51 protein-coding genes and 1 pseudogene (2 of these 52 cut by a window edge) are annotated in these 57309 nt (G+C 70.7%); 30 read left to right on the plus strand and 22 right to left on the minus strand.

The features are described 5' to 3' along the window. Both EAS64_RS19020 and EAS64_RS19025 read right to left on the minus strand, forming a co-directional pair. On the minus strand, positions 1-34 hold the 5' end (the start) of the coding sequence (locus tag EAS64_RS19020) for an ABC transporter permease (RefSeq protein ID WP_145854436.1). The gene continues 1334 nt to the left of window position 1, outside the view; only the first 34 of its 1368 coding nucleotides appear in the window; it begins with the start codon at positions 32-34; the stop codon falls past the left edge of the window. Further along, on the minus strand, positions 31-981 hold the full coding sequence (locus tag EAS64_RS19025) for an ABC transporter ATP-binding protein (RefSeq protein ID WP_145854438.1): 951 nt from the start codon (positions 979-981) through the stop codon (positions 31-33). The genes EAS64_RS19020 and EAS64_RS19025 overlap by 4 nt, the downstream gene beginning before the upstream one ends. Positions 982-1147: 166 nt before the next feature. On the opposite strand from EAS64_RS19025, the gene EAS64_RS19030 reads away from it, so the two are divergent. Continuing rightward, positions 1148-1579 (plus strand): MerR family transcriptional regulator, encoded by a 432-nt coding sequence (locus EAS64_RS19030; RefSeq protein WP_145854440.1) that lies wholly within the window; start codon positions 1148-1150, stop codon positions 1577-1579. Here the strand turns inward: EAS64_RS19030 and EAS64_RS19035 are convergent. Beyond that, positions 1539-2528 carry an aldo/keto reductase gene (locus EAS64_RS19035; RefSeq protein WP_145854442.1) on the minus strand — a complete coding sequence of 330 codons (990 nt, stop codon included), beginning with the start codon at positions 2526-2528 and terminating at the stop codon, positions 1539-1541. The genes EAS64_RS19030 and EAS64_RS19035 overlap by 41 nt on opposite strands. Positions 2529-2632: 104 nt before the next feature. Between EAS64_RS19035 and EAS64_RS19040 the strand changes: the two genes are divergently transcribed. Then, positions 2633-3544 carry an aminoglycoside phosphotransferase family protein gene (locus EAS64_RS19040; protein ID WP_187366005.1) on the plus strand — a complete coding sequence of 304 codons (912 nt, stop codon included), beginning with the start codon at positions 2633-2635 and terminating at the stop codon, positions 3542-3544. Between the two features lie 21 nt (positions 3545-3565). Here EAS64_RS19040 and EAS64_RS19045 read toward each other — a convergent pair whose 3' ends face one another. Continuing rightward, entirely contained in the window at positions 3566-3913 is a 348-nt protein-coding gene (locus EAS64_RS19045; RefSeq protein WP_145854445.1) for an SRPBCC domain-containing protein, read from the minus strand. Between the two features lie 198 nt (positions 3914-4111). On the opposite strand from EAS64_RS19045, the gene EAS64_RS19050 reads away from it, so the two are divergent. Together EAS64_RS19050 and EAS64_RS19055 are read left to right on the plus strand one after the other, a co-directional pair. Then, the gene (locus EAS64_RS19050) at positions 4112-5527 is read left to right on the plus strand and encodes a glycosyltransferase family 39 protein (RefSeq protein WP_145854447.1); all 1416 of its coding nucleotides are present in this window, start codon (positions 4112-4114) and stop codon (positions 5525-5527) included. Positions 5528-5610: 83 nt separating this feature from the next. Beyond that, a complete protein-coding gene (locus EAS64_RS19055; RefSeq protein WP_145854449.1) occupies positions 5611-5880 on the plus strand; it encodes a hypothetical protein in 270 nt (89 codons plus the stop codon). Between the two features lie 19 nt (positions 5881-5899). On the opposite strand, the gene EAS64_RS19060 is transcribed toward EAS64_RS19055, so the two are convergent. The 5 genes from EAS64_RS19060 to EAS64_RS44830 are packed head-to-tail and all read right to left on the minus strand — an operon-like array spanning position 5900 to position 10478. Next, the gene (locus EAS64_RS19060) at positions 5900-8290 is read right to left on the minus strand and encodes an FtsX-like permease family protein (protein ID WP_145854451.1); all 2391 of its coding nucleotides are present in this window, start codon (positions 8288-8290) and stop codon (positions 5900-5902) included. After that, positions 8287-9036: an ABC transporter ATP-binding protein gene (locus tag EAS64_RS19065; protein ID WP_439333609.1), complete on the minus strand. Its 750-nt coding sequence runs from the start codon at positions 9034-9036 to the stop codon at positions 8287-8289. Before EAS64_RS19065 ends, EAS64_RS19060 begins: the two co-directional genes overlap by 4 nt. Further along, the gene (locus EAS64_RS19070) at positions 9033-9557 is read right to left on the minus strand and encodes a PadR family transcriptional regulator (RefSeq protein WP_145854453.1); all 525 of its coding nucleotides are present in this window, start codon (positions 9555-9557) and stop codon (positions 9033-9035) included. Before EAS64_RS19070 ends, EAS64_RS19065 begins: the two co-directional genes overlap by 4 nt. Positions 9558-9610: 53 nt before the next feature. Then, on the minus strand, positions 9611-10309 hold the full coding sequence (locus EAS64_RS19075) for a site-specific integrase (protein ID WP_222849407.1): 699 nt from the start codon (positions 10307-10309) through the stop codon (positions 9611-9613). After that, positions 10284-10478 (minus strand): hypothetical protein, encoded by a 195-nt coding sequence (locus tag EAS64_RS44830; protein ID WP_222849408.1) that lies wholly within the window; start codon positions 10476-10478, stop codon positions 10284-10286. The genes EAS64_RS19075 and EAS64_RS44830 overlap by 26 nt, the downstream gene beginning before the upstream one ends. Positions 10479-10569: 91 nt before the next feature. Here EAS64_RS44830 and EAS64_RS47510 point away from each other — a divergent pair. Together EAS64_RS47510 and EAS64_RS45940 are read left to right on the plus strand one after the other, a co-directional pair. After that, positions 10570-11346: pseudogene (locus tag EAS64_RS47510) on the plus strand (MFS transporter); the annotation flags it as partial. Positions 11347-11390: 44 nt separating this feature from the next. Further along, entirely contained in the window at positions 11391-11858 is a 468-nt protein-coding gene (locus EAS64_RS45940) for a hypothetical protein (protein WP_246115745.1), read from the plus strand. On the opposite strand, the gene EAS64_RS19085 is transcribed toward EAS64_RS45940, so the two are convergent. Together EAS64_RS19085 and EAS64_RS19090 are read right to left on the minus strand one after the other, a co-directional pair. Beyond that, the gene (locus EAS64_RS19085; protein WP_145854457.1) at positions 11855-12085 is read right to left on the minus strand and encodes a mycothiol transferase; all 231 of its coding nucleotides are present in this window, start codon (positions 12083-12085) and stop codon (positions 11855-11857) included. The genes EAS64_RS45940 and EAS64_RS19085 overlap by 4 nt on opposite strands. 12 nt (positions 12086-12097) lie before the next feature. Next, positions 12098-12682 carry a MarR family winged helix-turn-helix transcriptional regulator gene (locus tag EAS64_RS19090; RefSeq protein WP_145854459.1) on the minus strand — a complete coding sequence of 195 codons (585 nt, stop codon included), beginning with the start codon at positions 12680-12682 and terminating at the stop codon, positions 12098-12100. Positions 12683-12767: 85 nt separating this feature from the next. Between EAS64_RS19090 and EAS64_RS19095 the strand changes: the two genes are divergently transcribed. The 6 genes from EAS64_RS19095 to EAS64_RS19120 all read left to right on the plus strand — a co-directional run bounded on the left by EAS64_RS19095 (position 12768) and on the right by EAS64_RS19120 (position 24327). Beyond that, a complete protein-coding gene (locus EAS64_RS19095) occupies positions 12768-14054 on the plus strand; it encodes an MFS transporter (RefSeq protein WP_145854461.1) in 1287 nt (428 codons plus the stop codon). 315 nt (positions 14055-14369) lie between these two features. Further along, positions 14370-15422: an isopenicillin N synthase family dioxygenase gene (locus EAS64_RS19100; RefSeq protein WP_246115746.1), complete on the plus strand. Its 1053-nt coding sequence runs from the start codon at positions 14370-14372 to the stop codon at positions 15420-15422. Positions 15423-15629: 207 nt separating this feature from the next. Continuing rightward, entirely contained in the window at positions 15630-17444 is a 1815-nt protein-coding gene (gene murJ / locus EAS64_RS19105) for a murein biosynthesis integral membrane protein MurJ (protein WP_187366008.1), read from the plus strand. A 5-nt stretch (positions 17445-17449) separates the two neighbouring features. After that, a complete protein-coding gene (locus EAS64_RS19110; RefSeq protein WP_145854465.1) occupies positions 17450-17947 on the plus strand; it encodes a GNAT family N-acetyltransferase in 498 nt (165 codons plus the stop codon). 230 nt (positions 17948-18177) lie between these two features. After that, a complete protein-coding gene (locus EAS64_RS19115) occupies positions 18178-20625 on the plus strand; it encodes an AAA family ATPase (RefSeq protein WP_246115747.1) in 2448 nt (815 codons plus the stop codon). Between the two features lie 33 nt (positions 20626-20658). Then, complete coding sequence (locus EAS64_RS19120) at positions 20659-24327, plus strand: hydantoinase B/oxoprolinase family protein (RefSeq protein WP_145854467.1); 3669 nt, start codon at positions 20659-20661, stop codon at positions 24325-24327. A 207-nt stretch (positions 24328-24534) separates the two neighbouring features. Here the strand turns inward: EAS64_RS19120 and EAS64_RS19125 are convergent, their stop codons facing one another. Further along, complete coding sequence (locus EAS64_RS19125) at positions 24535-26139, minus strand: hypothetical protein (protein ID WP_246115748.1); 1605 nt, start codon at positions 26137-26139, stop codon at positions 24535-24537. A gap of 420 nt (positions 26140-26559) precedes the next feature. On the opposite strand from EAS64_RS19125, the gene EAS64_RS19130 reads away from it, so the two are divergent. The 3 genes from EAS64_RS19130 (at position 26560) to EAS64_RS19140 (ending at position 31044) form a co-directional block, all read left to right on the plus strand. Continuing rightward, complete coding sequence (locus tag EAS64_RS19130; RefSeq protein WP_145854469.1) at positions 26560-28722, plus strand: SpoIIE family protein phosphatase; 2163 nt, start codon at positions 26560-26562, stop codon at positions 28720-28722. A gap of 211 nt (positions 28723-28933) precedes the next feature. After that, positions 28934-30406: an RNA polymerase sigma factor gene (locus EAS64_RS19135; protein ID WP_145854471.1), complete on the plus strand. Its 1473-nt coding sequence runs from the start codon at positions 28934-28936 to the stop codon at positions 30404-30406. An 89-nt stretch (positions 30407-30495) separates the two neighbouring features. Next, positions 30496-31044 carry a GNAT family N-acetyltransferase gene (locus EAS64_RS19140; RefSeq protein ID WP_145854472.1) on the plus strand — a complete coding sequence of 183 codons (549 nt, stop codon included), beginning with the start codon at positions 30496-30498 and terminating at the stop codon, positions 31042-31044. A gap of 38 nt (positions 31045-31082) precedes the next feature. On the opposite strand, the gene EAS64_RS19145 is transcribed toward EAS64_RS19140, so the two are convergent. Then, on the minus strand, positions 31083-31292 hold the full coding sequence (locus tag EAS64_RS19145) for a DUF7455 domain-containing protein (RefSeq protein ID WP_145854901.1): 210 nt from the start codon (positions 31290-31292) through the stop codon (positions 31083-31085). A gap of 634 nt (positions 31293-31926) precedes the next feature. On the opposite strand from EAS64_RS19145, the gene EAS64_RS19150 reads away from it, so the two are divergent. The 3 genes from EAS64_RS19150 (at position 31927) to EAS64_RS19160 (ending at position 38283) form a co-directional block, all read left to right on the plus strand. After that, complete coding sequence (locus tag EAS64_RS19150) at positions 31927-33996, plus strand: DNA gyrase/topoisomerase IV subunit B (protein WP_246115774.1); 2070 nt, start codon at positions 31927-31929, stop codon at positions 33994-33996. A 21-nt stretch (positions 33997-34017) separates the two neighbouring features. After that, positions 34018-36594 (plus strand): DNA gyrase/topoisomerase IV subunit A, encoded by a 2577-nt coding sequence (locus EAS64_RS19155; RefSeq protein ID WP_145854476.1) that lies wholly within the window; start codon positions 34018-34020, stop codon positions 36592-36594. 363 nt (positions 36595-36957) lie between these two features. Further along, positions 36958-38283, plus strand: a complete 1326-nt coding sequence (locus tag EAS64_RS19160; RefSeq protein WP_145854478.1) for a phenylacetate--CoA ligase family protein — start codon at positions 36958-36960, stop codon at positions 38281-38283. 60 nt (positions 38284-38343) lie between these two features. Here the strand turns inward: EAS64_RS19160 and EAS64_RS19165 are convergent, their stop codons facing one another. The 5 genes from EAS64_RS19165 to EAS64_RS19185 all read right to left on the minus strand — a co-directional run bounded on the left by EAS64_RS19165 (position 38344) and on the right by EAS64_RS19185 (position 42539). After that, complete coding sequence (locus EAS64_RS19165; RefSeq protein ID WP_145854479.1) at positions 38344-39120, minus strand: SDR family NAD(P)-dependent oxidoreductase; 777 nt, start codon at positions 39118-39120, stop codon at positions 38344-38346. Between the two features lie 202 nt (positions 39121-39322). Further along, positions 39323-40234, minus strand: a complete 912-nt coding sequence (locus EAS64_RS19170; protein WP_145854481.1) for a CU044_5270 family protein — start codon at positions 40232-40234, stop codon at positions 39323-39325. Continuing rightward, positions 40231-40818 carry an RNA polymerase sigma factor gene (locus EAS64_RS19175; protein WP_187366010.1) on the minus strand — a complete coding sequence of 196 codons (588 nt, stop codon included), beginning with the start codon at positions 40816-40818 and terminating at the stop codon, positions 40231-40233. Before EAS64_RS19175 ends, EAS64_RS19170 begins: the two co-directional genes overlap by 4 nt. A 169-nt stretch (positions 40819-40987) precedes the next feature. Beyond that, positions 40988-41878: a carbohydrate kinase family protein gene (locus EAS64_RS19180; protein WP_145854903.1), complete on the minus strand. Its 891-nt coding sequence runs from the start codon at positions 41876-41878 to the stop codon at positions 40988-40990. Between the two features lie 247 nt (positions 41879-42125). Then, positions 42126-42539: a secondary thiamine-phosphate synthase enzyme YjbQ gene (locus tag EAS64_RS19185; protein ID WP_145854486.1), complete on the minus strand. Its 414-nt coding sequence runs from the start codon at positions 42537-42539 to the stop codon at positions 42126-42128. A gap of 55 nt (positions 42540-42594) precedes the next feature. Between EAS64_RS19185 and EAS64_RS19190 the strand changes: the two genes are divergently transcribed. After that, entirely contained in the window at positions 42595-43770 is a 1176-nt protein-coding gene (locus EAS64_RS19190; RefSeq protein WP_145854488.1) for an XRE family transcriptional regulator, read from the plus strand. 87 nt (positions 43771-43857) lie between these two features. Here EAS64_RS19190 and EAS64_RS19195 read toward each other — a convergent pair whose 3' ends face one another. Further along, positions 43858-45369: an ArnT family glycosyltransferase gene (locus tag EAS64_RS19195; RefSeq protein ID WP_187366011.1), complete on the minus strand. Its 1512-nt coding sequence runs from the start codon at positions 45367-45369 to the stop codon at positions 43858-43860. Positions 45370-45480: 111 nt separating this feature from the next. Between EAS64_RS19195 and EAS64_RS19200 the strand changes: the two genes are divergently transcribed. Together EAS64_RS19200 and EAS64_RS19205 are read left to right on the plus strand one after the other, a co-directional pair. Beyond that, positions 45481-46884: a sensor histidine kinase gene (locus EAS64_RS19200; protein WP_187366012.1), complete on the plus strand. Its 1404-nt coding sequence runs from the start codon at positions 45481-45483 to the stop codon at positions 46882-46884. Between the two features lie 54 nt (positions 46885-46938). Continuing rightward, a complete protein-coding gene (locus tag EAS64_RS19205) occupies positions 46939-47649 on the plus strand; it encodes a response regulator (RefSeq protein ID WP_145854494.1) in 711 nt (236 codons plus the stop codon). Positions 47650-47659: 10 nt separating this feature from the next. On the opposite strand, the gene EAS64_RS19210 is transcribed toward EAS64_RS19205, so the two are convergent. Next, on the minus strand, positions 47660-48019 hold the full coding sequence (locus tag EAS64_RS19210) for a TraR/DksA family transcriptional regulator (protein ID WP_145854496.1): 360 nt from the start codon (positions 48017-48019) through the stop codon (positions 47660-47662). A gap of 75 nt (positions 48020-48094) precedes the next feature. Between EAS64_RS19210 and EAS64_RS19215 the strand changes: the two genes are divergently transcribed. Further along, entirely contained in the window at positions 48095-48280 is a 186-nt protein-coding gene (locus EAS64_RS19215; protein WP_145854498.1) for a hypothetical protein, read from the plus strand. Between the two features lie 111 nt (positions 48281-48391). Here EAS64_RS19215 and EAS64_RS19220 read toward each other — a convergent pair whose 3' ends face one another. Continuing rightward, entirely contained in the window at positions 48392-48925 is a 534-nt protein-coding gene (locus EAS64_RS19220) for a YbhB/YbcL family Raf kinase inhibitor-like protein (protein ID WP_145854500.1), read from the minus strand. Positions 48926-49218: 293 nt separating this feature from the next. Between EAS64_RS19220 and EAS64_RS19225 the strand changes: the two genes are divergently transcribed. The 4 genes from EAS64_RS19225 to EAS64_RS19240 all read left to right on the plus strand — a co-directional run bounded on the left by EAS64_RS19225 (position 49219) and on the right by EAS64_RS19240 (position 54282). Beyond that, positions 49219-50565, plus strand: a complete 1347-nt coding sequence (locus tag EAS64_RS19225) for an outer membrane protein assembly factor BamB family protein (RefSeq protein WP_187366013.1) — start codon at positions 49219-49221, stop codon at positions 50563-50565. Positions 50566-50658: 93 nt separating this feature from the next. Continuing rightward, complete coding sequence (locus EAS64_RS19230; protein WP_145854504.1) at positions 50659-51687, plus strand: YihY/virulence factor BrkB family protein; 1029 nt, start codon at positions 50659-50661, stop codon at positions 51685-51687. A 40-nt stretch (positions 51688-51727) separates the two neighbouring features. Next, on the plus strand, positions 51728-53047 hold the full coding sequence (locus EAS64_RS19235) for an NAD(P)/FAD-dependent oxidoreductase (RefSeq protein ID WP_145854506.1): 1320 nt from the start codon (positions 51728-51730) through the stop codon (positions 53045-53047). 83 nt (positions 53048-53130) lie between these two features. Beyond that, a complete protein-coding gene (locus EAS64_RS19240; protein ID WP_187366014.1) occupies positions 53131-54282 on the plus strand; it encodes an SCO family protein in 1152 nt (383 codons plus the stop codon). 20 nt (positions 54283-54302) lie between these two features. Here the strand turns inward: EAS64_RS19240 and EAS64_RS19245 are convergent, their stop codons facing one another. After that, positions 54303-55298, minus strand: a complete 996-nt coding sequence (locus tag EAS64_RS19245; protein ID WP_145854510.1) for an alpha/beta hydrolase family protein — start codon at positions 55296-55298, stop codon at positions 54303-54305. 226 nt (positions 55299-55524) lie between these two features. Here EAS64_RS19245 and EAS64_RS19250 point away from each other — a divergent pair, with 226 nt between their 5' ends. The 4 genes from EAS64_RS19250 to EAS64_RS19265 form a co-directional block, all read left to right on the plus strand. Then, positions 55525-55938 carry a YidH family protein gene (locus EAS64_RS19250; protein WP_145854512.1) on the plus strand — a complete coding sequence of 138 codons (414 nt, stop codon included), beginning with the start codon at positions 55525-55527 and terminating at the stop codon, positions 55936-55938. Next, positions 55935-56291 carry a DUF202 domain-containing protein gene (locus EAS64_RS19255; protein WP_187366015.1) on the plus strand — a complete coding sequence of 119 codons (357 nt, stop codon included), beginning with the start codon at positions 55935-55937 and terminating at the stop codon, positions 56289-56291. The genes EAS64_RS19250 and EAS64_RS19255 overlap by 4 nt, the downstream gene beginning before the upstream one ends. Before the next feature lie 141 nt (positions 56292-56432). Beyond that, positions 56433-56879 carry a cupin domain-containing protein gene (locus tag EAS64_RS19260; protein ID WP_145854516.1) on the plus strand — a complete coding sequence of 149 codons (447 nt, stop codon included), beginning with the start codon at positions 56433-56435 and terminating at the stop codon, positions 56877-56879. A gap of 212 nt (positions 56880-57091) precedes the next feature. Next, positions 57092-57309, plus strand: partial view of an alkaline phosphatase D family protein gene (locus EAS64_RS19265; protein WP_145854518.1) — the start only. The gene runs 1534 nt beyond the window's last position; the window shows 218 of its 1752 coding nt (coding positions 1-218); its start codon is at positions 57092-57094; its stop codon lies off the right edge, out of view.

The raw sequence follows: 57309 nt of genomic DNA on the forward strand, positions 1-57309 counted from the left end.
TGGCGGCGCTGCCGGGGGTTAGGGTCGCGGTCATCGGCTTACCTCCTGCTGCTCGGCCTGCTGCTGAGCCTGCTGCTCGGTGAGGGCGAGGAACGCGGACTCGAGGGGCGAGGTGACCGGGGTCAGCTCGCGGACGGCGACCCCCGCGCTCACCAGCTGCGGCACCAGCGCGTCGATCGCCGGGACATTGGCACGGATGATGATCAAGTCCGCGTCGTTCGCTGGGACGGGGCCGAGGGTCACGCCCGATGCGCTTGCGGCGATCTGACGCGCGGTCGCGGTATCGCTGACCCGCAGCAGGTAATCGACAGGGCGGCTTTCGTCGGCCAGCTTGCTCAGCGGGCCCGCGAAGACCACCCGACCCGCCGCGACGATGGTGACCTCGGAGCACAGCGCCTCCACGTCGTCCATCTGGTGGCTGGACAGCAGCACGGCGGCGCCGTCGGCGGCGAGCCGGCGCAGCACCTCGTGCACGTGCTTGCGGCCCGACGGGTCCAGGCCGTTGGACGGCTCGTCGAGTACCAGCAGCCGCGGCCTGATCAGCAGGGCGGCGGCGAGCCCAATCCGCTGCCGCATGCCAAGGGAGAAGCCGCGCACCTTGTCGTTCGCGACATCCGCGAGCCCGACCTGGGCCAGTGCGTCATCGACCTCCGCCTTCTCGCCGTAGCCGCGCAGTCGCGCCAGTTCGGCGAGGTTTCGCCGCGCGGTCAGCGAAGGGTAGACACCGGGGCCGTCGACGAAGCCGGCCACGCCGTCGGGAACGAGCAGCGCACGCCCGGCGGGCTGTCCAAGCACCTCGAGGGTGCCCTTGTCGGCGGTGGCCAGTCCAAGCAGGATGCCGAGCAGCGTGGTCTTGCCCGCGCCGTTCGGCCCGACCAGGCCGTGGATCTGCCCTGCCGCGACATCGAGGTCAACGCCATCGAGTGCTATGACGTCGCCGAAGTACTTCGTGATCCCCCGGCCGCGCACGGCCTGGGTCATTTCAACAGATTCTTCAGCAAGCACGCATGAAACACTCAGGGATGCAAACGGCCACAGTGTTGATCGCGATTGAAAACGCGGAGAACTGTCCGTGTCCGTGTGACCGCTAATGGCTCTGAACGTTCGCGGTTGACTTCGAGCACGCTCGAAGCGCAAGACTTGGCCCATGACGTCTGCGGAAATGACGATCGCGGAGGTGGCAGAGCGCACCGGACTGACGCGGCACACACTGCGCTATTACGAGCGTGACGGGCTGATGCTCGGTGTCGGCCGGGACAATTCCGGACACCGTCGCTACTCGGAAGGCGATCTCGGCTGGCTCGAGCTGATCACCAAGCTGCGGGAAACAGGCATGCCGGTCCGCGAGGTGCGCCGGTACGCCGAACTGGTCCGCGCCGGCGACGGTAACGAAGACGAACGGCTCACGCTGCTGCGAGTGCACCGTGAGCGCGTGCGCGCGCAGCTCGCCGCGATGGCGGGCCATCTCGGGGCCATCGACATGAAGATCGGCTACTACGAAGGGGCGCTCGGCGAGTGCCGGTCACCGGACAGCCATCTCAGTTCGCCGCGTCAAGAAGCTGCCGCTGTTCCGCGCTGAGCTCCAGGTCGACCGCGGCCAGGCTCTCGTCGAGCTGCGCGACCGAGGACGCGCCGATGAGCGGCACGATCGAGAGTTCCCCGCCGATCAGCCACGCGAGCACCACCTGATTCGCCGTTGCGCCCGCCTCCCGCGCCACCCGGTCCAGCGCCTGCAGCCTGGCCCTGGTGCCCGGATGGTCGTAGGCGCGGTCCAGCTTCTTTTCTGAACGGGTGTACGCGCCGTTGAGCAGCGGTGAGTAAGCCACCAGCGTCATCCCGGGTTCGGCGCGCACGTAGCTGAGTACTGGCCCGTCCGCGACGCCGATCTCGCCGTCCCGTGAGAAACGCAGGTCGGGGATGTCGGTGCGCATGCGCAGATACGTGTGGTGATACTGCAGCACGTCGGCCCGCGCGCGCCCGGCGGCGGCCGCGAGGCTCCGCGCCCGCTCCACCTGCCAGGCCCAGTGGTTGCTGAGGCCGAGCAGGCCGACGGCGCCGTCCGCCACTAGCTCACCGAACGCGGCGACCTGCTCGTCCAGCGGAACTCCGGTCTGATCGGGGATATGCGCGTAGTACAGATCGATCCGCGCCACGCCGAGGCGTTCCCTGCTGCGCTCGCTGGCCTCCCTGATCGCCGCGCGCGACAGGCCTTCGCGCGGCGTCGCGAAGTCGCTCGACGGCGCGACAGGCCGCGCTCCGACTTTCGTCGCGATGACGATCTCGTCGCCTGCGCCGCGGCTGGCGCGCCACCGGCCGAGCAGCGCCTCGCTCTCGCCGCCTTGCGTGCCGTTCACGAAGAACAGGTAGTTGTTTGATGTGTCGATGAAGTTCCCGCCCGCTGCCGCGTACCGGTCCAGGATGGCGAACGACGTCGCTTCGTCGGTCGTCGTGCCGAACCGCATCGCGCCCAGGCTCAGCACGCTGACCTTGCGCGCCGCCGAGTTGGTTCCGATGGTCGTGTATCGCATGTCCCCACGCTCGCCATTCGCGTGCGCTCGAAGTCAAGCGCAGTATCGGGCGCGGCCTCAGGCCATTGCTGGCGGCCAGCCACGGTCCAGGCAATACTCGTGGCGTGAGCGGCGACCTGGTGGGGCGAGCGGTCAATGCCGTGCTCGTGCCGCCGCAGGCGGAGCGGTTCGCGTCGCTCACCGGGGCGGACCCTGACCGTCTGGTGCTGAACGTGAACGGCTGGAACAAGCTGGTCCTCGTCGACTCCGACCGCGTGTTCCTCTTCCCGCGTTCGGCCGGCGGCGTGGAGTGGTTCGAGCGGGAGCTCACCGCCTACCGTGCGCTGGCCGGAGCGCGGCTGAGCGTGGTGCCGCGCCTCCTTGGCCGCTGGGCGGACCCGGAGATCTATCCGTTTCCCTTCGCGGCCGTCACTCGCCTGCGCGGTGCGGTGCCTGCCGACCCGGAGCCCTTCATCGGGCAGCTGGGCCGGGCCGTCGCCCGCTGGCATGAGCTGGAGCCGCCGCCGCTCGCGGGAGCGCGGCCGCCCAAGCACCACGACGTCCCCTGGCAGAACTGGCTGCGCCGTGCGCTGGACCCGGCCACCTGCGCCGCGGCGGCCGCCGAGGCCGCACGCCTCCTTGACCGCCCGGACCGCGCCGCGGCATGGGCGGACCTGCTGGCCCGCGCCGCCCGGCTCACGCCGGTCCTGGTGCACGGCGACATCCACGAGGACCAGCTGCTTGCCGACGGCGGCGAGCTGACCGGCATCCTTGACTGGGAAACGGCCCGCGTCGACCACCCGTTCTGGGACTTCGACTTCGGCGAGTGGGGGACCGGGCTGTGGCGGCGCCGTCGCCGCGACTTCGGCACCCTGTGGGCGCGGGGCTGGGCGGCGTACGCGCTGGCCCGCGGTCTTGACCCGGACTCGGGCCCGCTGGAGACCGCATTCCGCCTGCGGCACGCGCTCCGCCTGCTCGGCGATCCCGGCGATCCAGTCGTCCTCGGCACGCTCGAGGAACAGCTCGCGGACCTATAGGGCGAAGATCGTCGCCGGGGACTAGGCCAGGTACTTGGCAAGGCCGTCGAGCATCTCGCTGGTACCGCCCTCGCGCAGCCGCGGCGCCTCCGCGCCTTCGAAACCGTCGAGGTACGCGCCCTGCTCGGTCCAGGTCAGCCGCGTCCCGCTCTCCGCCTCGGCGAACTCGATGGTGGCGACAGAGACTGAGATGCGCGCGGCGCCCGCGTACATCTCGTAGCTGTAGACGAGCCGCTGGCCAGGAACGATGTCGTAGTAGCGGGCGTCGTACGTGTAGCTGACGCCCTGAAAGGCGACACCGAACCGCTCGTGCCCGCCGATACGGAAGTCGAACTCGGACGGGCCGGTGCCGGGCTCGACCTCGGCCATGTCGCCGTGCGGCGTGCGGAAATCCAGCTCTCGGCCGACCGGAGCGTCTCGGGGTTAAGGCTGCAGGTCCTGCCGCGCAATCTGACAGTCAAGCGTTCAGTTGAGTAAGGAAGCCTCGGGACAGGTGAGAGTTCGCCGAGTGGATGGTCAAGATGACCGGGCAAGGCCACGGCGTGCGCCTACCCTCAGGGTGTGCGGATGGCCAGGGAACTGCGGACGCGGTGGCCGCTGCTCGCGGTACTCGCGATCCAGGCGGCGCTGTCCGTCGGCATGCTGCGCGACAAGACCGCGTTCGGTGACGAGGCGCTGTACCTGTCGGCGGGGCATCTCGAGTGGGCGCACTGGCTGCACGGCACCGCGATCCCGGGGTATCAGACCTGGTTCTCCGGCGCGCCGGTCATCTATCCGCCGCTGGGTGCCATCGCCAGCAGCATCGGCGGGCTGACCGCGGCGCGGCTGCTTTCCCTGTTCTGCATGCTCGGCGTGACGTCGCTCGTCTGGGGTACCGCGGCCCGGCTGCTTGACGACAAGCGCGCCGCATTCTTCGCCGCCGCGCTTTTCGCCGTGGTCGCGCCGACACTGCACCTGGGCTCGTTCGCGACCTATGACGCCCCGGCGCTGCTGCTCCTGGCCGCGGCGAGCTGGTGTGCCGCGGGAGTCAGGGACGGTCAGCGGGTAGCGCGGCGGATGATCGCGGTGGGGATTTTGCTGGCACTCGCCAACGCGACCAAGTACGCGACTGCGCTCTACGATCCCACGGTCCTCGCCGTCACCTTCCTCAGCGCGTGGCCGGACGCCGGCCGGAAACAAGCCCTCAGGCGGGCGGCCATCCTCGCCGGAACCAGTGCCGCACTCCTCGGCGTGCTGCTGGCACTCGGCGGATCCGGCTATCTCACCGGGATCGAGGTGACCACGACCGGGCGCGCACACGGCACCGATTCAGCCTCGCTGGCACTGGGCGAGGCGTGCTCGTGGACCGCCGTCGTACTGGTGCCGGCGGTCGCGGCCGCCGTCGTCTGCGCGGTACGCCGCCAGTGGCCGCTGGCGCTGATGCTTGGCGTGCTCGCGTTCTCGACGCTGCTCGCGCCGGCCGACCAGGCGCGCCTGCAGACCGTGACCTCGCTCAGCAAGCACGTCGACTTCGGCGCCTGGTTCGCGGTGATCGCGGCCGGCTGGCTGCTGAGCGAGCTGTCCAGGCGGCGGGTCTTCCTGACGGCGTCGCTCGCCGCAATGCTGCCCGTCGCCGCGCTCGGCACGGTGCAGGCGCGCGCTATGGTCGACTGGCCGGACGTGACCGGGCTCGTCAAGGCCGTCAGTCCGCTGACGGCCCATGGCGGGCACTTTCTCGTGGAGACGACCGATGTGCTGCAGTACTACCTGCCAGATACGACGTGGCAGGAGTGGTCGGACACCCGGAGCACCGATACCGCGTACTACCAGCGGGCGATCGAGCGGCACTACTACACGGTGGTGATACTCGGCTTCAACCAGACGCTGCCGATGGACTACGCGATAGCCATGGACCTGCAGGCGGCCGGCGGGTACCGGCTCGCGGCGACCGTGCACTCGGGCACGACGGACTTCTACGTGTGGGATTACGCGGGCCGTGTGTAAATCGTTACGGCCGTCCGCGGATGTTCGTCGTCAAATCAGGTGTAGCTATGTCGTGCACTGGACCAGTCAGGTGTAGCTATGTCGTGCACTGGACCAGCTGGACCAGCCACCTGGCCAGCGGCTACGGCATCGTCAGCGAGGACGACAACTACCCGAACCACGCCGCGGGCAAGATCTACACCGTCCCGGTCCTGGTCACCCTCTGGGGCAGCCGCGCGATCAAGAATCGTCCGGGCGACGACACGTACACCAGGATGACCCTCATCTTCCCCGGCAAGCGCCCGGCCGTGTACGTGCAGGTCAACGGCAAATGGAGGGCAACCTACCCGGTGACCCAGACGCTCGGCTTCTAACCGGCCGGGGATGTGACGGCTATTCGTTCCGGGCCACCTCCGGCCCGGTGATCCGGGCCAGCAGCGGGAAGGTGGCCGCGATGATGCCGAGGGAGATGATGATCCCGGCGGCAGTGAGCAGGTAATACGCGGCGCCGGGCGCGACCATCGGGTACTGCTGCGCCTCGGACGCGAACATCGCGGCGCCGGCGAACCCGGCGCCGATCGCGACGGCGGAGACGGACAGCAGCGGCACGGCGCCCTCGAGCGCGACCACGCGGCGCAGCATGGCGAGCCGCGCGCCGGTGAGTCGCAGCAGGCTGAACGGCCGCTTGCGGTCCGCGAGCCCGGCCGCGATGCCCGCGGCGAGCGTGCAGCCGGCGATCGGCAGGCTGACCAGGATCACCACGTTCGCGAGCTGCTGGTATCCGCTGTTGGTGGAGTTGTCCTGCTTGACGATGTCGTCGAGGGTGGACGGCGCGTTGAGCACGGGGTAGGCGTGCGCGGTCTCGAGCACGGTCCTCGCCTGCTCTATCGCCGCCAAGCTGCCGTCGGTCCCCACGTTGACTGAATCCACGGCGAGGGTGTCGAGCCGCGCGACGGGTGTGTTCGCGGCCGGCCAGGTGATAGCGGTGGCGCCGTTGTTGCCGCCAACTCCGGTGCCGTTGTACCCGCCTGCCGGGTAGGCCGCCGTCGCCGCCCCTGCCGGGCAGCGGCCGAGAGCGGGAACGGTCGCGAGCTGCGCGCACGAGACCACGCTGGCCGGGACCGGGCTGAACTTGCCGTTCCCGTCGCTGCCGATGTCGTCGAATCTCCCCGGGATGTTCAGCCACGGGTCCATGCGGATCACGACCACTCCCTGGACGCCGGGAATCGCCTGCAGCCGCGCGGCAAGTGGGGCCGCCGATGCGGCAGGCCCGGCGCCGGTGAAGACCGAACTGCCCGGCGACGAGACCGCGAACTGGTCAGTCAGCATGTTGTCTTCCGCCACGGTGCCGAACCGGCTGGGCTCTTTGGCGTTCTGCGTGGTGATGGCCACGACCGCGACTGTCGTGACGAACAGGGCGAGGACCAGGCCGCTGACGGCGCGGAAGGCCGCCCTGGGGTCGTCGGCGATGCGGCGGGCGGCGATCAGCGTGCCGGGCCGGCTTGTCCACCGGGCCATGGCCCTGGCTGAGGCCATGGTGAGCCACGGGCCGGCGATGAACAGGCCGAGGAGGATGAGCGCGAAGCTGGACACGAAGGCCTGGACCTGCCCGGCCCCGGAGGCCGGGTGGCCGTGCACCGTCCAGAAGCCGAGCTCGCCGAGGCCGGCGAGCAGCGGTACCACCCGCCAGGCGCCCGGCGGCTTCGGCCGTGCCCGGCGCGCGACCCCGAGCGGTGAGATGTTCACCCGGCGCAGCGCCAGCCGGGCCGCGATAGCGGCGAATACGGGCACGCCGACCGCGACCGCGATGATGTCGAGCAGGCTGAGCTTGAGCTCGGCGGGGAAGAACGGCTGGTCGATGAACGGGATGGCCGCGACGGGTATGCGCAGCAGGAAGAAGACCCCGAAGCCGGCGGCGACCCCGGCGATCCCTGCCATGGTCGATTCCATCGCCGCGATCACCGAGACCTGCCTGCGGGTCGCGCCGGCCAGCCGCATCGCCGCGAACCGTTCCTCACGGCGGGCGGTCGACAGCCGGGTCGCGGTCGCGATGAAGATCAGTACCGGGAGCAGGACGGCAAGCGCCACGACGGACAGGATGAGGTCGACGGAGTTCGCCCCGCCTCCCGGGTCGACAGGGAAGTAGGCCAGCCCCCTGGGGTTCGGCGTCGCCCGGCAGCCTTGGCCGTGGCACTCGGTCCGGCACCCTTGGCCGACGCACTCGGTCTGGTAGCCAGGCAGCGCCTTGGCGATCGACGTCACCCGGACGCTGTCCGGAGCGTGCGCCAGCTGCGCGGCGCTGCGCCCGACGATGACGACAAGCGAGGCAGGCGACGGCAGCGCGGCATCGCCGATCGCGCCGGCCAGGCGGCCGGGGAAGCGGTCGGCGAGCTGGTTCGCCGGGGCGTCGCGCAGTAGCGCGATCAGCGCGGGCGAAGCGTAGTACTGGCCGGGTGGCGGGTCTCTGGGGATGCCCGGCGGCACCGGGGACGAGGCGCCGGTGGCGGCCACGTCGAACCGGACGATGGCCTGGCCGTCGTAGAGGTCGCCGCTCGGGTGCCACCACAGCGGCGCGATGCCCGCCGTCGCCGGTCCCGGGGGCTCGGACGAGGTGCCGGTCCAGTACCAGGCGTGCCGGTTGTTCCAGGTGACGGCCGCGTTGGTCGCGGCCACCGCGGTCAGCAGCAGGCCGACGCCGAGGCTGACCGCCACAGTGAGGATGACCAGCCGGACGATCGCCTCGCGGCCGCCGTTGACGACCAGCCGCAGCCCGAGGGAAATCACGCCTCTGCCCCGGTGAGCGTGCTGACCCTGCCGTCCCTGACAATGACCTCACGGTCGGCGTACGCGGCGATGCGGGCGTCGTGGGTGACCAGGATGACCGTGGTGCCGTGCTCGCGCGCCGCGGCGGTGAGCAGGTCCATGACCAGTTCGCCGGACATCGAGTCGAGCGATCCCGTTGGCTCGTCGGCGAACAGCACCGCTGGCCTGCCGACCAGGCCGCGGGCGAGTGCGACCCGCTGCGCCTGGCCACCGGACAGTTCACCTGACCTGCGCCGCTCGAGCCCGTCGAGACCTAGGGTGCCGAACCACTCCCTGGCCGCCGCCATCGCCGGGCCGCGCCGGGTGCCGGACAGCAGCAGCGGCAGGGCGACGTTCTCCTCAGCGGTCAGCTCGGGTACGAGCTGACCGGACTGGAAAACGAACCCGAACCGGTCCCGGCGCAGCTCGCTGCGCCGGTCGTCGCTACGGGTGTCGAGGCGCTCGCCCGCGTACCAGACCTCACCCTCCTCGGGCGTCAGGATGCCCGCGATGCAGTGCAGCAGGGTGGACTTCCCTGACCCGCTCGGCCCCATGATGGCGAGGATCTCGCCCGCGCGTACGCCGAGTGTGGCGCCGCGCAGCGCCGGCGTCTGCCCGAACGACTTGACCAGGTTCCGCGTCTCGATGATCTTGCCTGCCGCGCCACTGCCTGTAGTGCCACTGCCTGCGACCTGGCCAGCGCTGGCGGACTCGATGCGCGCGTTCACCGCTTCACCGCCCCGGCGAGCATGTCGAGCCGCGCCGCGGTGTGGTCGATCCACCGCAGGTCGGCCTCGAGCCGGTAGATGGAGTGATCGGCGAGCAGCAGGTCAAGGGGCTCGCCAGAGCGCTTCAGCTCGGTCAGCTCGCGCATCCGCTGCAGGTGGGCTGCCCGCTGGAGGTCGAGGTAGCGGTCCGCCGGGCGGTCGAGCAGCAGGGCGAGCACCACCTTGGCGAATAGCTCGCTCTGCAGGTCGGGTTCCGGCTCCGCGGGCTCGGCCAGCCAGCGCTCGACGTCGGCGATGCCGTCCTCGGTGATCACGTACCTGCGCCGCTCGGGACCCGCCCCCTGCTCAACCGGCCCGGCGACCGCCTTCCCGTCCCTGGCGAGCCGGGACAGCGTGGCGTACACCTGGCTGTACCGCAGCGGCTTACCGCGGCCGAAGAACATGTCGTAGTCGCGCTTGAGGTCATAGCCGTGACTCGGCTCTCGCTCGAGCAGGCCAAGCAGGGTCAGCGGAACACTCATGCTCAAGAGAATACTCCAAGAGTATTCTCTTGGAGAGTAGCTGAGCGGAAAATCTACGGAGCACCGCCGAGCACGCTCTGCAGGCCCAGCCTATGCGCTCGGCCGACCCCGCTGAGCTGGTGTAACGTCCAGCCCCTCCCTGCCGGGTCCAGTGGCCGGGTCAGCTCGGTGAAGATCTCCGCCGCGCGGCGGTAGGACATCCGGGCCTGCCCGGTCATCCCGCACACGTCGGCGGCGACGGCCCGCGCCGGTGCCCGCCGCCCGGTGACGAACACCGGTCCCCACGTCCGTCCCGCGAGCAGCCAGCGCAGCAGCTGGCTCGTCCCCTCGCCCCACTCGATGCCCGCCGCGCCGGCCCGACCGTCGGCCCGGATGCCGGCATGGGGGCGTACCCGGTGCTGCCACAGGTCGAGGTGGTCCGCATCGAGCGCGAGCACGTCCGCCGCCGAGGCGCCTGAGTCGTGCAGCACCCGCCACAGCGCGTGCTCCCGTAGGCTCACCGGCAGCAGGAACAGGGCACTGACCTGCTCCCCGGTCAGCGGTGCGCCGGCTGTGTCGGTATGTGAGTGCCGCAGGCCCGCGGTGGGATCGGCCCGCAGCCAGTCCTGGTCCTGCCACCAGCCGACGGCGCCGCGCAGCGCGGACAGCTCGCGGTTAGCGGTCCGCGCACCCGCCGCCGCGGTCCGCGCCGCGTACTCCGCGGCCAGCCTGTCCCCGGTGTCCGGGTCATCGAGGACCGCGAGCGGCAGCACCGGCGGCGCCGCGCCGGTCCCGGCCTTGCGGTATCGGCTTCCCGGCGAGCGGCCACGCCCAGCCGGCCAGCGAGATCCGGTACACCCGGCGCGACGGGCCGCCGATCGGCGCCTCCTCGAGGTACCGCTCGACCGCGACCGCGTACTCCACTGGCACTGGCAATCCCATTCCCCAAGCATAACCTCTTTAAAATCCGCATTTACTGCGGCAGGAATCATAACGGGTTCGGCTTATTTGATTTATCCAAGCGACATTTGGCATGGTGGTAGGCGTGAAATCGCCCGAGCCTAAATTCTTGAATTACCGCAGTAAATTCCCTGGCGAGAGGCTTGGCGTACTCGCCATCCGGGACTTCCGCCTCTTTTACGTCGGCTATTCGGCGTCGCTGCTCGGCACCGCGATGTCGACGGTTGCGATCGCCTTTGCCGTGCTCGGCAACGGCGGTTCGCCTACCGGGCTCGGTGTCGTGCTCGCCGCGAACATCGTCCCGATGATCGCGTTCATGCTCGGTGGCGGTGCGCTCGCCGACCGGCTCGGACGCCGGCCGGTCATGCTGGCCGCGGACGTGGCCAGGTGCCTGGCGCAGGGCGGCCTGGCGGCGGCGCTGTCACTCGGGCATCCGCGGCTGTGGCTGTTCGCCGCCGCCGCGCTCGTGGTCGGCACCGGCAACGCGTTCTTCCAGCCCGCTCTGTCCGGACTGCCGGTCGATCTGGCGCCGCGTGAGCGGCTTGGCGATGTCAACGCGCTGCTCGCCGTGGCGCGGCCCGCGGCGCAGATCGCCGGGCCCGCCCTCGCCGGGATCCTGATCGCGGCGACCAGCCCGGCCGCGGCGGTCGCTGCCGACGCGGCGAGCTATGCCGCGAGCGCCGTCGCGCTCGCCATGCTCCGCTTCCCGCGCACTGAGCGGCCAGCGGCCCGTTCCCTGCCGCGCGAACTAGCCGACGGCTGGGCGGAGTTCGCCGCGCGCGACTGGATCTGGGCGCCAACCGTTGCGTTCGCCCTGTTCAACCTGCTGACTTGGGGGCCGTACCTGGTGCTCGGCCCGGTCCTGGCCCGCGACTATCTTGGCGGCGCCCGTGCGTGGGGCACATCCTGGCCTGTTACGGCGCTGGCGCGATCCTCGGCGGCCTGCTCGCGCTCGGCCGCCGTCCCCGGCGGCCGCTGGTGGTCGCCAACCTCGCCACGCTCGGCTTCCCGCTGCCGCCGCTCGCCCTCGCCCTGCACCTGCCGGCGGTCGCGGTGGCCGCCGCGGCCCTGCTCGCCGGCCTGGGCTCCGCGCTCGGCAGCGCGCTCGAAACGACAGTGGAGCAGCACCTGGTGCCGCCCGGGGTGCTGTCCCGCGTCGGGGCGTTCAACATGGTCGGCGCGTTCGCCTTCGGGCCCGTCGCCTTCATCGCCGCGGGACCCGCGGCGGCGGCCTTCGGCGCCCGCACGGTGCTCGGATTCGGCGCGGCCTGGGCCGTCCTTGGCACACTCGCCGTCTTCGCGGTGCCCTCCATCCGCCGCATGCCCTGGCCAGGATCGGGCTCGGCGCCGGGCACTGGCTAGCCGAGCACCAGCCACTGGGTGCCGTCGGTCAGCTCACGGGCGGCGTCCAGGTGGCCGGCGTGGCAGGCGGTCTCGGTAATGACGTGCAGGATGGTGCTGCGCAGCGGCCGCGCGGGGAAGTCGTTGAAGAAGTCGGGCCACCACTTCGGCATCGCGTCGAGCGGCGTCGCGGCGATGATCGCGTCGGCCTTGGCTATCGCGGATGACCGGTCAGACAGCGCGAACAAGCGATTACTCGGTCATTCCGGTCCTGGATCGGGCGTGAAGCGACTCCGCGACCGCGCCGCGGTCGCCGCGTCTCCTGCCACCGAATCCGGTGTGTGCAGCAGGCCGGGCCTGTCGAAGACCTGCATCATCCGGCGCAGCATCTCGTTGAACTGCTCCTGCTCGCCCGGCTCAAGCGCGGCGAGCACCTTCGCCTCCTCGTTGCCTTGCGGGTCGAACGTGTCGAGCCAGGCCCGGCGGCCCTCCTCGGTCAGTTCCACGATGACCTTCCGCCGGTCGGCGGGTGAGGGGAGACGCCTGATGAAGCCACGCTTCTCCAGCGCGTCGAGACGGCCGGTGATGCCAGAGGGCGACATCTTGTGCCAGGCGGCGATGTCGCTCGGCGTCGCCCGGTGGCCGGAACCGCGACCGCCGAGGAAATGCAGGGTGGCGTACTCGTATTCCTCGAGGCCGTGCGCGGCGAGCAGGGCCTGCCTCGTCTGCTTGAGATGCCGCAGCACCATCTGCATCCGGGTGACAACCCCCTCGACCAGCGGATCGAGATCGGGGATCTCCCGTTGCCAGTGCTCGATGTGCCGGTCGACGGAATCTTGCCGCATGACAGGCAGCTTAGCAAGCTCAACAGATATTGCGACAGTCGATATTTCGTTGACAGATCTTTCGCTGGCGAATTATTGTCGCGGCATGGCGCATCCGCTCCGCAATAGGAACTTCCGGCTGCTGTTCACTGGCCGCGTCATCGACGGGCTCGGCGACTCGGTCAGCCCGGCCGCGCTGACCCTGGCGATCGTCATAGCCACCCGCTCATCGGGCGGCCTGGCGGTCGTGCTGGTCTGCTCGCTGCTGCCCAAGGTCGCGCTGCTGCCTCTCGGCGGTGTGGTGGCCGACCGGCTCGGGCCGCGGCGCGTCGCCCTCGCGGCCGCCCTGGTGTCCGGCGGCGCCCAGCTGTGCATCGGCCTGCTGCTGCTCGCCGGGCACATCGACCTGCTGCTGATCGCGGTGGCGGCCGCGGTCAAGGGCGTGGCGTCCGCCTTCGATTCGCCGGCCACCCTCCCGCTTGTCGCGGGCACCACCGACGAGGACGGGCGGCAGGCCGCCAACGCGCTGATGGGCATCGCGAGCAGCGCCACCAGCCTGGCAGGCCCGGCCCTGGCCGGCGTGCTGATCTTCACCGCGGGCGCGGGCTGGGCCTTCGTGCTCGACGCGGCCACCTTCGCGGTCAGCGCGCTCACGCTGGCCCTGCTCAAGGTGCGACCGGTGCACGTGCCAGCGCAGTCGTTGCGTGAGGACCTTGCCGCGGGCTGGGCCGAGGTCACGGCGCGCACCTGGTACTGGACAAGCCTTATCGGCCACGCCAGCTGGAACTTCGCGGCCGGGATGCTTGCCACGACCGGACCGCTCATCGCCGTCACCGAACTCGGCGGCAAGACCGTCTGGCTCGCCGCGCTGCAGGCGAGCGCGGTCGGCTACCTGGCAGGCGCCTTCATCGCCGGGCGGGCCCGGGTGAGCCGGGCCATCCTGGCCGGAAACACCGCACTGATGAGCTTCGCCGTGCCGCTCGTGCTGTTCGCGGTCGCCGCTCCCGCCTGGGCGGTGGTCATCGCGTACGGCCTCGCGATGGCGTGCCTGGGATTCCTTAACCCGGTGTGGGAGACGGCCGTGCAGCAGGAGATTCCCGCGGCGGTCCTGGCCCGCGTCTCCGCCTACGACTGGCTGGTGTCACTCGGCGCCATGCCGCTCGGCTACGCCCTCGGGCCGATCCTGGCGCGGGAATGGGGTTACACCTGGCCGCTGACCGGGGCCGCGATCCTGGTCCTCATCTCCCTAGCGGTCCCCGTTTCGCTGCCAGACGTACGCAACCTGCGGCTGCGCCAAACCCCAGCAGAAGCAGCACCGCCAGAAGCAGCACCGCAAGAAGTACCGCCGCCATCCCCGCCGGCTGGGGCGCCGGCGGCCGGCGCCACCGCCTGACCGTGCCTGACCCGCCACGCCACGGCTGGCGGGTCAGGCGCGCGGCACTCGCAGGTTCATAGAACACGCAACGTAACACCATGACTACCTAGGTGTACGGAAAACGCGCTGGGCAATAGTGGCGAAATGTGCCCGGCAATCCCTCTGCGGAGGGTGATCGCCTGCTAACAGAGCGACGCAGGCGAGGGCAGATGTTCCCGGCACTGTAACGCAGAGGGCACACTGGTGTTATCTGAGCTGCTCATATTGACTGTTGTCATGGCTGGTAGCCGCATAACCGGTCATTGACGACCGCCAGGTAGGAGAGAACCCCCCGTGTCATCAGCCGCCCTGCGCGACGGCATCCTCGCCGTGCCCGTGATCGATATCTCCAGCTTCCGCATGCCGTACGCCGACCCCGCGGCGCGGTCCGAGGTCGTCCGCCGGGTCGACGAGGCCGCGCGGACGGTCGGCTTCATGCAGATCACCGGGCACGGCATTTCGGAGAGCACGCTCACCGATTTCACCAGGGCGACCGACTCGTTCTTCGCCCTCGACGCGGCGGCCAAGGCCAAGTACCGCTGCCCGCCAGGCATCAACCGCGGCTACACGCCGCCGAAGGCGGAATCGCTCGCCAACAGCCTCGGTCTTGCCTCCGCCGCGGACTTGTTCGAGGCGATCAACGTCGGCAGCTCGGCGGCGGACTTCCCCGGGCTCGGCCTGCCGGAAGACGTCTACGCGCCCAACGTGTACCCCGCCGAGGTCCCCGGCTTCGAGGCCGCGGTCACGGCCTGGTTCGAGTCCGCGGGCCGGGTGGCCAGGACGATGGTGCGGATCTTCGGCGTGGCGCTCGGCGGCAGCGAGGACTATTTCGAGCGGTTCACCAACCATTCGATCGACGTGCTGCGCATGAACAACTACCGGCTGCCCGGGCCCGACGTCCAGCTGGAGCAGGACCAGCTCGGCATGGGCGCGCACACCGACTACGGCATCGTGACCGTGCTCTGGGCCGACCAGGTGCCCGGCCTGGAGATCCACGGCGTCGACGGGAACTGGCACCCGGTGCTGCCGGCCGGCGGCGCGCTGCTCGTCAACCTGGGCGACGCCACCGCCCGCTGGACCAACGAGGAATGGATCTCCACCCTGCACCGCGTCGCCGCGCCGCGGATTGACGGCAGGCTCGTACCGCGGCGGTCCGCCGCCTACTTCCACGACGGCAACATCGACGCGGTGATCGAGTGCCTGCCGAGCTGCGTCTCCGCGGGCAACCCGGCTAGGTACGAGCCGGTGACGGTGGGCGAGCACCTCGCCGCCAAGCTCGCGGGCTCGCGCGGCGGCCAGCTCAACCCGAACGCGACCAGGGAAGCGGCACGCCTGCGCCCCATGTGACAGCGCAGCGCGGTAGCGCGGCGTGATACCGCAACCCGTTGTGAAGGATCGCGCGAAACGACGTGATGAGTCCGTCAAGAAGCGTGGTGAGGTCGTAGCCTGAGCGAAGCGGCCATGTCGTCGGGCGAAGGGTCAACGGAGCGGGTGCAGTTTTCTTCCGGGGGGCGGATCCCCCGCAGCCTCCGGGGCAGGTCGGGAAGGGCGACGATGCCGGACAGGCAACCAGGCAGCGCTGGCTCGTCCGGCGCGCCCCTGCGGGAAACCGGCCAGCGAACCGAGCCGGAAGTCGAGTACGAACCCGGCAAGGAGACCCTCCAGGCAACGGCAGCCGACCGGGAACCGCAGCCGCTGTCCGAGTTCGACGCCGGACTCGAAACCGGGCCTGAGCAGGAAACTGAGACCGGGACCGGCCGGAGCAAGGTAGCGGCGGGCATCGCCCGCGGCGCGCTCATCATCGCGGTGCTCACCACCTGCTCGCGGATACTCGGCCTGCTGCGCACCGTCGTGTTCGCGCAGACGGTCGGTTCCGGCTGCCTCGGCACCGCCTACGTCACCGCCAACCAGGTGCCGAACCTGATCTACGAGCTGGCCATCGGCGGCGCGCTGACCAGCGCCATGGTGCCGGTACTCGCCAGGTCCGCGGCCCGGTCGTCGGATGACCCCGCAGCCAAGCAGCATGTCGAGCAGGTCTCCTCGGCGCTGCTCACCTGGTCGGTCGTCATCCTGCTGCCGCTCACCGCGATCATTGCCGCGACCGCGCGCCCGATCGCCGAACTGCTGAACCCGGTCAACCCGAACGCCGCGTGCCCGCGCGGCGACATGATTGACGCGACCACGAACATGCTGGTCGTATTCGCGCCGCAGATCCTGCTCTACGGCTTTTCCGTCGTCCTGTTCGGCTTGCTCCAGGCGTACCGGAGGTTCACTGGCTTCAGCTTGGCTCCGGTGCTCGCCAACGTGGTGACGATCACGTCGTTCCTGGTTTTCGCATCGCTCGACCACAACGCCACCCTGGCTCGGACCCCCCTCTCGGCCGAGCTCGTGCTGGCCGTTGGCACCACGCTTAACATCGGCATGCTGGTCATCGTGGCGATCCCGCCGACCTGGCGGCTCCGGCTGCGGCTGCGCCCGACACTGGTCTTCCCGCCCGGCGTGCTGAGCAAGGCCGGCGGCTTCGCCCTTGTCGGCCTTCTCGAATTCCTGGCGGGCGACATCTACAGCGTGATCACGATTGCTCTGGCCAACGGCCACGGCGACACCGGCGCGCTTGTCCTGGTCAACTACGAGACCCTTGTCTTCAGCTCGGTGTGCTCCGTGCTCCCGATCGCGATCGTGACCAGTGTCTTCCCGGTGCTGTCGGCAGCCGACGGCGACGCGTTCGACCGCACCTGCGCCGGGTCGGCGCGGGCGGTCGTGCTCATGTCCTGGCTCGGCGCGGCCGTGATCGCCGCGGTCGCGGTCCCCGCCGCGCACATCCTGGCCAAGGAACCCGGTCAGGTCACCCAGCTCACGCAGGGGATGCTGCTCTGTGCTCCGGGCGTATTCGGCTATGCCGTCATCGTCAACATGTCACGGGTACTTTTCGCGCTCGGCAAGCTCAAGATCGCCGGCGTTGGCTTGGTGGCAGGACCGCTGCTCCAGGCGGTACTCTCCGTCCCGCTCGTGCTGCTCGCGCCGCCCCGCCTGGTTGTAGCAGCGCTCGCGCTCGCCGGTAGCACCGGCATGGTCGCCGTCGCCATCCCGATGGTGATCGCGACCAGGCGGCTGAGGGGCCGCGCCGCCCTGGCCGGCGTGGGGCACGCGACGGCGGCCGGCCTCGCGGCGGGCGCCGCCGGCGCCGCCGCCGGCCTGGCGGTGACTCTGCTCGCGCCGGACGGCGGAAAGATCGCGCAGGCCGGCAATGGTGTGCTCGCCGCGGCGCTCGCGGTGCTGGTCTTCGGGCTGGTCGCGTACGCGCTCGACCGGGGTGACCTGCGTGCCGTGGCGGGCCGGGCGCGCCGCCTGGCCCGGAGCCTGCGGTAGCGATCATGGAGGATGTGTACCCGCGGGACGTGGCGATCCGGCCGGTGGCGGAGAACGACCGGCCAACGGTGGCATGGCTGACCACGCAGCTGTGGGGTGCTCCAGAGGTTGTCGTGCACGATGATGTCTTCCACCCGGCCGAACTGCCCGGCTTCATCGCCGAGCGCGCGGGCCGCATCGCCGGCCTGGTCACCTTCGAGGTGCGGCCGGGAGTCTTGGAAATCGTCACGATCAACGCGCTCAACCTCTACCAGGGAATCGGCACGCTGCTCATCGAGGCGGTCCGCGCCGAGGCCAAGCGCCTTGGCTGCCATGAGGTCACGCTGACCACGACCAACGACAACGTCGGCGCGCTCCGCTTCTACCAGCGCCGCGGCTTCCGGCTCGCCGCGCTCCGGCCGGGCGCGGTGGACCGGTCGCGGCAGCACAAGCCGGAGATTCCGCGGACTGGCGATTTCGGCATTCCGCTACGTGACGAAATCGATCTCAGCTGTCCGGTCTAGTAAAGAGAAAATCAAAATCATTATCCCGAACGTATGCGTCAGACTCTCACACCCCACCTGCCATCTTCCGGCGCTGGAAAGCCGCTCAGCAGGCCAACCTCACGCAACGCGTCCGTGTGCGTGCTGTCCCCGGCCCCGGTCAATGCGCTATACAGGGATTTACCACTGTCCGAGGGAGCACGATGTTGCCACCCGTTAGGGTCCGAACAGCGGGGCAAGAGCCCGTGCCGGTGGTCGACAGCGTCCACGCGGCGATCAGACGTGCTCCCGTGCTGATGCGGCCGGTGCTAGCGGCGCTTTCGGTGGCTTTCCTGCCCTGGCTGCTCGCGCCGATCTGCGTGTTCCGCGGCGTGCGCACCGTCATGGCCTCGGTGTACGTGGCGGCCTTCTGGGCCTGGGTCTACGTGCTCATCAGCGCCAACCGGCTGAACACCCACGCGGCGCCGACGGCGGCGCCCACCGCCCGCACGGTTGCCACGGTGCCGCCGGGGTGGCTGCTCGCCATGCTGGTGACCCCGTTCCTCGTCGCGGCGCTTGCCAACATCAGGCCGCTGTCCCGCTGGTTCATCTCCTGCCGCACCGTGGCCTGGTCGCTGCTGTGGTCATCGCCCGTCGTCTTCTTCATCGTGCAGGCCTCGCCGCAGAACACCATGTTCGCTGTGATCGCCATCTGGGTGATCGCCGCCGCGCTCATCGGCTGGCGGGCCGCCAAGGGCTCGCAGGAGGCCCGCATGTTCGGCCCGGACGGCCCGCTCGCCGCGCACGCGCCCGGCGCGGCCCCGGTGCCGCCGCCACCCGCGCCGGCCGGCCCTGCGGGCAGCGTGCCCGACCGGCGGTCAGGCCCGATGCCGCGCGCCGGCGGTGGCCACTCGCCGGCGCAGTACAGCACCAGGGCGCAGGGCGTCGCCCAGGTCTTCGCCGACCATGCGGCACGTGAGCCGCAGCCCGCCGTCGCGGCGCCCAAGCCGGTGATCACCCCCGAGCAGGCGCTCGCCGAACTCGACGCGATGATCGGGCTCGGGCCGGTCAAGGAGCAGGTCCGCTCGATCGCCGTGTCCATCGAGGCGGCGCGCCGCCGGGCGGTGGCCGGCTTCGGCACCGACCGGCCGATGCGGCACTTCGTCTTCCTCGGCCCCCCAGGAACGGGCAAGACCACCGTGGCCCGGGTGATCGGCAAGATCTTCTACTCCTTCGGCCTGCTGGACACCCCGGAGGTGGTCGAGGCGCAGCGCTCCGACCTGGTGGGCGAGTACCTGGGCGCGACCGCCATCAAGACCAACGACCTGATCGACTCGGCGCTCGGCCGGGTGCTGTTCATCGACGAGGCGTACAGCCTGGTGAACGAGGGCGACGGGCAGAGCGACCGGTTCGGCGCCGAGGCGGTGCAGACCCTGCTCAAGCGCGCGGAAGACGACAGGGAGAACCTGATCATCATCCTGGCCGGCTACGAGAAGCAGACCGAGGCCTTCCTCGCCACGAACCCGGGCATGGCCTCCCGCTTCGCGTCCAGGATCAAGTTCCCCACCTATTCGGCGGAGGAACTGCTCGCCCTCGCCGAGTCGCAGCTCGCGGCCCGCCAGGAGGGCCTCACCCCGGACGCGCGCCGGGTGCTGTGGCGGATGCTCGACGAGATGGAGCGCCGGCGCATCACCGACGAGCTTGGCAACGGCAGGTTCGTCAGGACGCTGCTCGAGAAGGCCGGCCAGGCGCGTGACGTCCGGGTGATGGGCGCGGGCGGTGACCCGCGCGCCGAGGACCTGCTCACGATAGGTGCCGCCGACCTGGAGAAGGCATACTCCGAGCTGACCTCGCGGCTGCGCGGCTACGAGGACACCCCGACGCTGGAGTCCGCGTTCGCCGAGCTCGACGAGCTTGTCGGGCTCGAGCCCGTCAAGCAGCAGGTGCGCGCGATCGCCGCGCAGCTGCGCGTCGCGAAGCTCCGCGACCGCCAGGGGCTGACCAGCCAGCCGCCGGCCAGGCACTTCGTGTTCACCGGGCCACCGGGCACCGGGAAGACGACGGTGGCGAGAATTCTCGGCCGGATCTTCGCCGCGCTCGGCCTGCTCGTCCGCCCCGAGGTGATCGAGGCGCACCGCGCCGACCTGGTGGGTGAGCACCTCGGCTCGACCGCGATCAAGACCAACCGGCTCGTCGACTCCGCGCTCGGCGGCGTGCTGTTCGTCGACGAGGCCTACTCGCTGCACAACGAGGGCTACTCCGGCGGTGACGCGTTCGGCGCCGAGGCGGTGCAGACGCTGCTCAAGCGCGCGGAAGATGACCGCGACCGCCTCGTCATCGTGCTCGCGGGCTATACCGGCGACATGGACCGCTTCCTGCGCTCCAACCCCGGCCTCGCGTCACGCTTCAGCACCCGGGTCACCTTCCCCAGCTACACCGCGCGGGATCTGTCGCGCATCGCGGTCATGCACGCCGAGCAGTCGGGTGACGCCTTCGAGCCCGAGGCGGTCCGCGTGCTCGAGCAGATCTTCGCGCAGGCCGAACGGGCCGGCCGGATCGATGATCTGGGTAACGGCCGGTTCGCCCGCTCCCTGTTCGAGCGCGCCTGCGCCTGCCGTGACGTCCGCGTGGTGCGCTTGGGCGAGTCCGCAACCGCCGCCGACCTCACCACCCTCACCGCCGACGACGTCCGCGGCGCCTACGCCGAACTGACCGTCTAACCCCACCGGAATGCCGCTCGTTAGGCTTGGACCGTGGCGGGTTTGTGGGACTTCTGGGTCGACAGGGGCGGGACGTTCACCGACATCGTTGCCCGCCGCCCCGACGGAACGCTCCAGGCGCACAAGCTGCTGTCCGAGAGCCACGCGTACCGCGACGCGGCCGTCGCGGGGATCAAGTACCTGCTTGGCATCGCACCGCAGGACCCGCTCCCTGCCGACCGGATCGGCGCCGTCCGGCTCGGCACCACCGTCGCGACCAACGCGCTGCTCGAGCGGAAGGGCGAGCCAACCGTCCTGCTCATCACCGAGGGATTCGGCGACGCGCTGCGCATCGCCTACCAGAACCGGCCGCGCATCTTCGACCGGCACATCGTGCTGCCAAGTCAGCTCTACGATCGCGTCATCGAGGTACCGGAACGGGTGGCCGCGGACGGCGAGGTGATCCGCACGCTCGACGCGGAGACCACCGAACACGCGCTGCGCCAGGCCTACGCGGACGGTTTCCGGTCAGCCGCGATCGTCTTCATGCACGGCTACCGCTACCCGGAGCACGAGCGGCGGGCCGGCGAGATCGCCAGGGCGATCGGGTTCACCCAGGTCAGTGAGTCGCATGAGGTGAGCCCGCTGATGCGCCTGATCTCTCGGGGCGACACGACCGTCGTTGACGCCTACCTGTCCCCGGTGCTGCGCCGCTACGTGGACGAGGTGGCCGGCGAACTCGCGGGCGTGCCGCTGCTGTTCATGCAGTCCAACGGCGGGCTGGCCGATGCCGCGTCGTTCCGCGGCAAGGACTCGATTCTCTCCGGGCCGGCCGGCGGCATTGTTGGCATGGCCCGCACCGCCGCCGCGGCGGGCTTCGGCCGGGTGATCGGCTTCGACATGGGCGGCACGTCCACCGATGTGTCGCACTTCGCCGGCGAGTTCGAGCGGCAGTACGAGACGCAGATAGCCGGGGTGCGGATACGCGCGCCGATGCTGGCCGTCCACACAGTCGCGGCCGGCGGCGGCTCCGTCCTGCGGTTCGCGGACGGCCGGTATCAGGTGGGCCCGGACTCCGCGGGCGCCGCCCCTGGTCCCGCCTGCTACGGGCACGGCGGCCCGCTGACCGTGACGGACGCCAACCTGCTGCTCGGCAGGGTCCAGCCGGCGCATTTCCCGCGGGTGTTCGGCCCGTCGGGTGACCAGCCGCTCGACGTCGCGGCGACCGGACGGCTGTTCGCCGAGCTAGCCGCCGCGATCACCGCCGAGACCGGAGACACCAGGGACGCGCCCGCGGTCGCGGCCGGCTTCCTCGAGATCGCGGTGCAGAACATGGCCAACGCGATCAAGAAGATCTCCGTACAGCGCGGCTACGACGTGACCAGGTACGTGCTGTCCACGTTCGGCGGCGCGGGCGGCCAGCACGCCTGCGCGGTCGCGGACGCGCTTGGCATGACCAGCGTGCTCATCCACCCGCTGGCCGGCGCGCTGTCCGCCTACGGCATCGGCCTCGCCGACGTGACCGCCATGCGGGAAAGCGCCGTCGAGGCGCCGCTCACCGCGGACCTGCCGGACCGGCTGGCGACCGGGGTCCTGCGTGACCTGGAGGAATCTGCGCGAGCCGAGCTGGCCGCTCATCACATGGACGGCGCGGGCATCCGGGTGACCCGCCGCGTCCACCTGCGCTACGACGGCACCGACACGCCCGTCCAGGTCAGGCTCGGCACAGCCGGAGAGATGACGGAAGCCTTCGAGCGCGCCTACCGTACCCGCTTCTCATTCCTGATGGAAGACAAGCCCATCGTGGCAGAGGCCGTCTCCATCGAGGCAATCGCCGTCCGCGACCCGCATGGTTGCGGCAGCGAGACGCCGACAGCCGTATCGCAGCAAGAACCGTCGGACCCATCGGAGCCAGTGCTGTCGCCGGCCGTGCCGCACGAGCACGTCCGGCTGTTCGCGGCCGGGGAATGGCTGACGGTCCCGCTCTACCAGCGCGCCGAACTGGAACGGGGCCACGCGGTGGACGGCCCCGCGATCATCGCCGAGGACCTGGCGACCACGGTCGTCGAGCCCGGCTGGCGGGCGTCGGTCACTGGCCCGCTCGACCTGCTGCTCACCCGGGTGACGCCGCGCCGGCCCGCGCTCGCGGCCGGAGCGCGGGAAACGCCGGCCGAGGCCGACCCGGTGCTGCTCGAGGTCTTCTCCAACCTGTTCATGGCCGCCGCCGAGCAGATGGGCGAGCGGCTCCGCGCGACGGCGCACTCGGTCAACATCAAGGAGCGCCTCGACTTCTCCTGCGCGATCTTCGACGCCGAGGGCAACCTGATCGCGAACGCCCCGCACATCCCGGTGCACCTCGGCTCGATGAGCGAGTCGATCAAGATGGTGATAGCCCGCAACGGGGGCCATATAAGGCCGGGCGACGTGTACGCGCTCAACGACCCGTATCACGGCGGCACGCACCTGCCCGACGTCACCGTGGTCACCCCGGTGTTCGCGCCGGACAGCGCCCCAGAGAACAGCGACCGAGACATCTGGTTCTACGTCGCCTCCCGCGGCCATCACGCGGAGATCGGCGGAGTCACGCCCGGCTCGATGCCGGCGGGCAGCACCAGGATCGAGGAGGAGGGCGTCCTCATCGACAACTGGCTCCTCGTCGACCAGGGGAGGCTCAGGGAGCAAGAGACCCTGGCGTTGCTGGCAAGCGCCGCACACCCGTCGCGTGACCCGCGGACCAACCTCGCCGACCTCCGGGCGCAGATCGCCGCCAATGCCAAGGGCACGCAGGAACTGCACAAGATGGCCGCGCAGTACGGCCTCGACGTGGTGCGCGGCTACATGGGACACGTGCGGGAGAACGCCGCAGAGGCGGTCAGGAACGTGATCACCGCCCTGCACGACGGCAGCTTCCGCTACGAACTGGACAGCGGCGCCGTCATCCAGGTCAAGGTCACCGTGGACCGCACGGCCCGGCGCGCGACAATCGACTTCACCGGCACAAGCGGCATGCTGAGCAGCAACTTCAACGCGCCGTCGAGCGTAGCGATGGCCGCCGTCCTGTACGTGTTCCGGACCCTGGTCGACAAGGACATCCCGCTCAACGCGGGCTGCCTCGAGCCGCTCACGGTGATCATCCCGGCACAGACGATGCTGTCACCCGAGTACCCCGCCGCGGTCGCCGCGGGCAACGTGGAGACCAGCCAGGCGGTCACCGGCGCCCTGTACGCCGCGCTGAACAGCATGGCGGAGGGCTCGGGCACGATGAACAACGTGACGTTCGGCAACGAGCGGCACCAGTACTACGAGACGGTCGCGAGCGGCTCGGGGGCCGGCGACGGCTTCGACGGCACCGGCGTGGTGCAGACGAAGATGACCAACTCGCGGCTCACCGATCCCGAGGTGCTCGAATGGCGTTACCCGGTCCGCCTCGAGTCCTACGCGATCCGCCGGGGCAGCGGCGGCGGCGGCCGCTGGCACGGCGGCGACGGCGCCGTCAGGCGGATCCGCTTCCTCGAGCCGGTGACCGTCACCACCCTGGCCAGCCACCGCCGGGTCCCCGCCTTCGGCCTTGACGGCGGCGCCGCGGGCGCACTCGGCCGTCACTGGATCGAGCACCCGGACGGCACGGTTACCCCGATGGCCGGCTGCGACAGCGCGGACCTCGCCGCCGGCGACGTGTTCGTCATCGAGACTCCCGGCGGCGGCGGGTACGGACAACCATGATCCCGAACGGGTTCGCGGCTCCGCCGGACGGCAACCTTGACCCCGCGAGCCCGCTGGCCCTCGGACGTCTGCCCCCGCCAGCAGGCCGGCCTCCAGACGTCGCGGCCGCCCCTGTCCCGGCCGCCACGACTCCCAGGTCAGGGGGAGTCGTCCAGAGCCAGGCCGCACCCGTTCGGATGACAGCTCCTGGTCTTCGCGGCGCGCCGGTTAGGCGTCGGGGTTGGTGAGCCCGTTCAGGTCGTCGTCGCTGAGGCCGGTCGCCAGTTCGCGCAGCGCCGTCTTCAGGGCGGTCTCATCGCCGCCGGCCGCGTCGAGCACGTCCATCAGCGCGTGCAGCACCATGTGCCGGTCCTCGCCGGTGTCGAGCAGCCGCTGCGCGGCGTCCCACAGGGCGGACGGCGAGCCGCGCCAGAGCCGGTCCGCCAGGGCCAGGTGGCGGTCGATGTGCCTGCCGACCCCCGCCGCGCTCGGCGACCCGGTGCGCGTGTCGTGGTCGGCGGCGAGCAGCAGCCGCCGGTCGGACGGGTCGGACGGGTCGAGCTTGGACAGGTCGACCCCGCCGTGCCTGCCCTCGAGGATCGGGAAGGCGAACGCGCGCCTGGGCAGCGCCTCCAGGTCGGAGTCGGGCAGCAGCCGGGCGACGAGCTTCTCGTCGAGGCCGAACTCGGCCGGGTCACGGTAGATCCTGGAGAACGTCGCCATGGAGTCGAAGAGGGTGTCGAGCGTCTGTCCGACGGCCGCGTCCGACAGTCCGCGAATCCGTCCCGACCAGCGAATCCAGGCGCCGACGGCGTGTGGCATCGCGTTCTGGTCGGCGACGGAGAGCAGCACCTTGCGCGGCAGATAGCCGAGCATGAAGTTCTGCACCTTGGCGGGCGACATCCGCTGCGGCCGCCCGCTGTCCTGGTCGCAGCCGAAGTCGATGATCAGGTCGGCGCAGCGGCTCGCGGCCCGCCTGTCGGACAGTTCCTCGGCCTCGTCGGAGGCGAGGAATTCCGCGGCGAGCAGCGCCCGCCGCTCGGGCGGCCAGGCTCGCTTGGGCCGTCCGGCCCGGCCGGCGGCGGGCGGCAAGGCGCGGATGCGGGCACGGATAAAGGCGTGCCTGGCGGCGAAGGCCTCGCTCACCGGCGGGTCTTCTGCCGCGTCGGTGGCGGCTAGCGCGGCCTGCAGCATCTTCCGCGCCTGCGGCGCGTCGATCTCCCTGAAGCCCTCGTCGGGCCGGGTGCCGGACCGGGCGGAGGCACTGCGGCAGTGATCGAGCAGCTTGTCGACCTGGGAGCTGACCCAGCCGTCCCTGATCATGCCCGCGGCGTTGTAGTCGATCACCGAGACGAGCGCGTGCGGCTCCTCACCCGCGTAGCTGAACACGCAGATGACTTCGTCCTGATCGCCCCATTCGTCGGGGTTCACGTAGCACTCGGCCGGGGAGACGGCGCCCAGGTATTCGGCCCACCGTGGTGCCCGTACCCCGTCGTCGATCAGCGCGATGGCCGCCTGCTCGGCCGCGATGGCCTGCCGTGACGTGCCGAGGCAGGCGATGCCGGACAGCAGCGCGAGCGCGGCGGGCGAGCGGCGCTGCGCGGCGTACTCGATGAGGCCCTCGCCGACGATCTGCTCCACGCCCGCGCCGCCGAGGGTACGGTGCCGCTGCGGCCACCACGTGCCGAGCAGGTCGCTGACGAGCAGTTCCGCGTCAAGCGGACTGCGCACCGCGAGCAGCTCACGGGCCGCTTGCAGGAGTTCATCGAACAGCGCGTTAGGGGGCGCGCCGCCGCCACCTGCCTGGCCACGACGTCGGCTCTGCGGGCTCACCCTGATAGCCTCTCAGATCTGCACATGTGAAATCGACGCTCCGCCCTGATGCCCGCACCGGGTTGCGCCCGTATTGGGTAGCGGCGGGGGGAGCACATATCCGCTGTAGGAGAATTTACCCATGCTGCCGCCATTGTGCCGTGTGATGGCGGCTATCCCGTCCGTGTCGTGCTTTCTGGCGCCCTCGGGAGGCGGTCTTGGCGGCCCGATGCGGTACGGACTTGGTTTCCGTCCCGCTAGCTGGCAGCATCGGTCCTTGGATTGTGGCACCCTTATTCTGAGGGATCGCTGCGGTGGCGGCGTCATGCCGCTCCGTCGGCTGGCTGCCGCCAGGCGCCAGGAGGGTGGCGTTTTCTGGCAGCGCGGTAGCAGGAAGGAGCCGCCAGTGGCAGGCGCCTGCATGGTAGGTGAGGTGCTCGGTTGAGCGCGGACACCTCCGTGCCGAAGCAGCGGGAGGCCGGATTGGGCGAGTTCGAAGCCTGGCTGCCTGACGCCGTGCTGCGCGACGCGTCGGCCGGGATGGCCCTCATCGACACCGATCTGCGCTTCGTCTGGGCGAATCCGGCGCTCGCGAGCATGTACGAGCGCGCGGTGAGCGATTTCAGCGGCCGTCCCGTCGCCGAGGTGCTTCCCGCGGTGGACGCCGCGCGAGCCGAGGCCGCGCTGCACCAGGTGTTCGCCAAGGGCAGCCCGGCCACTGAGACGTTCGAGACCGGCGCGGCAGCGGCCGGGCAGGTCGCGCCCGGCCAGCGGACTTTCCACTGGTTCCGGGTGAACGGCCTGGACGGCGGGCTGTACGGCGCGGGCCTGATCGTCATCGCGGGCGGCTCGGGACCAGGGACGGAGGAGGCCCTCCGGCGGAGCGAGGAGCGGTACCGCGCGCTCGTCCAGGGCGGCGCCCAGATCATCTGGGTGGCGTCGCCGGACGGTGAGATGCTCGAGGACTCCGCCGAGTGGCGCTGGATCACCGGGCAGACCGCGGAGGAGTTCCTCGGCAACGGCTGGCTTGACTCCATCCATCCCGAGGACCGCGAGCGCGTCGAGCGCGACTGGCACGAATCCCTGCGCACCGGCAGGATCTTCGACGACCGGTTCCGCATGCGGGCCAGGGGCGGCTCCTACCGGCACTACGACGTGCGGGCGGTGCCGATCGAGCGGGATGGCAAGATCGCCGAGTGGGTCGGCGCCTGCACCGACGTGACAAGCCAGCGCGAGGCCGAGGAGATGCGCGGGCGGCTGACCGACCAGCTGTCGGCGGCGGCGCTGCGCACGGCGCGGTTGCAGCAGGCGACCGCGATGCTCGCCGAGGCCCTCGATGTCGAGCAGGTGGTCGAGGTGATCACCGAGGTGGGCAGGACCGCGATCGGGGCGCTGCGCTCGGCGGTCGCGCTGCTCGAGGACGACAAGCTCGGCCTGCGCGTGGTCAACCCGTCTGGCCTGGCTCCGGCCGGCCCCGACGGGGCGGGGGTGCCGCTGACCCTGGACACCCCGAGCGTGATGACGAGGGCGATCGCTACCCGCCGCCCGGTGCTCATCGCCGATCCCGAGGAGCTGCGCAAGCAGTTCGAGACCAGCCTGGAGGCGGGCGACAGGGACAACGCTGCGGGCTCGCCCGACGGGGTGCTCGACACGGGCGACGAACAGGCCTGGGTGGGCCTGCCGCTGCTCGCCGCGGGCATGCCGCTCGGCGCGCTGCGCTTCTCGTTCGGCAAGCCGCGCACCATCCTCGAGGAGGAGCGGGTCTTCCTGGAGGCGCTGGCCGGCCAGTGCGCGCTCGCCGTCGAGCGGGCGGAGATGTACGAGAAGGAGCACACCGCGGCGGTAACACTGCAGCGCAGCCTGCTGCCCGGCGAACTGCCCAACGTGCCGGGCCTCGCGCTCGACGCCAGGTACCTGCCGAGGTCCACGGACGTGGGCGGTGACTGGTACGACGTATTCCGGCTGCCGGACAGGCGCCTGGCCGTCGCCGTCGGTGACGTCATGGGCAAGGGACTGCTCGCGGCGGCAGGCATGGGCCGGGTCCGCAATGCGCTCCGGGCACTCGCGCTGACCGACCCGCGGCCCGCCGCGGTGCTGGCCGGGCTTGACAGGCTGTTTACGGCCACCGAGCTCGAGGAACAGGTCACCACGGTGTCTTACCTGGTGATCGACCCAGAGACCGGCGAGGGGCAGGCGGGGAACGCCGGCCACCCGCCGACGCTGCTGCTCGCGCCCGGGGCCCTCCCGGTGCTCGACGGCGCGGAGGCGGGCACGCCGCTCGGCTGGGCCAGCCCGCGCCGCCAGCACGCGTTCCGGCTGCCGCCTGGCTCGACGGCGGTCTTCTACTCCGACGGGCTGGTGGAGAACCGCATGCGCGGCATCGACGCGGGCCTTGATGAGCTGGTCCGGGTCGCCGCGGGGGCGCCGCAGGATCTGCTTGGCGCTCCTGGACGGCTGCTCCAGCACCTGCTTGACAGCATGCTGGCCGGCCATGAGCAAGACGACGACGTGACGGTGCTTGTCATGCACGTGCCGGCCGGTCCAGGGTCCGGCGGCACGGCCGGTGAGGATGGGACCCCAGGCCAGCAGTGGGCACAGCGGTGACCACGGTGCGCCTGACAGGCACGACTGACGTGTACAAGGCACTCCCGGGTGCCACCTATCGTGGTGGAGAGGAGGCGGGCGGCTTGCTGTTCATATCCCCAATGCAAACGGGAAGCCTGTTTCCCGGCACGGTCCAGGCGTCAAGACGACCCTCTCGGGAGGGCCCTATTAGCGTGCGAAGGCTCAGCCAAGCTACCCAGCGAAGGAAGAGGTGACCGTGGTGGTGAGCGCTGCCAACTCCGCGGCGCGCAAGCGCTCCAGGCCGTCAAGCTCCACGGCCCGGGACTCGCGGGTGTCCGACCAGGCGGCAGACGGCGTGTCCGAGGCTGCCGACCAAGACCAGAGCCGGGCAGTCGGCGGGCGTGCGGCCAAGGCCAGGGAAGAGCTCGCGGCAGTGCCTGCGCAGGAACTGCCTGGCGATAACTCGGAGGCCGATGGCGACATGGACGCTGACGGCATCGACGGCGACGGTCCCGATGGCGACGACGACCTTGAGGGCGCCGTCGAGCTAGAGGACTTCGACCTCGAGGACCTCGAAGTCGCCGACCTGGAGATCGCCGACGGACCCGACGCCGACCTGGCGGAGGGTGAGCTGGCGGGAGTCGAGGCGGCCGAGGACACGGAAGGCGACGAGGACAGCCCCGCCGCCGCCCAGACCGCCGAAGGCGCGCCGGCCGGCGAGGCCAAGGCGCCTGGCGAGGCGGGCGACGACGAGATCTTCGTCTTCGGCGACGACGACGATGACCTGCCTGCCGCCCAGGTGGCGGTGGCCGGCGCGACCGCCGACCCGGTCAAGGACTACCTGAAGCAGATCGGCAAGGTCCCGCTGCTCAACGCCGAGCAGGAGGTCGAGCTCGCCAAGCGGATCGAGGCCGGCCTGTTCGCCGAGGAGAAGCTGGCCGAGGCCGAGGCAATGGCAGTCGACCAGCGCATCGACCTGGAATGGATCGCCGAGGACGGCCGCCGGGCCAAGAACCACCTGCTCGAGGCCAACCTCAGGCTCGTGGTGTCGCTCGCCAAGCGGTACACCGGCCGCGGCATGCTCTTCCTCGACCTGATCCAGGAAGGCAACCTGGGCCTGATCCGGGCCGTCGAGAAGTTCGACTACACCAAGGGCTACAAGTTCTCCACGTACGCCACCTGGTGGATCCGGCAGGCGATCACCCGCGCGATGGCCGACCAGGCCCGCACCATCCGCATTCCGGTGCACATGGTCGAGGTCATCAACAAGCTGGCCCGCGTGCAGCGCCAGATGCTCCAGGATCTCGGCCGCGAGCCGACTCCGGAGGAGCTGGCGGTCGAGCTCGACATGACCCCGGAGAAGGTCGTCGAGGTGCAGAAGTACGGCCGGGAGCCGATCTCGCTGCACACACCGCTCGGCGAGGACGGCGACAGCGAGTTCGGCGACCTGATCGAGGACTCCGAGGCGATTCAGCCCGGCGAGGCCGTCTCGTTTACGCTGCTCCAGGAGCAGCTCCACTCGGTGCTCGACACGCTGTCCGAGCGCGAGGCGGGCGTGGTGAGCATGCGTTTCGGCCTCACCGACGGCCAGCCGAAGACCCTCGACGAGATCGGCAAGGTCTACGGGGTGACCCGGGAGCGGATCCGCCAGATCGAGTCCAAGACCATGTCCAAGCTGCGGCACCCGTCCCGCTCTCAGGTGCTCCGCGACTACCTGGACTAACTACCCACTGCTGTGCGATGTCCACGGGTCGGTGCCCGGCTACGGCCGGCGCCGGCCCGTGGTCGTTCAAACACCAGGAGATGCATGCGATGGCAGTGACCCGGCTTGTCTCGGCAGACGACGCGGCGCCGCTCGCGCGGCTGCTGACAGAGAACCGCGACTACCTGGCTCCCTGGTCGCCGGTGCAGGACGACGCGTACTTCACCGAAGAGGGCCAGCACCAGGTGATCGTGCGCCAGCTCGCCGCCTACGAGCGCGGTGCGATGCTTCCGCTGCTGATCTTCGGCGGTGACGGGGAGATCGCGGGGTCAATCAACTTGAACAGCATCATCCGCGGCGCGTTCCAGAACGCGAGCGTGGGCTACTGGGTGAGTCAGGCGCGGGCCGGGCACGGCCTCGCGGGCGCGGCGGTCGCCGAGGCCGTCAAGACCGCCTTCGGAGAGCTTGGCCTGCACCGGCTCGACGCGTCGACCCTGCTGCACAACACGCCGTCGCAGCGGGTGCTCGCGCGCAACGGCTTCCGGCCGTTCGGTGTGGCCGAGTCCTATCTCAAGATCGCGGGCCGCTGGCAGGACCACATCCTGTTCAGCCTGCTGAACCAGTCCGCGGAAAACGGTCACGGGCCGACTGCTCTCTGAGCAACACGGCCCGCGATCGTGGGGTCAGGACGCCGGAATCAGTTCTCCGGCTTCGAGAGACGCTGGGTCTCGTCCTGGATGTCAATGGCGACCTTCTTGAGCGCCGGCAGGTGTTCTCTGCTGTGGTGGGCGCAAAAGAGCAGCTCACCCGAATTGGGGAGTAGGACGCGGACGTATGCTTGCGCGCCGCACCGATCGCACAGATCGAGTGCGGTCAGCGGCTTGGTGGGGGCAATAGCTCCGGTCACGTCGCTTTCCTCTCTCATGCCTCCGGCTGCTGCATCCGGGTGGCTCCGGTTTGCTGCGGGGGACGACTGCCTTACAGCACAGCACAACACATACCCCGGCGTCAGGCTTCCCGTGGCCGGGTGGTGTACGCCACAAGCGAAAACCGCACCAGCCGCTTGGCAACCCGTTGCGGCAGGATCGATCGCCGGTGACGCCACCACCGTTCGGGTAGTCACCGGTGAGATACCCGTGCGGTTCGTGTGATGCATACCCTTCTGCGGGCCTCATGACACTTTTGGCCGTAAGTATCCCGTCTATCTCACCTGGTGGGACGATCCTGCCCGGCAGTGTCAAGGCAATGCCAGCCGGGGCTGCCCTTGCCGGGTAGGCCCGTGCTATCGTTTATGTTTTCGAGTAGTTCTCCTCGCCGGAAAGCCGGGCAAACCGGCGTGGTGCCACCCCGGCAGCCGGCCTGGGACGCTACCCTTCGAAGGTGGCAGCTATCGCATGCCGCTTATACATTCGAGAGGAGACCGGCCGCCCGTGGCAACGCTTACTGATACCGTCCGGGCGACGGCGGACCAGAAGACCCGGGCCCGGACGCAGCGGGACTCCCCGCCGGCCGACGCCGCGGACTCCTACAGCGCCAAGCACCTGTCGGTCCTCGAGGGCCTCGACGCGGTGCGCAAGCGGCCCGGCATGTACATCGGCTCGACCGACGGCCGCGGCCTGCAGCACTGCCTCTGGGAGATCTTCGACAACGCGGTCGACGAGGCGCTTGCGGGCCACTGCACCAGGGTCGAGGTGATCCTGCACGCCGACGGCTCGGCCGAGGTGCGGGACAACGGCCGCGGCATCCCGGTGGACAACGAGCGCAAGACTAAGCTGTCCGGCGTCGAGCTGGTGATGACCCGGCTGCACGCGGGCGGCAAGTTCGGCGGCGGCTCCTACACCGCCTCCGGCGGCCTGCACGGCGTCGGCGCGAGCGTGGTGAACGCCCTGTCCGCGCGCCTTGACATCGACGTCGACAGGGAGGGTCACACCTGGTCGACCAGCTTCAGGCGCGGCGTGGCGGGCGAGTTCGGTGCGGAGGGCCCCGACGCCGACTTCGCCCGCAAGTCGGGCCTGCGCCAGACCGCGAAAATCCCGCGGACCAGGACGGGCACCAGGATCAGGTTCTGGCCGGACCGCCAGGTGTTCCTGCGCGACGCCACGTTCTCCTATGACAGCCTCGCCGAGCGGGCGAGGCAGACCGCCTACCTCATTCCCGGTCTGGCGATCGTCGTCCGCGCCGAGCCCGGCGCGGGCGGCAGCACCGCCGCCAGCGCGGGCGGCGACGCTCCGGATGCGCCGCGGGAGGCGGAATACCGCTTCGCGGGCGGCATCGGCGAGTTCTGCGAGCACCTGGGTTCCGGCGAGAAGATCACCGACGTGATCAGGCTGGCCGGCGACGGCACGTTCACCGAGACGATCCCGGTGCTCGACGACCGCGGCCACATGACGCCGACCGAGGTCGAGCGCACGCTTGAGGTGGACGTGGCGGTCCAGTGGAACAGCGGCTACGACACGATCACCCGCTCGTTCGTGAACGTGATCGCCACCCCGCACCACGGCACGCACGTCACCGGCTTCGACAAGGCGCTGCTCAACACGGTCAACGAGCAGCTGCGCGCGGCCCGGCTGCTGAAGAGCGCCGACGAGAAGGTCACCAAGGACGACATCCTCGAGGGCCTCACCGCCGTGGTCAGCGTCCGGCTGCCGGAGCCGCAGTTCGAGGGCCAGACCAAAGAGGTGCTCGGCACCCCGGCGGCCGCGAGGATCGTCCAGCAGGTGGTCAGCACCGGGCTCAAGGACTACTTCGAGAACCCGCCGCGCGGCGCCAAGCTGCAGGCAAGGGCGGTGCTCGACAAGGTTGTCGCGGCGGCTAAGACCAGGATCGCGGCCCGCGAGCACCGGGAGAACCAGCGCCGCAAGTCGGCACTGGCCAGTTCGAGCCTGCCGGCCAAGCTGGTGGACTGCCGGTCGGCCGACGACCGCAGCGAGCTGTTCATCGTCGAGGGCGACAGCGCGCTCGGCACCGCCAAGCTAGCCCGCGACTCGGAATACCAGGCGCTGCTGCCGATCCGCGGCAAGATCCTCAACGTGCAGAAGTCGTCCGTGGCCGACATGCTCAAGAACGCCGAGTGCGCCGCGATCATCCAGGTGATCGGCGCGGGCTCGGGCAGCACCTTCGACCTCGACTCCGCCCGCTACCAGCGGATCATCCTGATGGCAGACGCCGACGTGGACGGCGCGCACATCCGCACCCTGCTGCTGACCCTGTTCCACCGCTACATGCGGCCCATGCTCGACGCCGGCCGGGTGTTCGCCGCGGTGCCGCCGCTGCACCGGATCGAGCTGACCAACCCGCGCAAGGGCCAGCAGAAATACATCTACACCTACTCGGACAACGAGCTGCGCCGCACGCTGCTCGAGCTGGAGAACAAGGGTCAGCGCTGGAAGGACCCGGTGCAGCGGTACAAGGGCCTCGGCGAGATGGACGCCGGCCAGCTGGCCGAGACCACGATGGACCCGCGGCATCGCATACTGCGCCGCATCAGGATCGAGGACGCCACGGCCGCCACCGACGTGTTCAGCCTGCTGATGGGCACCGAGGTGGGGCCGCGCCGCGACTTCATCGTGAGCGGCGCAAGCGAACTCGATCTTTCCCGCATCGACACCTAAGACGCGACAAGGACCCGCAGCATGCCACCACGCCGCGGCGGAACGACGGCACCGCCTCCGGAAGAGTTCGAAGAGAACATCGTCGACATCGACGTCACCGAGGAGATGCGCGGCTCCTACCTGGAGTACGCCTACAGCGTCATCTACTCCCGCGCGCTTCCCGACGCCCGCGACGGACTGAAGCCGGTACAGCGGCGCATCCTGTACCAGATGAACGAGATGGGGCTGCGCCCCGACCGCGGGCACGTCAAGTGCGCCCGCGTGGTCGGCGACGTGATGGGCAGGCTCCACCCGCACGGCGACAGCGCCATCTACGACGCCCTGGTGCGGCTCGCCCAGCCGTGGGCGATGCGGCTGCCGCTCGTCGACGGGCACGGCAACTTCGGCTCGCTCGGCGGCGACGACGCCCCCGCCGCCATGCGCTACACCGAGTGCCGTCCGACACAGGCCGCGATGGCCATGGTCGAGAGCATCGACGAGGACACGGTCGACTTCGGCCCGAACTACGACGGCCAGGAGACCGAGCCGCAGGTTCTGCCCGCCGCCATCCCGAACCTCCTGGTCAACGGCACCGCCGGCATCGCCGTCGGCATGGCGACGAACATGGCGCCGCACAACCTCAACGAGGTCATCGCCGCCGCCCGCTACCTGCTCAAGCACCCGGACGCGTCGCTTGAGCAGCTGATGAAGTACGTGCCAGGCCCGGACCTGCCCACCGGCGGGCACATCGCCGGCCTCGACGGCATCCGTGAGGCCTACGAGACCGGCCGCGGCATTTTCAAGACCCGCGCGACGGCGAAGATCGAGCAGCTCAACGCCCGCAAGACCGGCATCGTCGTCACCGAGCTGCCATACGGCGTCGGACCGGAAAAGGTCATCACCAGGATCAAGGACCTGGTGCAGGCCAGGAAGATCACCGGCATCTCCGACCTCAAGGACCTGACCGACCGCAACCGCGGGCTTAACTTGGTCATCGAGGTCAGGGCCGGGTTCAACCCGGAGGCGGTCCTCGCTGAGCTGTACCGGCTCACGCCGATGGAAGACACCTTCGGCATAAACAACGTCGCACTCGTCGACGGCCAGCCGCGCACTCTCGGCCTGAAGGAACTGCTCGGCATCTACATCGAGCACCGCGTCGACGTCGTCCGGCGGCGCAGCGAGTTCCGGCGCAGGAAGCGCGAGGACCGGCTGCACCTGGTTGACGGCATCCTCATCGCGCTGCTCAACATCGACGAGGTCATCCAGGTCATCAGGACCAGCGACGACTCGTCCGAGGCGAAGCGCCGGCTGTGCCAGATCTTCGACCTGACCGAGATCCAGGCGCAGTACATCCTGGACACCCCGCTGCGCCGTCTCACCCGCTTCGACAAGCTGGAGCTCGAGCGGGAGCAGGAGACGCTGCGCACGGAGATCGCCGAGCTCACCAACATCCTGGACAACGAGGACGTGCTGCGGGACCTGACCGGCAGCGAGATGGCCGACGTGGCGAAGAAGTTCGGCACGCCGCGCCGCACGCTGCTGATGGAGGCGGGAGCGGTGGTGCCCGCCGCCGTTCCGCTCGAGGTGACCGACGACCCGTGCCTGGTGGTGCTGTCCGCGACTGGCTCGCTTGCCCGCTTCCCGCTCGCCAGTCAATCCGATCCCGAACGGTTGCCTGGCTCCGCCCCGTCCGCCGACCTCTCCGCGGTCACCGCCGCGGACATCGTGGCCTGCGCGCTGCCGACGACGGCACGCGCCACGATCGGCGCGGTCACCTCCGCTGGCCGGATGATCAAGTTCAACGTGATCGAGATTCCCGCGGCGTCGGCCGCGGGGCGGGCGGCGGCGGCGGGCAATGGTTCCGGCAACGGGAATGGCGCGCCGTACGGCGGTCTTTCCGCGGGTCACCCGGTCGCCGAGTTCGTGCCGGGCCTGGCCGACGGCGAAACCGTGCTGGCCCTCGCGCCGCTGGACGGCGGCGAGTCGAGCGGCGTGGCGCTCGGCACCGCGTCCGGTGTCGTCAAGCGGGTGCAGCCGGAGTACCCGGCCAACCGCGACGAGTTCGAGCTGATCACCCTCAAGGACGACGACCGGGTGATCGGCGCCGCCTACCTGGCGAGCGACGACGCCGAGCTCGTCTTCATCACCACCGACGCTCAGCTGCTGCGCTTCCCGGCCAGTTCCGTCCGCCCGCAGGGCCGCCCGGCGGGCGGCATGGCGGGCATCCGGCTGTCCGACGGCGCCGGGGTCAGCTGGTTCGGCGCGATCGGCCCCGCGGTTTCCCCGCCCGCCGGCGCGCCAGCGGGCGACCCCGTCGTGGTCACCATCGCGGGCCGCGGCGCCGGCCTGCTGCCAGGCACCGGCGGCGCGTCCGTCAAGGTCACGCCGTTCGCCGAGTACCCGGCCAAGGGCCGGGCCACCGGCGGCGTCCGCTGCCAGCGCTTCCTCAAGGGCGAGGACGCCCTGATCCAGGCCTGGGTCGGCCCGTCGCCCGTCATCGGGGCTACGGAGTCCGGTGTCATGGTGGACCTGTCCGGCATGACGGGCCGTCGCGACGGCTCAGGCAACGCGATCACCCGCCAGCTAGTCCACCTCGGCCACCCCTTCCGGCGGCCTTGAGTCTTAAGGCTTTCAAGGTCAAACCCGGGGGTGTATGGACTCTCAGGGCTTAAGGAAACCCGCCCCACACGGCGGTCTGCGGCCCCCTGGGCAGCTGACGCTTCCGAAACCCCCAGAGATGAACCCTGCCCGTGCTGCCGCGGGCTTTGGGTCTTGGGCTTTGGGCGTCCGGAATAGGGACATATTTCGCCAATTTGTTTAATGGCCCTATTCACTGTGTCAAATCCGGTGAATAGGCGCGGTAGAGGACTTTTACAGGTTACATTAGAATTTCCTGAAGGTTTCGCCTTCATGTTCGACGCCTCGTCTGCCCTTCGAGGCAATCGCACGACGATCGCCTTTTACCTGCCCGGAGGACGAGCGATGGCACCACCCGGGTCCCGTCTGGACCTGCAGTACCGTATCCGCCGCTGGCATCCGTTCCGGCCGGCGATCGAGCAGTCCCTCGCGCTCCTTGATCATGCGGATGAGGAGACGATATCGCGTTACCAGGACCGGCGGCTGCGGCAGCTGGTCCGGCTGGCGGAGGCTCGCTCGCCGTTCTACCGCGCGTGGTTCCGTGAGGCCGGGCTCGACCCGCGATCGGTCCGGACCGCAGCAGATCTTGCCCGGCTGCCGCTGCTGGAGCGCAGCGACCTCGTCACGGGAGCGGAGCGGTTCCAGGTCTACCCGTCGCGGCTGCTGTGGGAGGCCCGGTCGAGCGGCACGACCGGAGCGCCTATCACCTGCTACCGGACTCCGGGATCGTCGGTCTTCGAGCTCAGTGCCCTCGAGCGGCAGTGGAGCTGGTTCGGCCTGGGCCGCAGCACGCGGCGGGTGGTCCTGAGGGGAGGCCTTTCCGCCGATCAGACGACGAGGCTGCTGCCGGGCGCCCGTCAGCTCCTGGTGTCAAGTTTCGCCCTGACCACCCAGTCGCTGCCGGCCATCATCGACGCCATCCGCGGCTTCGACCCCGATGCCATCGAGGGATGGCCGTCGGCCATCGCCCTGCTAGCGTCGTTCCTGCACGATCAGGGGCTGACCCTGCCCGTCCGGGCCGTCATCACGTCGTCGGAGGTGACCACCGACGCTCAGGCAGACCTGATGCGCGCGGTGTTCCGCGGACCGGTCATCGACCATTACGGTCAGACCGAACGGGTCGCCCTGGCCGGGGGCTGCGAGGCCGGCGGGTACCACGTGTTCCCCGACTACGGCATCGTGGAACTGCTGCCCGTGCCCGGGGTCCGCGACCGCTGGGAGATCGTCGGAACACCCCTGCACAACTGGGGATTCCCCCTGTTCCGTTACCGCACCGGCGACCACGTCGGGCCCGCCGGCCCCGGCCCGTGCCCGTGCGGCCGTGCCTACCCGCTACTCGGGCGCGTCGACGGAAGGCACGAGGAGCCCTTTACCAGCGCCGACGGCCGATCCCTGCCGATGCCCGCCATAGTGACCGACAACCTCGACAACGTGCACCAGGCTCAGGTAGCCCAGCTGGCACCCGGCCGCTTCGAGGTCAGGGTTGTGCCGGCGGCACGCCTCGACCTCCAGGCGGCGACCGCCCAGGTCCAGGCGAACGTAGATCGCTACTTCGGGCCGGGACAAGCCGTCACTGTCCGTGTCGTCGACACCATCCCGCTCACCGGCCAGGGCAAGGCAAGGAACTCCGTCATCGACCCAGACGACGTCGTCCCCACGTCCGCCCCCTAACCGCGGCGCTGCCGTTGGCGGACCCGCCAGGGCGACGGGTTCCTTGAGCGACATCCCCTGTCAGAAGGCGGAGAAGCCGCCGTCGGCGTAGATAGTCTGGCCGGTTATGTATTCGCTGGCTTGGGAGGCGAGGAAGACGGCTACGCCGGCGAAGTCGGAGGGTTCGCCGTTTCTGCCGGCGTGGGTGCGGGCGGCCAGGGCGGCGGACCGGACCGGGTCGGATGAGACCTCGGTGGTGAGGGGGGTGGATACGAAGCCGGGGCAGACGGAGTTCACGCAGACCCCGGACTTCGCCCAGGCCTCGGACTGGGAGCGGGTGAGGGCGGCGAGGCCGGCCTTGGAGGCGCCGTAGCCGCCGCTGTTGCCGAAGGCGCGCTGTGCCTGCTGCGACGTGACGTTGATGATGCGGCCCCAGCCGCGTGCGGCCATCCCGGGGCCGAACCGCTGGCCGAGCAAGAACGGCGCGGTCAGGTTGACGGCCATCATCAGGTCCCAGTCCTCCTCCGAGAGCTTCGGAAGCGGCGGCCTGAGGTTCACCCCGGCGCAGTTGACAAGGATGTCCGGCTCGCCGAATGCCGCCGCCGCCGCGGACGCCGCCCGGCGGACCTCCGCCCGGTCGGCGAGGTCAGCGCTCACCCAGGCGGCCGTGCAGCCGCCGTCGAGCAGCGCGCCGCAGGTCGCCGACAGGCGCGTCGGGTCGCGGGCCACGATCACCACCCGCGCGCCGGCCAGCGCTAGGGCCGTGGCCATCGCCTCGCCGATCCCAGAGCTCCCGCCGGTAACGACTGCCACACGGCCATCGAGTGAGAACAAGTCCTCAAGGAACCCCGTTGTCATGCGGGATTGCCTATCACACCCCGGCCTCGCTCCGCGATCCCCGAAACTTAACAGTGTCCAAACTGCGGCATGCCAGCCGACACGGCTATGCAGCTCCGCCCACCCCGCCCGCATCCCGAAAATGCCCGTGTCGTTACCGGGGTGATCACCCCGGTAACGACACGGGCAACGGCTAACGATCTTGCGCGGGGGCGGGCAGCGTTCAGGACTTGCCTTCTTGCGGCGACGCCGCAGGCGCGCTGCTGGCTGGGCCCTGGTGGACGTAGGCAGAGGTCCAGCCGTCCTCGGTGTCGGCGAGCAGCCTTCCGTCGGCGGGGTCGATCACCAGCGTCTCGCCGTCGCGTGTCACGCCGGTGCCCTTCCTGCCGAGCATGTCGGTGACCTTGCCCGTCAGGTGCACCCCGGGAATGCCCGCCGCGACGTCATAGAGCGCCCTGCGCAGCGCGGGCGGTGCTGGGCTCTCCCGCAGCAGGTCGCCGACGATGGTGAACAGCTCGCTCTGCGGGTTCGGGCCCGCGCCCTTGATGTCGGCGTTGAGCGTCGCGGTGAGCTGCGCCGGGTCGGTCGGCAGCGCGTAAAGCTCGTCCCAGGTCAGCGCGGTGCCGCCGGCCGGGAACAGGCCGGCCCCGAGCGGCAGCACGCCACCGCCGGGTGCTCCGCCATCGCGCAGTACGGAGTCGCCGTGGTGGGAAATCCAGATTTCCCGGTGGTAGGTCTTGCCGTCGCGCTGGTAGACCGAGGTGACGTCCCAGTAGGGGGCGTTCGGCCAGCCGCCCTGCTGCTTTCCCGCCGCGGTGCCCGCGTTCCTGAGCAGAGTGGCTGCCTGGGCGTCCACGGCGGGCCCGCCCGCGTCGAGGACGAGGGCGACGGCGCCGACCGCGGCGCAGGCCGCCACCGCGGTACCGGCGAGCGCGAACTTGCGCCGCAGGCCGTACCGGGTGGGCCGCGAGGGCCGGGACGGCTGGGCGGCCCGCGACGGCTGGGCCGCGACCGGGATGGCGGAGGCGGCAATGGCGATGGCTGGATCCAGGGCGGCGCGGCCGCGCTGCCACTGGCCGGTGGTGATCTCGTCCACCCGCCCCGCGGCGCTCAGCAGGTCGTCAAGTGGGGTCATGTCAGGTTCTCCTGGTTCGCGACGAATGGGTAATCGGGAAACGGGCCGGCCACCGACTGCAGCGCACGTGCGGCGCGCATCCTGGCCCGGTGCAGCCGGCTGCGCGCCGCGACCTGGCTGATGCCCACGGTGCTCGCCGCCTCGGCAGGGGTAAGCCCCTCCCACGCGACAAGCAGCAGCAGGTCGCGTTCGGCGGTGGAGAGCACGCTCAGCGCGGCGCGCAGTTCACCGCGCCTGGCCTGGGCGTCGAGCCGGTCTTCTACGGCGTCCCAGTCCATTCCCGCGTCATGGGACGCGGCGCCGCCGGCCCGGCTGTCGCGGAAATGGTGCCGCAGCACATTCGCCGCGATGCCGTAGAGCCAGGGCAGCGCGCTGCCGCTGTCGTGGGCCACCACCCGCCCGCGGGCCGAGAGCGCCGCCACGAAAACCTCGGAAAGCAGGTCTTCCGCGGCGGCGGGCCCGGCCCGCCTGGACAGGAAGCGGAAGACTGAAGGGGCATGCCGCTCATAGAGCACGCCGATCAGTTCCGGTTGCTCCGGCAATCCCGCGAGCAGCAGGCGGTCGGATCGCTCGTGATCTGTCACACCCGTCTTATGCCACCAGAAGTAAAAGCGTTGCGTCCGCCTGCAGGCAGTTTCCCCGCAGCTCTTGCCGCAGCACCGCGGCCCGATACGATGGCGTCTTTTGCCATCGGGCCGCGGCGCGAGGACACCAAGGACACCGGGGGGTACGGGGGGTCGTCCCCCCGGGAGATCACAAGATCGGGCGGGCGCCGATGAGGTTCAGCGCGTGGGCGGCGAGGCGTGAGCCGCTGGCCATGGCCTCCATCGGCGGCTTCTTGTCCAGCCAGGCAGGCAGGAAGCCGGCGGTGAAGGCATCGCCCGCACCCGTTCCGTCGATGACTCGTTCCACCGGGGGAGCGGGCACGCGTACCGGGGGACGGCCGTTGGCGAAGAACAGCGCGCCCTCCGCGCCGAGCTTGATGACCACCTGCGGGTACCAGGCGGTGAGCACGCGGGCGGCGGCCTCTGGGTCCTCCCGGCCGGTGAGCACCCGCGCCTGCGCGGCGTTCACGAACAGCAGCACCACATTGCCGGTCAGCTCGAAGAACGGTTCGGCGCCTACCCGCTCGAGCGGCGCGGCCGACGCGCCGTCGACCGAGGTCGACATGCCGACCCGGCCGGCGAAGTCGAGCGCGGCGAGCGCCGCAGACCGCGAGCCCTCGGACAGCAGCGTGTACCCGGACACGTGCAGGTGCGCACCGGGGACGAACAGGTCGTGCGGCAGGTCATCGGGGGACAGCGCCGCGTTGGCACCCGGGTCGGACAGCATGGTCCGCTCGCCCTTGTGGGTGACCATCACCACGCAGGTGCCCGTGGGCCGCTCCGGGTCCATCACCAGGCGGGCGTCCACGCTGTAGCCCATGAGTTCCATGTCCCTGTTGCGGCCCGCGATGTCCGCGCCGCGACGGCCGATGAAGGCGACGTCGGCGCCGTCCGCGCCAAGCCAGGCGGCCACGTTGGCGCCTGAGCCGCCGCCGTGCGTGGTCACCTTGGCGGGGGTGTCGCTCCCGCGGGCAAGCGGCAGTGTTGCGTGCGCGACCGTGTCAGTCATAAGGTCGCCAATGACAACGATGCGGGCCATGGTCGTCATCACCTCATCATCAAGCGGCTAACAGGTATGGCGGGACCAGGAACCCAGCCGCCGGTGCCCTGCCTCGTCGCAGGCGGTTGGCGACATGAAACCTGATTGGGGACTCCTACCGTATCCGCAACCTAATGCCGGTTGCCACCGCCCGGATGGGTAGTTATCTCATTGGTAACCACGGCCGTCACCTGGGGGGACGGCCATTACCCCCGGGCAGCCGCCCACGACCCTGGTAGCGCCTGCCTCAGCCGGCCAGGAACGACAGTCGTACCTGCCTGTCCGGATTGTCGGTGTTCAGGTCCACGAGCGCGATCGACTGCCAGGTGCCGAGCGCCAGTCGGCCGCCGAGGACGGGAACCGTCGCGTACGGCGGTACCAGGGCGGGCATGACGTGCGACCGCCCATGGCCGCGGGACCCGTGCGCGTGCCGCCAGCGGTCGTCGGCGGGCAGCAGGTCGGCGAGCGCGGCAAGCAGGTCCGGGTCGCTGCCCGAGCCGAGCTCGATGAGCGCGATGCCGGCCGTGGCGTGCGGCACGAACACGTGCAGCAGCCCGTCGCCGCCGCCGGAGGCGGTGCGGGCGAACTCCGCGCACGCCGCGGTGATGTCCGCCACGGCCTCTCTGTTGCCTGTCTTCACCCGGATGATCTGGCTCTCCATGGCTCCCGATCCTAGGCAAGCCGCTGGCGGCCCGCCGATCGCCTAGCATCCGTATATGACAGAGCCACCGAGCGGCACCGGGGCGAACCTGCGGCTCGCCAGGCAGGTGCGCGGGTTCTCGCAGCAGCAGCTCGCGTCCATGGCGGGGGTGAGCAGGCAGGCGGTCTCCGCGGTGGAGTCGGGGCACTCCGACCCGTCGCTCCGCGTGGCGCTCGCGCTCGCCCAGGCGCTCGGCATGTCGGTTGAGGACCTGTTCGGCCCGGGGGAGCCGGCCGCGCCGGTGGCTGCGATCAGCCTGGCACCCCTCCGCGACGGCAACGGCCGCCACGTCGGCCACGACGGGCCGAGCCGGGTAATGCTCGCCCCGGTGGGCGACCGGTTCATCGCGCTGCCGCTGCGCGGCGACAGCGGCGCCGGGCTCGGTTTCCTGTCGGCCGGCGGCCTCGCGGTCCCGCTGGCGGCTGGCCCGGCCAACGGAGCGGTCACACCCATCGGAACCGGGCCGGCCGACGCGGGCCCCGAGCAGATCTCGGTCCGCCCGATCGGCCCGCCGCGCCCGACGCTCGTGGTGGCCGGCTGCGACCCTGCGCTGCCGCTGCTCGCCACGCCGCTCGCGCTGCTCGATCCGCCGGTCGCCTTCGCCTGGTGGCCCTGCGGCTCGGGCGCCGCGCTGCGTCTGGCACAGCAGGGCCTGGTGCACGCGGCGGGAGTGCACACCCAGGGCGACAGGGAAAGCAGCGGCCAGGCGCTGCCCGACGGTGCCACCCAGGTCGGCTTCACCGCCTGGCGGGAGGGTCTTGTGCTGCGGCCGGGCCTGTGGTCGGCGGTCGACAGTGTGGCCGCCATTGCCAAGCGCAAGCTGCGGATCGTCAACCGCGAGCCGGGCGCGGAGGCCCGGCGCCTGCTCGACGCGGAGCTGCGGCGCAGCGGCATAACACCCCAAGAAATCGTGGGTTACGAGACTAAGGCGGCTGGGCACCTGCAGGTCGCCGCGGCCATCAACGCGGGCCTCGCCGACGCCGGGGTGGCGAGCGAGCCCGCCGCACGCGCCTACGGGCTGGCCTTCGCGCCGCTCGCCGAGGAGCGCTTCAGCCTGGTCATCCCCGCCGAGCACGCCGCCTCCCGCGAGGTCCAGGCGCTGCTCAAGGTGCTCGCCTCGCCCTGGCTGCTTGCCCAGCTCGCCAGCCTCCCCGGCTACGACGCGACCACCTGCGGCGAGCGGGCCAGCTGACGCAGCCGCCGGCGCCGCGAAGGCGGTACCGGCGGCTGTTGCGCGCGTGGCGGGACCGCGTCTCGCCTGGGTGGCGGGGCAGGCCGCCTAGGAAAAGTCCTTGAAGGCCTGCCACGCGGTCGCCCACGGGGTGCGCAGCCCGGTGGCGACGTAGATCGCGGTGCCTTCCTCGTCGTCGTCAACGTTGATGCCGTTACGGAACACCGCCACCTGTTTCACGTGCGCGAACTCGCGGTGCAGCAGGGCGGGGTCGACGCCGATCGCGACCGCTGCCGTGTCGCCGGCCGGCGGCGGTCCCCACAGCCAGAACGAGTTCGCCCCGCTGTAGACGCGCGGCAGCCCGAAGGACGCGCCGTACCGATCGGCCGCCCCCGCCTCGCCGTAGTTGCCTGCGAGCAGAGTTGCCCGAACCCGTTCTGCGGCCGGAAGCGAGTGCCACACGCTGGCCAGCAGCTTGACCTGCGACGGCCACCCGATCTCTTCTCCCAGGTCATAGTTGATCTTCTGCACGGGGAGCTTGGCGAGCGCGGCAGCGGGCAGCAGCGGCAGCGAGATGACGCCGGAGATCAGCGCGGCCAGGCCGAACACGGCGGCCCGCCGCCGCAGGCCGGCGCCGGCCAGCCGGGGGCCGAGCGCCGCCGCGCCCGCCGCGAAGCAGAACGTGTAGATTCCGCCGGGGTAGTAGGGCTTGCCGCCAAGTACGAACTGGGCGACGATCACGAACACCGCCGCGATGCCCACCGCGCGGAACCGGGCGTCGCGCAGCGCCCAGCGGATGCCGTGGAACCACAGCGGGACGAGCAGGATCGACGTGTAGAGCACCTGGCCTGGCCAGTACTGGACGCGGTTCTTCCACGCGTCGCCCTGCAGGGCGTGGAACACCTCGAGGTTCGGCCAGCCGTGCGCCGCCTGCCAGGCGAAGTCGGGCCAGGCGAGCGCCGCGAACAGCACTGCGGCGATGGCCAGGTACCTGCTGCGCAGCAGCGGCCGCGCGGCCGCCGTGCAGGCGAAGCCGAGCAGCAGCCCCGCGACGAGGAAGCCGGCGTTCCACTTCGCGGTCATCGCGATGCCTGCGGTCGCTCCGATGGCCAGCCACCAGCGCGGATTGCCGCTTGCCAGCAGCCGGGTGACGAGCCACAGCAGGACCGTCCAGAACAGGAAGTCGGGGGTTGTGGTGGTGAGCTCGTGCATCGCGCCCAGGTACTGGGCGCAGCAGGCGGTGGCGATCGCGGCGAGCAGCTGGCCGCGCGGGCCGGCGCCGAGCTGGCGTGCGATCGACCCGGTGAGCACCACCATCGCGGCGAACACAAACGCGGGCAGCGCGCGCAGCCCGACGAGCGTGTTCCCGGTGAGCAGCACGTCCAGGTGCGCGAGCAGCGGGGTGAGCAGCGGCTGGTCCACGTAGCCGAGCGCGGGGTGCGTGCCCGCGGACAGGAAGTACAGCTCGTCGCGGACGTACCCGTACCTGGCGCTGAGTGCCATCTCGACGCCGAATGCGGCGGCCGCGACCAGCCAGACCGCCTTGTCTGTGAGGATGCGCCGGATGACCGCGTGCGGTGCGGCGGCGGGCGCGGGCCGCTTGGCGATGGTCGTCTCCATGTCAGTCATCGTCGGCGGCTGGTCTTTCATCCCGCGTCGGCCAGCCGGATGAACCGCCATCTCCCGCTGGCGGATGATGCCGGCGGAGACAGGCCGACTTACGATCAGTTCGTGACGCGAACGGCACGTAACGGAGTTCCCTGGCCGGCCAGGGACCAGGGAACGCCGCCTGTTCCCGGTACCGAGCCCGGCGTGGCCCGGACCGCGGCGGCAGGCTCCTCCCGCGGTGCCGCAGGTACTGGCCGTCGCGGTACAGGCCGGCTGCCCGGCTGGGTCACCGCCCGCGCGGCCGGCTGGCAGGCCAGGTACGCGGCGCTGTCGCCGCGCGGCCAGGCGGTCGTGCAGGACACCGGGCTCGCGCTCGCGCTCGCGGTGCTCAACCTGCTGTCGCTGCTGCCGTATCAGTCCCAGATGCACCCGGCCTGGCTCGCGATGTTCCTGGTCACCGCCCAGTGCCTGCCGCTTGCGCTGCGCCGGCTCTGGCCGGTGCCCGCGCTGATCCTCTGCGGCATCCCGCGCAACCTCTTCGACGTGCTGCAATTCGGCTACGCGCCGCTGCCGCTGGCGCCCGCTATTGCCTTCGCGACGGTCGCCGACCGCAGCCGCCCCTGGCTGCGCTGGGTGACACTGTCGGTGTCGATCGTGGGGATCGGCGCGTCCCAGACACTGCCGGGGCACAGCCAGCCGTACGACGCGATCGTGCAGTTTTTCATCTTCGGCGCGGCGTGGACGGTGGGCACGCTGAACCGCTACCGCCGGGTCGCGCTCAGCGCGGCGGCCGAACGCGCCGCGCGGGCGGAGGCGTCGCTCGACGCGGCGGCGGCCAGGGCCGCGGCGGCCGAGCGGGTGCGGATCGCCCGCGAGCTGCACGACGTGGTGGCGCACCACGTGAGCCTGATGGCGGTGCAGGCCGAGGCGGTGGGCGCGCTGCTGCCCGCCCGCCCGGAGGCCGCCGCCCAGTCGGCCGACCTGATCGGCTCGACCGCTCGCGCCGCGATGACCGAGCTGCGCCGGCTGCTCGGCGTGCTCAGGTTCAAAGACAGCGAGGACCCAGAACGGGTTCGGCTTACACCATCCCCCTCACTGTCTCGCCTTGATGAGCTGATCGCCGCGTTCCGCGAGGCGGGGCTGCACGTGACCTGCGAGACAGCGGGGGAGCAGACAGCGCTGACGGCGGGCATCGACCTGACCGCGTACCGCATCGTGCAGGAGGCCCTGACGAACGCGCTGCGCCACGCCCCTGGCGCCACCGTGTCCGTCGTGCTTGGCTACGCGCCGGCGGAGCTCACCGTCGAGGTGACGAACTCCAGGCCGGGCGCCGGCGTGGCCGCCGCGGCCGGCGCCGCCTCGCGGGCCGGGCGCGACATTTCCGCGGCCGGGTCCTGGTCGCCGGCCGGCCCCGGCTACGGCCTCGCCGGGATCGCCGAGCGCGTCGCCTCCTGCGGCGGTTCCCTCGCGCTCGGACCAGCCGCCGGCGGCGGCTTCACCGTGACGGCCCGCCTTCCGATAGCGTGACGTTTGCCAGGTGATGACCTTCCGCTGACCCGACCGCGCCCGTGGTGATCCCCCATGACGTTGTATGACTCACGGCCAGAGCCGTCCGCTGCCAGCAGCGCGAACCCCCTTCGCGTGCTCGTGGCCGACGACCAGGAGCTGGTCAGGGCCGGTTTCCGGCTGATTCTCGAGGCATCCGGCTTCGCCGTGGTCGGTGAGGCCGCCGACGGGGCGCAGGCGCTGTCCCTGGCCGCGGCCGAGCGGCCCGACGTGGTGCTGATGGACATCAGGATGCCGGTGCTCGACGGGCTCGAGGCCACCAGGCAGCTCACCGCTGCTGGCGACGGGCCGAAGGTGGTCATCTTGACCACGTTCGACCTGGACGATTACGTGTACGAGGCGCTGCGGGCCGGCGCCAGTGGTTTCCTGCTCAAGGACGCGCCGCGCGCCGACCTGGTGGCGGCGGTGCGGGTGGCCGCCGCGGGCGACGCGCTGCTGGCGCCGTCGGTGACCAGGCGGCTCATCGAGGCGTTCGCCCGCCGTCCGGCCGAGGCGGCGCCCGCCCCGTCCCGGCTGGCCTCTCTGACACCGCGGGAGCGGGACATCCTGCTGCTCCTCGCCAGGGGTCAGTCGAACACGGAGATCGCCCGCGCCCTGGTAGTCAGCGAGGCGACGGTGAAGACGCACGTCGCCCACCTGCTCGCCAAGCTCGGCCTGCGCGACCGGATCCAGGCGGTGATCCTCGCCTACGAGACCGGCGCGGTCATCCCCGGCCGCCCCGCCTAGCCGCATCCGGTCAGCGCCGCGTTTGGGCGCAATTCACGCACGTGACGGCGGCGGGCCGCGCGGCAAGGCGTTCCGCGCCAATTGGCCCGCCGCACTTATCACATATTTCGTACTTGCCGGAATCGATTTTCCGCGCTGCCGCGTCGATCGCGGCGAGATGCTCCCTGGCCTGAGAAATCAGCGCCGCGAGATGCTGCCGCTCGAATGCGACCGTGGCGCCTTCCGGGTCATGCTCGTCGTCGCCGCCGGCGGAACCCTCGCTCGCACTGGTCACGATCGCGGCGAAGTCCCGTTCGAGTTCGGCCAGGTAGCCGAGGGTCTCGTCGCGATCGGCATTCAGCCGGCGCTTAGCGTCGCTCGGTTCTGTCATGTCTATCGGCTATCATTGCGAAAACACACCGGAGATCCGACACATTCTCGTCGGCCCCATTGCAGGTGAAGGCTCATGACCCGCTCAGCAGAGAAGAACTTTCCGGTCACGGTGACGCAGCTTCCAGTTACGCGCTGCCAGATCTGTCAGCGTACCGTCGCCTACCGGCCTGGTGAGGCGAGTGCGGCCCTGACGAAGCACTATGAACTGCGTCACAAGGAAGCGCTTGGCATGGTGCCAGAGAGCGACGACAACGGCTGAATTCCGCGCGTCGCATAATTTTCGCCGGCCCGGCACCGGGCGATCCTGAACGCGGATACGTGTCAGGCATGCCCGGCGCGGGTGGCGTAATCGTCAATCGCGCTCGCGTGCTCAGTGCCCGTAGACGGGGATGAGCAACCCGCGCGCGATGGTGTGGAATCGCAGGTTGAATCCGGTGACCGCGGGGCTCACGCTGCCGTCGATGCCGAGGTTTTCGACGTCAAGCGCGTGCACGGCGAAGATGTAGCGGTGCGGCTCGTCGCCCTGCGGCGGCGCGGCGCCGCCGAAGTCCTTGCTGCCGTAGTCGTTGCGCACGTGGAACGCGCCGTCGGGGAGCGTGAGGTCCCCGGCCCCGGCGCCCGCGGCCAGTTCGGTAACCGACGCGGGGATGTCGACCGCGAGCCAGTGCCAGAAGCCGGAGCCGGTAGGTGCGTCCGGGTCGTAGCAGGTGACCGCGAAGCCCTTGGTCTCCGCCGGGAACCCGGACCAGGCCAGCTGCGGCGAGATGTTCTCGCCGCTCATGCCGAAGCTGTTGAAGACCTGCTCGTTGCCCATCATCTCGCCATTGCGCACGTCGTCGCTCGTCACGGTGAACGACGGCACGGGCGGCAGGAAGTCGTAAGGATTCGGTGCGCGATCTGCCATGTGTGCTCCTCAACTATCTCCCGGGGGGACGACCCCCCGTACCCCCCGATGTGCGGCGTGGCGGACCCGATCGCGCAATCCGCGATCATATCGGGTCCGCCCCGCCGCACCAGGGCTGCAGGATGAATCTGCTCTGGCTAGTGCCTTGTCCAACGTTATCCCTCGGGGTCCGCGTTAGCCCGGCGGGCGGCAAACAGCGGTCACCGGCCGGGTAATGCCCCGTACCCTTATTCCCGGATCTTCTCCAGCGGCACGGGCGAGGGATGAAACGACGGCACGCGAGACGGCGGGTAATGAGGCCCGGACGCGCGAGGGCGCGACGCCGGGTGCTGCGCGCCGTGCGGGCACGCCGCAGGTTCGCGCGCCTGGCCGGCCTGGCACGCTCCCGCCCGGCACGCCGGCTGCTGCTCGCCGCTGGCCTGCTCGTGCTCGTGCTCTTGCCGCTGCCGAGCGCGCCGCCCGGCGGCACGCAGCGGCAGGCCTCCTGCCAGGGACGGGACTGCGAAGCCCAGGCCGCGTCGGCCAAGCAGTGGACGGTGCCGCTGCCGGGGACCTGGTCCGCGGGCACGGTGACCGGCAGCGCCGGTGACGGAGGCACGGTACCGGTAGGGGAGCAGGCCTATGTTGCGGTGGGCGGCGGGCTTGCCGTGCTCGGCACCGGGCTTGACGTGACCGGCTACGCGCTTGACGACGGCAGCGGCACCGCTCAGCGCTGGCAGCTGACGCTGGATGCGCCCATCGGCTCGGCCATTGTGTCGGTGCGGGCCTGGCCGCAGGTGGTCACGGTGGGGCTGCTCGCGGCCGACGGGCATTCGCGGACAGAGGTGGTGATCGACTCCCTGACCGGGGCGGAGCTGCGGCGTTACCCGGCGGCCGTGTTCGGCGGCGCGGTCGCGGCCTCGGCGGCGACCACCGTGATCATCGGGCCGGGCAGGGTGACCAGCTACGCCAACGCCACCGGCCGGGTCCGCTGGCGGCGCACGACCGCGGCCGGGCAGTCATGGCAGGCGGACGGGCAGATGCTGTACGTGGCGGAATCGCCTGGCGGGTATCTCGGCTCCTCCTCGGTCACCGCGCTGCGAGTCATCAACCTGACCTCGGGCGCGGAACGGATGCTCGGTTCCCCCGTCGGCGTTCCCTTCCCTGGCTCGCTGGCGATTGCCGCGGACGGCGCGGTCCTGTTCGCGTCGGCAGACGGCGTGACCGCGTACAGCGAGTCGACTGGCGGCCTGCTGTGGGCGAGACGGCCGGCGGTGCCCGAGGGGATCGACCCCGCGTCGCACCTTATCTACCTCACCGTAGCCGACGGCACGCTGGCAGGCGTCGACCCGCAGTCCGGCAAGGTGCGGACCTCGGTGCCCGGCTCGGCGTCCGGCTCGGGCGGCATGTACGTGGTCAGGGACGGAGTGGCCCTCGGCCTCGACGGCGGAGCGAACGGCCAGGCCTGGAAGTACGGGGTGGCCGCGGGCCGGGTCACCTGGACGTCGACGGCCCTGCCGTGGCCCCATTTCTTCTCCGACCTGTCGGGGCTCGGCGGCAGCGCCGCGGTCTCCGGCGGCACGGTGTTGATAACCGCGTGCCCGCACCTGTCCTCCCCTGGGCTGTGCGCCGACCCGGAACTCGTCGCAGTCAATCTGTGACCGGCACTGGGATCGGCTGCGGCCGGCGGGGCGCGGATGAGCGGACCGTGACCGGGTAGATGGGGGGCAGATGAGCGGGTAGGCGAGGGGCGTATGAAGGCGATCGACAAGTCGCTGCAGGCCGCGGACCGGCTTCAGCAACGGCGGACAGTGCTGGCCTTTCCCGTTGCGGTCTGGTCCAAGTTCAACGACGACCAGGCGGGCAACCTCGCCGCGCTCATCTCCTATTACGCCTTCGCGGCCATCTTCCCGCTACTGCTGATCCTGGTCACGGTGCTCAACATCGTGCTGCGGAACGACCCTCAGCTGCAGCAGGACCTGATCAACTCCGCGCTCGCCCAGTACCCGGTGGTCGGCCAGCAGATCAAGGCGAACCTGGGATCGATATCTGGCACTGGGCTGCCGCTGATCATCGGCATCATCTTCCTGCTGCTCGGCGCCAGGGGAGTGGCGGGCGCCATGCAGAACGCGATGTGCGTGGTATGGGGCATACCGAAGGAGCGCCGACCCGGCTTTCCGCTGTCTATCGCCTGGTCGCTCGCGCTGGTGCTCAGCATCGGCATCGGTTTCATCGCGACCACGTTCCTTTCCGGCCTGGCCGGCGGGGCCGGGCACGTGCTCACCGGCGCGGGCGCGTACGTCGCCACGGTGGCGGTCTCCCTGGTGGTCAACCTCGGCATGTTCTGGCTCGGTTTCCGGCTCGCGACCTTCTTCCAGGTGCGCTGGCGCGACCTGCGGACCGGCTCGGCGATCGCCGCCGTCTGCTGGCAGGCGCTCCAGGTGGCCGGCGGCTACGTGGTCAGCCACCAGCTGCACCGCGCCTCGGAGCTTTACGGCACCTTCGGCATCGTGCTCGGCCTGATGGCCTGGCTCTTCCTGCAGTCGGAGGTCACCCTGTACGCCGCCGAGATCGACGTGGTGCTCGCTCGCCGCCAGTGGCCGGTCTCCATCCTGCCCGCCCCGGTGACCGAGGAGACGCCGGCCGCGATGACCGAGGAGAAGGAGCAGGAACGGCCCGCGATCCCCGGTCCGCGGGGGCATGCGGAGGGCCCGGAGCATGTTGGACATAATGGAGCCGCGGGCTGGTTTTCCAGGGCGCGGCGGGCCGTCGGCAGGCGGTAGCGCCGCCGTCGGCGAACGACGAGAAGAGGCGGTCGGCGAGATGACGGATTCGGCGCATGTGGTGATCGTGGGGGCGGGCTTCGCGGGCCAGTCCGCGGTGGCCGGGCTGCGCAAGACTGGGCTGCGCGTGACCGTGATCGACAAGAACCTGTACAGCACCTTCCAGCCGCTGCTCTACCAGGTGGCGACCGGCGGGCTCAACCCCGGCGACGTCTCCCCCCCGGTCGGCGGGTTCACCGCCAAGCGGCACGCCCGCTACATCCGCGGTGAGCTGGCCGAGATCGACCAGGAGTCCCGGGTTCTCCGGCTCGAGGGCGGCCGTGAGGTCGGCTACGACTACCTGATCCTGGCCACCGGCATGTCGGCGAACTACTTCGGCATACCGGGCGCGGCGGAGAACACCTTCGGCCTGTACACCCGCGCCGACTCGATCGTGCTCCGCGACCACATCATGAACGGCTTCGAGTGGCTGAGCGCCGACCCGGACCGCCGCCGGGAGTTCTCGGTGACCATGGTCGGCGGCGGCGCCACCGGCGTTGAGCTCGCGGGCACGCTCGGCGAGCTGCGCAACGAGGTGCTCCACGCGACGTTCCCCGACGTGGACCCGGAACGGGTGCACATCCGGCTGGTGGAGATGGCGCCTGAACTGCTGATGCCGTTCAGCCCGAAGCTGCGCGCCTACACGAAGCGGCAGCTTGAGGACCGGGGCGTGGACATCCGGCTGAACTCGCGCATCCGCGAGGTGACTCCCGATCACGTGATCCTCGCGGACGGGACGTCGCTGCCGAGCGACCTCACGGTCTGGACCGCCGGGGTCGCCGCCCACCCGTCCGTTGCCGCCTGGGGCTTGAAGCAGGGCAAGGGCGGCAGGCTGCTCACCGGGCCGGACCTGCGGGTCGAGGGCAGCGAGCGGATCTTCGCGGCAGGCGACATGGCGCTGTACGAGGCCGAACCGTCGCCGCAGCTCGCGCAGCCCGCCCTGCAGGAGGGCAAGCACGCCGCCAGGCAGATCGTCCGGCTGGTCCACGGTCAGCCGACTGAGCCCTTCCACTACCACGACAAGGGCACGATGGCGACGATCGGCCGCCGCTCCGCCGTCGTGCAGCTGGCGCGCGGCGCCCGCTTCACCGGGACGATCGCCTGGTTCGCCTGGCTGGGGCTGCACCTGGTGTACCTGCTCGGCGGCCGCAACAGGGTCGCCACGCTGATCAACCTGTCCTGGCGGTACATCGCCTGGGGACACGGCGGCGGGGTGATCGTGGGCGACGAGCCGACGGCGCCGCTGCACGGCGAGACCGGCCAGGCGGCCGAGCGGGAGTCGCTTCCGCAGGGGTCTACTACTAGTCGTAGTAATCCATAGGGTAGCCTCGTCAGCGAAAGCTGGCGACGCGAGCCTTGGGTGCGGCGCCGCAGGTAAAGCCCCTGTGCAGCGAGGGAATGACGATGACGCGACGGCGAGCGTGGCTTGGCGGCCTGGCATTGACGGCGACCCTGGCGATCGCCGGCTGCTCATCGTCGTCGTCGGGCTCGCCTGCGCCAGGCGGACAGGCGATGAGTTCGGCGGACTCCGCGGCGATGGAGAACCCCAACCTCGACCTGGGCTCTTCGCTCGGCAGCAAGCAGGCGCCCGACTTCAAGCTGGTCAACCAGTTCGGCCAGCAGATGTCGCTGAGCCAGTTCCGCGGCAAGGTCGTGCTGCTCGGCTTCGAGGACTCCGAGTGCACCACGGTCTGCCCGCTGACTAGCCAGTCCATGGTGCTGGCGAAGGAACTGCTCGGCAAGGCGGGCGGTTCGGTGCAGCTGCTCGGCATCGACGCCAATCCGGACGCGATCGCCGTGGCCAACGTGCTTGCCTACTCCCGGGTGCACTCGATGGTGAACCAGTGGGACTTCCTCACCGGGACCGCCGCGCAGCTCAAGGAGGTCTGGAAGCACTACGGCATCGCGGTGCAGATTCAGTCCGGACAGATTGACCACACCCCCGCGCTGTACGTGATCGACCAGCAGGGCAAGCTGCAGAAGGCCTACCTGACCCAGATGGCGTACTCAAGCGTCACCCAGTCCGCCCAGGTGATCGCGACCGAGGTGTCCTCGCTGCTGCCCGGCCACCCGAAGCTGTCGAGCATCGAATCCCTCGCCGCCGTTCCCGGGCAGACCCCGGCTGACTCAGTGACTCTGCCCCAGGCGCAGGTGCCGAACGCGGCGACGGCGCCGGCGGTGACGCTCGGCCCTGGCAAGGCCCGCCTGGTGGTCTTCTTCGCCACCTGGCTGAGTGAGACCTCCGACCTGAGCGCGGAGCTGACCGGGCTCAACGGCTACGTCAAGGACGCCGCGAGCAAGCACCTGCCGCCGCTGACCGCGGTGGACAACACGGTGACCGAGGCGTCGGCGCAGGCGGTGGGCGGCTACCTGGGCAAGGTCGGGAAGCTCGACTACCCGGTCGCGCTTGACGAGTCTGGCCGGCTCGCCGACGGCTACGGCGTGCAGGACCAGCCCTGGTACGCCCTGGTGAACGCGGCGGGCAAGATCGTCTGGCAGCACGACGGCTGGGTGTCACTGGCGACGCTGGAGAAGACCGTCGCGGCCCACCAGTAGCCGTTTCGCCCTGGCTGCCGTCAGGCGGTCTCCCACCGTTCGAGGCCAGGCACCGTCCTGCCTGAGGCGATCGCCGCCTCCCTGGTGGCCATGTCAAGCAGCAGCCCGGTCGCGTCCAGGTGCCTGCTGACCGGCCCGATCGCCTGGCTCGGCAGGTACTGCGGGCCGCCGGGCCAGCCGTGCCCGCCGCCCTCGATCCGGTACAGCGTCGCCGGATGGCAGCCGGGTCTTGACCACGCGATCCGCGTCACCGGCGGCTCGCCGGCCGGCATCGGCAGTTCCTCGATCGCCGGCCGCGCGAAGCTGCCGGTGACCGTGACGCCGGCGGCCGTGGTGATCCCGTTGGCCGCCGCCCAGTCGGCGGCGAGCTCCTCCGCGCCGGTCACCACGTCCTCGCCTGGCAGCTCGCCGTGCCGCACCGCGCGACGCTTCAGCAGGAACCCGGACATGCCCTTCCTGGTCAGCCGCCCGCCCTGGTAGGGGAAGGTCGGGTCGCCGTTGCCCACGACGAGGGCCACGCTGGCGCGCAGTTGCGGCACGGGCACCTGCCTGCGGCTGACGGCGAGCCCGGTGCCCGCGACGAGGAACAGGCCGGTCACCGGCAGCAGGCCGTGCCGCGCGACATGCTCGGCGTACCGGGCCCCGTGCGAGACCCCGGCCAGGAAGACGGGCCAGGACCGTGCCGCGCCCGCCCACTCCAGGTGGCTTGCCAGCTCGGCGAGGAAGCGCGCGTCGTCAAGGCCGGGCACGGCGGACGGTACCCGGGCCGGATGCCAGCCGCCGTTCCAGCCGTCGGGGAAGACGACGGTGATGCCGGCGGCGGGCCCCCGCCTGGCGAGCCCGGTGAACCAGGCCATGCCCCGCCCGTCCATGCCCGATCCGTGCAGCGCGATGAGCAGCGGCGGAGCCGCCCGACTGCCGGCCGGGCGGGGTGCACGGGCAAGCCAAAATGACCGCCTGATTCCCGCTACTTCGATCTGCCCTGGCTCAAGCTCGTTGCCGCGACGTGCCGCCATAGGAAAAGAGTAGATTCGCGGCCTCGCGCGCGCGGCGCTTGGGTTATTTCGTCCATTCGGGCACTGCCCGCTGAATCCGGCAATCGCCCGACCCGCGGTGCCGCGTTACCGGTGTAACGGGCAGAATGAGCGAACGTAAGCAGCACGCGCAAGCTGGGCCAGCCACCCTCGCGAACCCGTCACCAGGCGGCGCCGGGTCCGCGGGAATTCCAGGGCAAAGGGCGGGATGAATAAGGTTCACCGGTCGTGGCGTAGCCGTCTCGCCGACCTGCTGCCGCAGAGCGTCGCACAGGACGCCGGCGGCACCGAGCCCGATCCCAGGTTCACGTTCGCCAACGAGCGCACCTTCCTGGCCTGGAGCCGGACGGCGCTTGCCCTGGTGGTGGCCGGTCTTGGCGTCGTGCAGCTGCTGCCGCCGTTCCCCGGCGTGCCGTTCGGCCGCCACCTGCTCGGCGTGCCGCTGATCGCGCTCGGCGCGGTCGTCGCGGTCGTCGCCTACGCCGAATGGGTGCAGGCCCAGCGCGCGCTGCGCCGCGGCGAGCCGCTGCCCAGGTCGGTCATGCCGTGGATCCTGTCCCTCGCGATCGCCGGCATGGCGGTCGCCGCCGCCGCCGTGCTGCTCGCCTCGGCGGTGCGGTGACCAGTCAGAACCCGGCGGCCGGACAGCCGGGCGACGACCCGGAGGAACGCCATCCGGGCCTGGCGCGGGAGCGCACGTCGCTTGCCTGGCTGCGCACCGCGATCTCGTTTGCCGCGCTTGGCGGCACGGTCCTCAAGGCGAACATCCTGACCGGCGCGCTCATCATCGCCATGGCGCCGCTCGTCTGGCAGCTCGGCCAGGTTTCCCGCAGCCGATCTGACCCTGCCGAACTGCCGCGAGTCGGCGCGACGCGGCTGTTCACTATCGCCGTCGCGATCGTGGCGGTCTCGCTGCTCGCCCTCGGCGTCGCGATATTCGGCCCCGCCGACCCCGGCGCCCTGCTGCGTCGCTGACCCGCCCACCTGGCCACCCTGGCCGCCGGCCACGAGGGTCACCCGCCATCCGTTGACGCCGGCCGCCACCCGGCCACCCGGCCACCCGGCGCACGATGCCACCCGGCTACCCGGCCAACGCCAACCGGCATAGTAGGACCCATGGATCATCCGCCGCGCCCGCGCACCGCCGAGCTGCTCGACCTCGCACCGCATCCGGAGGGCGGCTGGTACCGGGAGACCTGGCGCGCCGGGCCGTCCTGGCAGCCTGACGGCTACTCCGGCCCGCGAGCCGCGGCGACCGGGATCTATTTCCTGCTGACGCCAGGCGAGGAGTCCGCCTGGCACCGGGTCAGGTCGGACGAGGCCTGGCTGTGGCACCGCGGCGGCGCGCTGCTGCTACTGGACGGCGGCGACGGCGCGGCGCCCGCGGCGCTGCCGCGCGTAGTCACGCTCGGCCCCGATCTGGCCGCCGGGCACTTGCCGCAGCACGTCATCCCCGGCGGCCACTGGCAGTCAGCCCGCCCGGTCGGCGCCGCCGAGGCGCTGGTGAGCTGCGTGGTTGCCCCCGGCTTCGACTTCGCCGACTTCACGCTGCTGCCCGGCTGACCCGCCCGCTCCTTCCCGTCGGCCCCGCCGCCCGGCCCGGTCGCGCCGCCCGGCGGCCCACCATCGCCCGGCGCCAGTTCATCCCCATCACTCAGCGGCGCCGCAGCGCGGCATTTAGCCTGAATCCTGAATACGGCCGCCCGGGCCGGGAAGTCCGAGACGACATCCGGACCGGGCAGGGGTCGCCCGAACGACTGGAGGAACTGGCCGCGATGACGACTGAGCGGAATGCTGAGACTGCGCCGGAACTGGTGCTCGGGCCGATGCTCCGGTACGTCGGCGAGACCGAGGCGACGGTCTGGGTGGAGACCGACCGCGAATGCCAGGTGGAGATACTCGGCCGGACCGCCCCGACCTTCGAGGTCTCCGGACACCACTACGGCCTGGTGGTCCTCGACGGCCTGGCGCCAGGCAGCGAGACGGAGTACCG

The organism is Trebonia kvetii (assembly GCF_007827045.1).
GTDB lineage: Bacteria > Actinomycetota > Actinomycetes > Streptosporangiales > Streptosporangiaceae > Trebonia > Trebonia kvetii.

Coding starts and splice junctions, on each gene's coding strand:
- EAS64_RS19025 (WP_145854438.1), bottom strand. CDS start 981: ATGACCCAGGCCGTGCGCGGCCGGGGGATCACGAAGTACTTCGGCGAC.
- EAS64_RS19030 (WP_145854440.1), top strand. CDS start 1,148: ATGACGTCTGCGGAAATGACGATCGCGGAGGTGGCAGAGCGCACCGGA.
- EAS64_RS19035 (WP_145854442.1), bottom strand. CDS start 2,528: ATGCGATACACGACCATCGGAACCAACTCGGCGGCGCGCAAGGTCAGC.
- EAS64_RS19045 (WP_145854445.1), bottom strand. CDS start 3,913: ATGGCCGAGGTCGAGCCCGGCACCGGCCCGTCCGAGTTCGACTTCCGT.
- EAS64_RS19050 (WP_145854447.1), top strand. CDS start 4,112: ATGGCCAGGGAACTGCGGACGCGGTGGCCGCTGCTCGCGGTACTCGCG.
- EAS64_RS19070 (WP_145854453.1), bottom strand. CDS start 9,557: ATGAGTGTTCCGCTGACCCTGCTTGGCCTGCTCGAGCGAGAGCCGAGT.
- EAS64_RS44830 (WP_222849408.1), bottom strand. CDS start 10,478: ATGGGATTGCCAGTGCCAGTGGAGTACGCGGTCGCGGTCGAGCGGTAC.
- EAS64_RS19090 (WP_145854459.1), bottom strand. CDS start 12,682: ATGCGGCAAGATTCCGTCGACCGGCACATCGAGCACTGGCAACGGGAG.
- EAS64_RS19095 (WP_145854461.1), top strand. CDS start 12,768: ATGGCGCATCCGCTCCGCAATAGGAACTTCCGGCTGCTGTTCACTGGC.
- murJ (WP_187366008.1), top strand. CDS start 15,630: ATGCCGGACAGGCAACCAGGCAGCGCTGGCTCGTCCGGCGCGCCCCTG.
- EAS64_RS19110 (WP_145854465.1), top strand. CDS start 17,450: ATGGAGGATGTGTACCCGCGGGACGTGGCGATCCGGCCGGTGGCGGAG.
- EAS64_RS19140 (WP_145854472.1), top strand. CDS start 30,496: ATGGCAGTGACCCGGCTTGTCTCGGCAGACGACGCGGCGCCGCTCGCG.
- EAS64_RS19155 (WP_145854476.1), top strand. CDS start 34,018: ATGCCACCACGCCGCGGCGGAACGACGGCACCGCCTCCGGAAGAGTTC.
- EAS64_RS19160 (WP_145854478.1), top strand. CDS start 36,958: ATGGCACCACCCGGGTCCCGTCTGGACCTGCAGTACCGTATCCGCCGC.
- EAS64_RS19165 (WP_145854479.1), bottom strand. CDS start 39,120: ATGACAACGGGGTTCCTTGAGGACTTGTTCTCACTCGATGGCCGTGTG.
- EAS64_RS19170 (WP_145854481.1), bottom strand. CDS start 40,234: ATGACCCCACTTGACGACCTGCTGAGCGCCGCGGGGCGGGTGGACGAG.
- EAS64_RS19180 (WP_145854903.1), bottom strand. CDS start 41,878: ATGGCCCGCATCGTTGTCATTGGCGACCTTATGACTGACACGGTCGCG.
- EAS64_RS19185 (WP_145854486.1), bottom strand. CDS start 42,539: ATGGAGAGCCAGATCATCCGGGTGAAGACAGGCAACAGAGAGGCCGTG.
- EAS64_RS19190 (WP_145854488.1), top strand. CDS start 42,595: ATGACAGAGCCACCGAGCGGCACCGGGGCGAACCTGCGGCTCGCCAGG.
- EAS64_RS19195 (WP_187366011.1), bottom strand. CDS start 45,369: ATGGAGACGACCATCGCCAAGCGGCCCGCGCCCGCCGCCGCACCGCAC.
- EAS64_RS19205 (WP_145854494.1), top strand. CDS start 46,939: ATGACGTTGTATGACTCACGGCCAGAGCCGTCCGCTGCCAGCAGCGCG.
- EAS64_RS19210 (WP_145854496.1), bottom strand. CDS start 48,019: ATGACAGAACCGAGCGACGCTAAGCGCCGGCTGAATGCCGATCGCGAC.
- EAS64_RS19215 (WP_145854498.1), top strand. CDS start 48,095: ATGACCCGCTCAGCAGAGAAGAACTTTCCGGTCACGGTGACGCAGCTT.
- EAS64_RS19220 (WP_145854500.1), bottom strand. CDS start 48,925: ATGGCAGATCGCGCACCGAATCCTTACGACTTCCTGCCGCCCGTGCCG.
- EAS64_RS19225 (WP_187366013.1), top strand. CDS start 49,219: ATGAGGCCCGGACGCGCGAGGGCGCGACGCCGGGTGCTGCGCGCCGTG.
- EAS64_RS19230 (WP_145854504.1), top strand. CDS start 50,659: ATGAAGGCGATCGACAAGTCGCTGCAGGCCGCGGACCGGCTTCAGCAA.
- EAS64_RS19235 (WP_145854506.1), top strand. CDS start 51,728: ATGACGGATTCGGCGCATGTGGTGATCGTGGGGGCGGGCTTCGCGGGC.
- EAS64_RS19240 (WP_187366014.1), top strand. CDS start 53,131: ATGACGCGACGGCGAGCGTGGCTTGGCGGCCTGGCATTGACGGCGACC.
- EAS64_RS19245 (WP_145854510.1), bottom strand. CDS start 55,298: ATGGCGGCACGTCGCGGCAACGAGCTTGAGCCAGGGCAGATCGAAGTA.
- EAS64_RS19250 (WP_145854512.1), top strand. CDS start 55,525: ATGAATAAGGTTCACCGGTCGTGGCGTAGCCGTCTCGCCGACCTGCTG.
- EAS64_RS19260 (WP_145854516.1), top strand. CDS start 56,433: ATGGATCATCCGCCGCGCCCGCGCACCGCCGAGCTGCTCGACCTCGCA.